This window comes from Desulfonauticus sp., from assembly GCF_055126295.1.
In genome coordinates this window covers 1-56313 of record NZ_JBSRHE010000008.1, presented here as the reverse complement: position 1 = coordinate 56313, position 56313 = coordinate 1, and the positions used below count along the sequence as shown (strand labels likewise).

Sequence of the window (56313 nt, the reverse complement as noted above, 5' to 3'; positions counted from 1 at the left end):
GAAAGTGCCAAGATATGTTTAAAACTAAAGAAATTAAGTGATGCCAAAAGTTATTTGCGTGAAGCCTTAAAAGAAAGCTCTCTTATGCTCAAGGCCTGGACTGCCCTGGCCAGGGTTTACCTGGAAGAAAGGGATTATACCCTGGCTACAGAAGCCCTAAAACGAGCTTTAGAAATAAGTCCTAACTCTACAGATAACCTATTTTTTATGGGTAAACTCTATCTCCTGCAGGAAGAAGTGTATAAGGCTAAGGATTATTTTACCATGGCCCTTAATTCAGACCCAGAAAATGAGGACTTAAAGCAAAGAATCTGGAATTTATACCTGGAACTGGACTTAGTAGAAGAGGTAATGCGGGATTTTGGCCCTCTTCTTTTTGAATCTTTGACTGTGGATACCTTAAATAATTTAGCAGTTTCCTTTAGAAAAAAAGGCAAAGTGCAAGAGGCAGTAAAGGCCTATAGGCAGGCTTTGAAGAAAGAGCCAGAAAATGAAAAAGTGCATTACAATATCGCTGTAGCCTATCTAAATCTGGCTCAAAGAGAAAAGTCTTTAAAACACTTACATAAGGCCATTGAAATCAATCCAGAATTCACTCAAGCTCAGGATTTATTGAGTAAAATCTTATCTGCAACTAAAGAAAAAAAAGAAGATAAAGAAGACAAGGAAGAAAAAGAAAATAAAAGTGATTAAGCTAAAAAGGGTTTCTTATAGCTTTGGGCGCAATTGGGCTTTAAAGGATATTTCCTTTACTCTGGAAAAGGGAGATTTTCTTTTTGTTACAGGCCATTCTGGAGCTGGTAAAACCACTTTATTAAAGATTTTACATGGCGACTTGGTCCCCAAAGGAGGGGAGATAGAGGTAGCTGGCTATAATTTGCGTCAACTTAAAAGAAAAGAACTTTGTTTGCTCAAAAGAGAAGTAAGTATTGTTTTGCAGGATTTTAAAATTTTACTTGGCCGTAGTGTTTTTGACAATGTGGCTTTGCCCTTGAAAATCAGAGGCTTGCCTAAGGTGCAGATCCAAAAGAGAGTAAGGGCAGTGTTGCGTAGCTTAAATCTTTTTCCTAAGGCAGATGTTCCCTGCATAGAGCTTTCAGGGGGTGAACAGCAGCGCGTGGCCATTGCCAGGGCTATGGTGGTGAATCCCAAACTACTTTTGGCAGATGAGCCTACTGGTAATTTAGATAGAGAACTGGCCTTTCACCTTTTGAATGTTTTTAATCAGTTTAATTTGCACGGTACTACCATTGTTATGGCCACTCATAATGAAGAGCTGGTAAACAGTAAAAGAGATGCTAAGATTATCTATCTTAAAGAAGGAATGATTAAAGGGACCAATTTTTGATGTATAGTTTTCTAGAAGATATAAAGGAAAACAAGTCTCTCTCCTGTTTTGTTTTTCTAAATTCTCTGTTTTTTTCCCTGCTTTTTTTAATTATTCTTTTATTTTATTATAATGGCAAATTGTGGTATAAGGACATAAAGAACATAAAAATTAATATTATCTGGAATAATAATGAAAGCCTGGAGTCCATAAATAAAAATATTCAATTTATCTTGGACAAATTTTCTTTAAATTTTGTAGAAAATATAGATAGGAACAAAATTAAAAATACTTTGCTTAAAAATGTAGAGATAAAGGAAGATATCTTAAGTGAAGTTGACTTTCCTTACACCAGTGTTTTTAGTTTTGTTTATAGTCAGGAAAATCTAAATTCTTTAGAGAACATTATATCTAAGCTTAGGTCTTTACCTGCGGTAAGAGGAGTTGTTTACAGTGAGTTAAAGGTTTCCTGGTTGAAAAACTGGAATGTGTTGGTGGGAGTGGTGTTGACCCCTCTGTTGTTTTTTGTCCTGGTCATGATTTTTATGCTCGTATTTTGGTCTGTAAGGTTGCTTTTATTTAGCAAAGAAAAGGAAATAGAGATTTTATATTTAGTTGGCGCCAGTGATTTTTATATTTTAAAACCTCTTTTACGGCTTTCAGTTTTTATTTTGTTTCTCTCTGGGAGCCTGGCACTTGGGTTTTTAAATCTAGCTTATGTTTATCTGAAAGATGTCTTTAATAGTTTTGGTCTGGAATTGTTTTTTTTACCTTCCAATTATATCCTTTTTTATTTTGGCTTAAATCTTTTGTTAGCTCTTACTTCTTCCTATTTTGCCCACTTTTCCCTGCGTAAACTTTTTACTTAAAAGAAGGGGGTTACCCCCTTCTTTTAAAGTGTGAGCAAATTGTAGCTTAAAGAAGCTAAAGCAAAAGCAACCAGAGTGTTGAAAACAAGGGCAAAAAGTGCCCATTTCCAGGAAGTTTCTCTGGCAATGGTGACAATGGTGACCATGCAAGGTGCATAGAGCAAAACAAAGATAATCAGAGAGATGGCTTTGGCTTTGTCCCAGGTGGGGTCTTTGGCCAGTTTTTGAGCTAAGGGAGTGGCCTCTTCCACTTCCACTTCTCCCAAAGAATAGGCAGTGCCTAGGGTGGAGATGATTACTTCTTTGGCTGCAAAACCACCCACTAACGCTATGTTGGTCTTCCAGTCAAAGCCGGCCAGGGAAGTTATTTTTTCCAGAGATTTACCTATTCTTCCAGCCAGGGAATAAGTAAGTTTGGCCTGAGCCAGTTCAAAGGCCAGTTTTTCTTTTTCTGAGAGCAGTTTTTCCTTTTCCACGGGATTGGTCTTAAGAGTGTTTTCTATGGTTTCAATCTGGTTCAAATAAACAGCCTGTTTTTCTTGAGGTAGTTGAGGAAAGGTCATCATGGCCCAGATTAGGATGGAGATGGCCAGAATAACAGTACCTGCCTTTTTTAGATACATCCAGGTTTTTTCATAGGAATGGATAAAGAGTCCTTGCCAGGTGGGTAGCCGATAGGGGGGAAGTTCCATAACAAAGGGAGTGGCTGGTCCTTTGATTAAGGTGGAGCGTAAGAATTTGGCCACGACTAAGGCGACCACCCAACCTGTTAAGGAAATGAGAAATAGAGCCAGAGCCTTTTGTTGAGGGAAAAATACGCCGGTAAGCAGAATGAAAACTGGTAGCTTAGCCCCGCAGGTCATAAATGGAGCAGTTAGGATGGTGGCAAGTTTTTCCTTGGGACTGCGAAGCGTTCTGGCAGCCATTACCCCAGGTACAGCACATCCTCCAGCAATACCGCCAGAGATAATAAAGGGCATAATGGAGCAACCATGCAAACCAAAAATTCTAAATACCCTGTCCAGCATATAAGCTACCCTGGCCATATAGCCTGAGTCTTCCAAAAAGGATAAAAACAAAAACATAATGGCAATAAGGGGGACAAAACCCACAACTCCACCCACTCCATCGATTATTCCTGAAATAACCAGAGACTTTAAAAGACCAGGAGGCAGGAGTTTGTCTGCTGTTTCTCCTAAAAAGGTAAAAAATCCTTCCACCCAGGCTAGAGGATACTCTCCAAGCCAGAAGGTAAGTTTGTAAACTGTATAGAGCACCAAAAGCATTATAATAGGCCCTAAAAACTTATGGGTAAGGACTTTGTCTATTTTATCTGAGAGTAAGATTCTTTGCCTGTGGGTATCTTTCTGGACCACATCTTTTAGTACAGAGGAGATAAAGCCATAGCGATAGTCAGCAATTATTGCCTCTGGATAGGTATTTAAGGTTTTTTCACAGTGAGCACTTACTTCCAGGTAAATAGCATTTAGCTTTTTATAGAGATCTGGAGCTTCCTTTAAGAGAATAGACTTGATTTCTTCGTCATTTTCCAAAATTTTTAAAGCCAACCACCTGGGAGGATATTTATCCAATTTGAACTTACTTTCTACAATGAGTTGGCTCATCTTTTCCAGAACAGGGTCTAAGTCTGGACCATAGGAAATCTGCAGGGGAGTCCAGGATTTTGGGTTTTGGCTTTGCTCTATAATGGTTTGAATGAGCATTTTTTTCCCTAGCCCATAGCGAGCTACAGTTTCCACCACTGGAACCTTTAATCTTTTGCTGAGTAAAGAAGTGTTTATGGTAAGACCTTGGGCCCTTACTTCGTCCATCATGTTTAAGGCCAGGATAAGAGGAGATCCCAGTTCCAGTATTTGAATGGCTAGGAAGAGATTTCTCTCTAAAGAGTTAGCATTGATTACATCTACCACCACATTAGGGCTTTCTTCCAGGATAAAGTTTCTGGCAACTAACTCTTCTTGAGAGTAGGCCGTAAGGGAGTAAGTACCTGGAAGATCTACAAAATGAATATCTGCTTCCTCTGTTTTCAGCCTGCCTTCTTTTTTTTCCACAGTAATGCCTGGATAGTTGCCTACCTGCTGCCTAGAGCCTGTCAGGGAGTTGAAAAGGGTGGTTTTACCAGAGTTAGGATTGCCTGCCAGGGCTACAGTAATTAATTGTTTCTTTTTATCCATCTAATTCCTCCACCAGGATATAATCTGCTTCATTATTGCGTAAGGTGAGAGTAAATCCCTTTAAGCGCAGGGCCACAGGGTCTTTTAAGGGCGCTCTACCCACCACCTGGATTTCCACTCCAGGCAAAAGTCCCATATCTCTAATTCTTCTGCCCAGCTCTCCTCTAGCCTTTATTTCTTTGATTATTGCCCTTTGATTAACCTGCAGAGTTCTTAAGGATTTCAAGTTGCTCCTCCTTGTATTTTTAAGTTGCAAACACTTCTTAATGGCTTGGGTTTAAATGTCAAGAAAAAAATTTGGTAAGCCTAACTTTTTTCTTCTTGCCTCTTAAGGGGAAATCTGGCACTTGCCCTGCTTATGGAGAAATATGATGGCTTGGCCCTGTTTTCAGGTGGTTTAGATAGCCTTTTGGCTATTAAGCTACTGGAAAAACAAGGATTAAAGATTTTAGGCTTGCACTTTTATTCCCCCTTTTTTGGAGCCAGGGACAAGGTAGAAAAGTGGCAAGAGGAATATGGTTTAAAGCTTTTGGCCTTAGACATTGGGCAGGAATATTTAAAAATGTTTTTAGGAAGGCCTAAATATGGGCTGGGTAAAGTTTTAAACCCTTGTATTGATTGTAAGATTTTAATGTTGAAAAAGGCAAAAGAACTATTAACTCCATTTGGAGCCAAATTTTTGGTTTCAGGCGAAGTGCTAGGCCAGCGTCCCATGTCTCAGCGCAGAGACACTTTACCCCTTATTCCCAGGGAAGCAGGAGTTGAAGGTATTTTAGTAAGGCCCCTTACTGCTTTAAACTTAAAGCCCACTGAGGTAGAGCAAAGTGGACTTGTCCAGAGGGAGAAACTTTTGGGCATAAAGGGGAGAGGAAGAAAAGAGCAGTTGGCTCTGGCTAGAGAGTTTGGTCTTACCTCTATCCCTTCTCCTGCAGGGGGGTGCCTTTTGACTGATCTGGAGATGGGCAAGCGCTATACATCTCTTTTAAAGTATGTAAAGGAGCCTGAACTTAGGTATTTTGACCTGGCTCTTTGGGGAAGGCATTTTTGGTGGAATAATTATTGGCTGATTATTGGACGCAATAAAGCAGATAACGATAAACTTATAAAATTAGCCCAGGATGAATACTTGTTGCGTTTGGCAGATTATCCCGGGCCCATAGCCCTAGGGGTTTATCCTAAGAGCTGGCCCCAGGAAATTTTGCGTCAGGCAGCTTCCTTTTTAGTTCATTTTGCTCCCAAGGCCCTGAGAAGTGAAGAAAAGCATTTGGCCATAAAAGTGGTGAAAAAAGAGGAAAGTTTTGTGCTGGAAGTTTCTAAAGAGCCCAGAGAGGTTTTTAAGTGGCAGGAACCCGGGTGGCAAGAAGAAGTTAAAAGGGAACTTATAGGTAAGTAGAGTGGTAGTCTGGGATGTATTAAGTGTTTTTTTAGGGCTTGTTTTTTTGTGGAAAGGCGCTGACAACCTGGTGGATTCTTCAGCCAAGATTGCCTATTCTTTGGGACTATCTCCTTTACTTATTGGCCTTACAGTGGTTGCCTTTGGTACTTCTGCTCCTGAGTTTGTGGTAACCATAAGTGCTGCTTTTAAACACCAGGCAGATATCAGTGTATCCAATGTAATTGGTTCCAATATCTTTAATCTGGGTTTTATTTTAGGCGGGGTAGCCTTACTTAAAGGAGTAAAAACTTCTCCCAAACTGGTATATAGGGACGGCCTGGTTTTATTGCTGGCTGTAATTAGTATTTGTTTTTTCCTTTGGGATTTAAAGTTTGTCTGGTGGGAGGCATTAACCCTTTTTCTGGGCTTATTTGTTTATCTTTTTTTTCTTTTTGGAAAGCGTGAAAAAATAGAAGTGGACTTAAAGCTGGGTAAAGCCACCTGGAAAGACTATCTAACCCTGGTTATAAGCCTTCTGGTGGTGATTTTAGGAGGACATTTTTTAGTAGAAGGGGCAGTGGGTATTGCCAGGTACCTGGGGGTGTCAGAATGGGTTATTGGGGTGACCATTGTGGCTGCTGGCACTTCTGCGCCTGAGTTTGCCACTTCGCTGGTGGCAGCCTTAAAAGGAGAGCATGAACTTTCTGCTGGAAACTTACTTGGGAGCGATATTTTTAATCTTTTGGGAGTGCTGGGCTTGGCTGGACTTTTGCAACCTTTAGAAGTAAGTGCGCATGCCCATAGCAGTACCTTGATGCTGGTAGGTATGGTAGGGCTGGTACTGGTTTTTATGCGTACGGGCTGGCGGTTATCCAGAATGGAAGGGTTCTTTTTATTGATTTTAAATCTGTTACGCTGGGCCAAGGACTTTTTGACATGAGTAAAATTTTAATTTTAGGCGGGACAGAAGAAAGCAGAGAAGCTGTTTTCTGGGCGGATAAATTGGGTTTAGAGCCCATTCTTTCTACCCTTACTTCCTGGGAATTGAAGTTGCCCTTTCCTGTGGAGAGAATAACCGGGCCTTTGACTAAAGATAGTTTTTTGGCCTTTCTCAGGCAGGAAGGTATTCTGGCTGTGGTGGATGCAACCCATCCCTTTGCTTGTGAGATTAGCAAGCTGGCCTGGGAAGTATGTACTCTTTGTTCTTTGCCTTTGTTTTCCTATCTTAGGCCGCAGGCAGATTTTAGCGGTCTGGAAGTAATGAGAGTGGATAGTCATCTGGAAGCCAGAGAAAAGCTCTGGCAGTTAAAGAAAAGCTTTCTTTTAACTGTGGGTATAAAAAATCTGGCGCAGTATTTACCCCTTTTGCAAAAAGAAGAGGTTGATTTTTATCTTAAGGTTTTACCTCAAAGTTTTGCCCAGGCTAAAGCCTTAGGCATTCCGGAAAAAAGAATTTTAGCTTTACCACCCTTTTTAAAGGCCAGGTCCTGGCAGGAACTTTTGGACCAATTGGGGGTGAAAGTGGTAGTTAGTAAAGATGTTGGGCACAGTATTAGCTTTCAGGAAAAACTTTTCGGATGCAGATTAAGTGAGGTAAAGCTACTTTTAATCAATAGGCCCCAAAAAACAACAGGCAGGGTTTTTTATTCCCTGCCTGAATTAATGCAAGCTGTAAAAAGAAAGGTCTCTAGTCTATGTTGTGCTCTTTAAAGAAGGGAGCATACTTTTTGTCTGTAAATCCTATGTGATTGGTTAACCAGTCTTTTAAAAAGTTTAAGAGTTCATCAGCTATAGAATAGTCTCCTTCTTCTACCTTTTTAACAAAGTCTTGCACCTGCTCTACCAGGCGCTTATGAATGGTTTTATGTTCTTGCTCCTGAGGGTATTTAAACTGGTTAAAGAGCTTTTCTTCATAACCAAAGTGATAAACCGTGTAGTCTACCAGTTCCTTTAAGATTTTTTTGCTCGCCTGTTTTTCTCCTTTACTTAAGGCCCTGGCCAACTCGTTAATTAGTGCCACCAGTTTTTGATGTTGTTTATCAATACTGGAAATACCCAAGCTAAGAGAGCTATTCCAGGGCATAAACTCTGTTTCTTCTCCCAGAGCTTCTGATTCCAGATATAACCACTTATCCAGCAATTCTAAAGTGGTATTTAAATAAGGAGTTATTTCGTTTTTTAGATAGTTGAGAATAACGAGCGGTTTTTCCTGGTTCTGGATGTATTCTTTTAACTTTATGGCTGCAGTGTGCATCTTTTCGTGGGCAGGTAGCAATTTTTCCAGAAGTTCTTTTACTTCTCTAGTTTGAGGTGTATAGTTGGCTAAAAATTTTCCCAGAGCGCACTTGGTGGGGTCAGTTTCCACCTGAGGCGGAGTATTGGTGACAAGTCCCTTGAGTACTCCATTTACCCAGACCAGGTTCTTAAAGAGAATATCTCTTATCTGACAGCTTTTATCTATGCATAAACTTAAATCACTGGCTAGAGCAGGGTTGATACTTATCTTGCTTAAGATAAGGTTGTTGGATTTGTTTAAGCGTTCTATGGACCTCTGAATAATGGTTACCTGAGGTAAAATTTCCACAAAATCTCTGGCAAACTGCAGGAGATTTTCTGAGCTTTCTTTAACCTTTTGGGCAGCTTCTGTGGTTCTACGCACATTGGTGGTAATATCTGCCATGGTTACAGTCTGTTCTTCAGTGGCACTGGCAATGGTATTGGCCAGGTCATTTACCTCTTTTACCTTTTGAGTAATAGATTCCACTGAAGCCACACTGGCCTCGATGTCTTTTTGGATTTCTTCAATCATGGTGGTGATTTCTTCAGTGGCATTGGCTGTTTGTTTGGCCAGCTCTTTTACTTCATTGGCTACCACGGCAAAACCTTTGCCAGCCTCTCCTGCCCTGGCTGCTTCAATGGTGGCGTTTAATGCTAAAAGATTGGTCTGGGAGGCAATATTTCTGATTACAGCAATAACCTCTCCAATGTTTTTGGAACTCTCAGCTAATTTTTGGATGTTTGCAGAAGTGGTAAGGGCTTCTTGCTGAGTGTTAGCTGCCATTTCTGCTGTTTTGGCTACAGATTCTGCGATTTCAGTTGTGGCTGTGGACATGTCCTGCATGGAGGTGTAAATGGCTTCTGCATCCTGCTGGGATTGAGTGGCCATTGCATCCACTTCGTGAGCTATTTCTTCTGTATGACTTACCTGTAAGTTTATCTGTTCGCTAAATTTATTAATGAAGTTTTTTACTTCGGTTAGAATTTTATTTTGATCTTCTAGAGAATTTAGTATGCCTGTAATAAAGGATAACATGGAATTAAAATTCTTTTCTATATCTTTGCTATCCAGATTGTCTAGTTTTAAAGTGCGTTGAAACCTACCTTTGCTTACTTCTTTTAAAATAGATAAAAGTTTTTCTTTTTCCTGATCAATAGAAATTGACTCTTTTTTTAAGTCTAAAGACAAATTATCTCCTTCTTTTTTATAAAGAATAAGGAGTAGAATTAAAGTAAAAACTCCAAAACCAATAGACAGGTAAGAATAAAAATTGTTAGTTTGAATAGATAAATAGGTACTAATTCCAATGGTAATAAACAAAAAGGTTATAGCAACTAAGAATAAAACCTTACTCCCCTTTGCCTTAGACATGTACATTCTCCTTTTTTAGAAAAATATCATTGGTTTCGTTTATTGTAAAAGTTTTTAAATATTAAAGTCAAGTTAAAAAAATATTTAATTTACTTCTCCCCGGGCCTGATTTTTTCCTGCCTTTTTGGCTTGGTAGAGGTATTTGTCTACTCTTTTTATAAGCTCTTCTACAGTCTCTCCGGTTTTAATTTGGGCAAAGCCCAGGCTAATGGTAACAGGTTGCTTAAACCCAAAGTCATACTTGGCCACCAGATGACATAATTTTTCTGCCAGGTTTTTTATTTGAGAGAGTGTGGTGTTGGGTGCTACGAGCAAAAACTCTTCTCCTCCCCATCGGCCAAAAAGGTCTATTTTACGAATATTATTTTTTACTAGAGAAGCCACTTCTTTTAGCACCTTATCTCCTGCTTTGTGTCCGAAGTTGTCATTGATGCTTTTGAAGTTATCAATATCAAAGAGAATGAGGGAAAATTTTTGCTGGTAGCGTAAAAACTTTTCGTATTCATTATTCAAAGCTTCTTCTATTTTTTTTCGATTAAATATTCCTGTTAAGAAATCATAAGAAGCAATTTTTTGTAATTCGATGTTTTTAATTTTTATCTTGGTATAAGCCCTTTCTAATTTTTTTTGCTCTATATAAAGGGCAGTATCAGTTATTTTTTCTATTGACCTGGCAATTTCTCCTATTTCATTGTTGGGCATTTTGAGATTAGAGGAAGGATTTTTCTTTTTTACTATCTCTTCTATACGCCTTTTTAGAATTTTTATTGGTTCTATAAATTTTTTAAACCATATCACTATAGTTATATAAGCAGAAAGTATAAGGGTTAAATTCAAAACTAAAAAATAAATCCCTATTTTTTTCAGAATAGGAATTACAAGGTCCTTTTTTTCTACAGCAGTAAAGATTAGCCAGCGGGTGAGTGGATCCTGGCTTACATAGGCTATTTTGGTTTTACCCTGGTATTGATACTCAAAAAAGGTATTGGCCAGAGGGGGCTGGTTGAGGTTGATTAATTGTAAAAGATTGGTTCCAACTATTTTTTGATTGGGGTGAACAATGAGCTTACCTTTTGCAGTAGTAACATAGCTGTAGGTAGACTTATAGGGAGTTTTATTGTCCTGAAGTAAATTGCTAATATATCTACTATGACTATCTATAGCCACAACTCCAGTAAAGCCATGTTGAGGACTTTCCAGTATTTTTACAGTAGATAAAATCCATTCTTTACTTTTTGCTTCTTTGTATAGTAGGCCAACTACCATTTTATTCCTGGCCGGATTGTTCATAACAGCCCTGTACCAGGGCCTTTTAGTTAAATCAAAACCGTCTGGAGGGGTGTAATTATTTATGGCTAAAATCTTGTTAGTATATCCAGAATAAATATAGTGAATGTGTTCATTGGCTTCTTCAAAATCATTGTATAATTTCAAAACCTCAGACCTTTCTTGCTCTGATAAGTAAGGATATTCAATAACTTTTCTGTTTTTGGAAAGTATTTTTATGCTATCAACAATTTCTTTAAAGTATCCCTGGATAAATATGCGTATGCTTTTATTACTTTCCTGTAAGAATAATTTAGCATTTTTTAGTTCGCTTTGATAAAGAATATAACCTGAGATAAGAGATATAATGGAGATAAGGAGAAAGGTTTGAATGATAGTGTATTTGATTATTTGCTTTTTTAAGGAATTGCTGGTGGGCATAAATTTTAATTTAGGTAATTAAAATTTAAATTGCAAGGGGGAAGCTTATTTTTATTTATTCTAGGAAGTTAGGCGGTTAAAAAAAGAAAAGCCCGGGTTTTAATTTTTAAAAGGCAAAATTAAAACCCGGGCTATGTTTTTAGTTGGTCTTTTTAGGTGGGGAAATAATGGGTAGTTTGTAGGTCATCAATTCCCCTTGCAAGGTTCTTACAGTGATGAGCACTTCTTGAATGTCCTTTTCTCCAGGCAGATAGATATAGCCCATTTTAGTCATTAGAGGTGGGATGGGGTCTTCTTTCCAGGCATAGGTAGTAATTTCTTCCTGCACGATTTTTTGGAGTTTCCTTTCTGCATCTGGTACAGAGCTTACTCCCAGGGCTGTGCCCCCAATTGCTCCGCCTACTGCAGCTCCAGCTACAGGATTGTCCCCACCCAGGGCAGCCAGGATAGCGCCTAAACCTGCTCCAATTATGGCGCCAAAGCCACCAGATTTAAGGGCATTTTTGGTGGTTTGTTTAAAGGTTTCAGAGGCAAAGACCAGGCGTACTGCTTCCTGGTTGGTATAGGGTAAAAATTCTCCCTGAGTAGAGGAAATACCGTGTACTTCTTCTCGTAGGACATAAGGGCTTTTTTCGCTTTTGTTTTTAAAAACCAGAAGTACGGGAAGTAAACCTGCTTTGGTGTAGTTTAATCCCTGTCCCTGGTATTCATAGCGCAGGGCAGCTATTTCCCAGTGGGGAGTAATAATGCTGCCTTCCACTTTGGCTGGGTTGACCACCTGTCTTGGCTGAGGCAAAGGATGGGTGGCCATACAGGCTGTAAGTAAAAAAAGACTCAGTAAACTTAAAAGGATTTTTTGCATGGAGAGCTCCTTTTTTAAGGTTGTGGGTTTAAAAAAAAGAATAATACAGAAACAGAGCCAGGGCAAGACTAACAACCCTAAGGCTTTGATTAAAAAGGATAAGTAGAGCAGCTGTTTGAGGTTTGTAAATGCCTGCATAGTAGGGAAACTGGTGTCTAATGGCCCTTATGGGTGAGGAGAGGATATTTCCTATCATAAGGGCAAGTACAATCTCTTTTACACTCAGGGCCCTGGCTTCCAGTAAAGCCCCGGCTGCAGCCACTCCAGCGCTGAATTCTGCTGCCATCTGCAAAACCACCACGCTCAAGGCCTTGGCTGGAAACCAGGTTAAAAACTTGAGCATAAAGCTCATTTTTTGCTCCAGCCAGTGAAAAAAGTTATAATGGGCTAGCACCTTAAATAAGGTATAAATGGGCAGGGTATAGAGAAGGATTTTTTTGAACCTTTTTTGAAAGCGTTTCCAGGTCTTTTTTAGAATAGTTTTAAAATTCATCTTTTCTTCGGTGAGGTGGCAGGAAAGGCATATGTCTTCAGGTTTGGGTAGAATAAACCTGGCAATAAAGACAATAAGTATGGTTCTAAAAAAAGCTGCTCCCACAGTTAAAGAAAAGTAGGGATAAGTGGCCTCTTTGATAAAGGGAGCAATAATAAAAAAGGTGGTGGGTAAGTGTAAAAAATAGGTGGGTAGGGAATTAAAGAGATTGGAGAGGATAAGTTCTTTGCGGCCAAGTTTTCCCTGTTCATAGGCTTCTGCCAGCATGGTGTTGGCACTTATACCTGAAAAAAAGGCAAGGGAAAAACTGGCTCCAGAAATGTCCTTTAGATGTCCCAATTTTATCAGAGGATAGGCTAACTTGGCCAAAAAACGAGTCCAGTTTAGCCCTTCAATGAGATTGCCAATAAAGACTCCCAGGGAGACATAAAAGATAAGCTTAACCAAGGGGAAAATAAAAGTAGTTACTTCCATGCTACAATAAAAAAAGGAGAGGCTTTAAAAGGCCTCTCCTGGGTTTAAGTAAGGTTTTTTAGCTGTGTTTGGTCTTTTGCCATTCTGTGGCTGGACGCAGGATAAAGTTTTCTCCTATCGTAGATATTACCTGGTGGGCTTTTAGTTCAGTAATACTTTCCGTAAGTTTTTCTTCTGGAGCGAGCCAGCGGGGTTTTATATTTTCCATGGTCAGGGGTTTATCTTCGCTTTGGAGGGCTGCTAAAATTAAATAGAGGGAAGTACCATCAATACTTAGTCCCAGATTAAATATTTTTTGTTCCATAAATTACTCCTAAAACCTTTTTAATTTAGTTAAGTTATAAACTTTTAGGCCTCTGCCTGGAAAATAACCCGGGTCTAGTAAAAAAGATAAAACCAGGTTATCTTCTTTTGATATTCTAAGCAGGAAAGGGCAGGTTGTAAATACAAAGGCAGAGGATAAGAAAGAGTAAGAGGAATTTACCTTTTTTTCCTCCTTGAGTTTGCCTGAGCTATTGTTTAGCATTGAGTCCTGGGGTGAGGTAATTTTTGTGAGGAATGAAAAAGGAGGTAGACAAATGAAGGTAGTGGCTTTTAACGGTAGTCCTCGTAAAGATGGTAATACCTTTGAATTATTAAATATTGTTTTGCAGGAACTGGAAAAAGAAGGCATTTCCACAGAGCTTATTCAGGTAGGCAAGCAAAAGGTAAGAGGATGTATAGCCTGTTATAAGTGTTTTAAGAAAAAAAATAAAAGATGTAGTATAGATGATTTTATCAATGAATGCATTGCCAAAATGGTAGAAGCAGATGGCATTTTGCTGGGTTCGCCTACTTACTTTTGTAATGTAAGCACAGAGATGAAAGCCCTAATTGACAGGGCAGGTATGGTCTCCAGAGCCAATGACGATATGTTTAAGAGAAAGGTTGGAGCAGCAGTGGTTGCTGTACGCAGGGCCGGAGCTATTCCTGTATTTCAGGCCCTAAATACCTTTTTTACCTTTGCCCAGATGATTATTCCAGGCTCCAGTTATTGGAATTTGGGAGTGGGGCGAGAGAAAAAAGAGGTCTTAAAGGATGAGGAAGGAATAAGAACCATGCAGGTACTGGGTCAGAATATGGCCTGGCTGTTAAAGAAGCTGGCAAAGTAAAGGGTAGAGAGATGTCTATCTGGTATAACTTGCTCCAGGTTGAGATTGACCTTAAAAAACTAACCAGAAATTATCTCTTTTTTAAAAAAAGGGCCTTAAATCCCATTCCAGTAATTAAGGCAGATGCCTATGGCCACGGGCTGGTGCCTGTGGCCCTTTCTTTTGCTAGGGCAGGGGCCAAGGCCTTTGCTGTGGGCAGTGTAGAAGAGGCTGTGGTTTTAAGGTTAGCTCCCTTTGAAGGGGAGATTATCTCCCTTTTAGGTCCTGTTTTTCCCAGGGATTACGAGCTTATTTTAGAAGAGCAAATTATTCCCTTTGTTTACAATTTTGAACAATTGTTGCGTTTACAAGAACTGGCTGCCAGGGAAAAAAAGCAGGTAGCTCTGGCCTTAAAATACGATACAGGTATGGCCAGATTGGGGTTTAAGCCAGAAGATTCAGAAAAAATTCTGGAAATAATTAGAGCCAGTCAGTGGCTAAAACCCATATATCTTGCCTCTCATTTGGCCAGTGCTGATGTCCTGGGGAGTTCTTTTGTCAGGGAGCAAAAAAATATTTTTGAAGGGGTGGCTGAGTTCTGGCAAAAACAGGGCTTTTACTTGCAAAAGACCCTGGCCAATTCTGCCGGGATACTGGCCTATCCAGAGCTTCATTATGAGGTGCAAAGGCCGGGTATTGGGCTTTATGGAAGCAATCCCTTTTATGGGACCAGGCTTGAGCCCCTGGGAGAGGGGTTAGAAAGTGGTATGAGCGTTAAGGCACCCATTTTACACCTCCATACCTTAAAAAAAGGTCAGAGTGTAAGTTATGGCCAGACCTTTGTTGCTCCTAGGGATTTAACCGTGGCAGTGGTAGGAGTGGGCTATGCTGACAATTATTCCAGACGCCTTTCCAATAGGGGCTGGGTATGTATAAAGGATAAGAGGTGTCCTGTTTTAGGTCGGGTTTGCATGCAGATGATTGTGGTGGATATAAGTAATGTCCCTGGAGTGGAGCCTGGAGAATGGGCTTATCTTTTGGGTGGCCCGGGAAGAAACAAAATTTTGCCAGAAGAATTGGCGAAGTGGTGGCAGACCATTACCTATGAGGTCTTTTGTTTACTTGGTCAAAATCCAAGGACTTATGTTTAGGGATGGGCTATTTGCTTATTGTAGGTCCCAAGCTCAAAGACAGGGACTTTGAGACCAGAGAAAAGTATAGGGAAAAGATACGAGAAAAGTTAAGTCATTTGGGCATTGTTTTGCAGGAATATGTTTGGATTTGGGATAGGAAAAATTGGCTGAAACTGGTCGTGGGCAAATATGAAAAGGCAGAAGATAGTGTTTACTTACAGAGATTTTTGCAAAAAAATGGCTTTAAAACTGAGTTTTTAGAAAATCCAGACTGGGAAAAATGAAAAAGGTTTTATTGGTTTATCCTCCCTGTTTTTATGCCAGGCCCCAGGATGAAGACCATCTGGTGATGCCCATAGGCCTTTATTATCTGGGTGCTTTTCTTAAGGAAAAGGGTTTTGAGGTTAGCTTGCTTAATGGGCACGAACTGGAGCTAAGTCCTCAAGCTGTAGAAAAGGTTTTAAGAAGAGAACTGCCAGATGTGGTGGGGTTTTCAGCTTTTAATGCCAACAGGGTCAATGTGTTAAAATGGGCCAGATGGGTAAAGGAGTTTTTGCCCTCTGCGCATATTGTGGTGGGAGGAGTGGCAGCCACTTTTATGAGTGAATACTTTTTGGCTCATTCAGAAGTTGACTTTGTAATCAGGGGGGAAGGTGAGCTTACTTTTTTAAACCTATTAAAGGCGCTGGAAGATAAGCAGGACTTAAGGCAAATAAAAGGACTTGCCTTTAAGCAAGAAGGCAAAATTATTATAACTCCAGAGGCCGAGTTTATTGAAGATTTGGATTCTTTGCCCAATCCAGCCAGGTATTTTACCTATAATCATGTGTTATTGGGAAGGGGATGTCCTTATAACTGCGTTTTTTGTGCTTCACCTAAGTTTTGGCAGAGAAAGGTCCGCTTTCATTCTGCAGATTATTTTGTAGAGCAATTGAAGCTTTTAAAGGCAAAGGGGGTAAACTTCTTTTATTTTTCTGATGACACCTTTACTTTAAAAAAAGATCTGGTTCTAAGCGTTTGTGAAAAGATTAAAAAGGAAAAGTTAAATATTAACTGGTTTGCCATTTCCAGGGTAGATGCTCTGGATGAAGAAATAGTAAAAGCCATGCGGTTGGCTGGATGTATTCAAATAAGCTTTGGCATTGAAAGTGGAGATGAAGATATCCGGAAAAAACTAAATAAAAATATAACCCTGGAGGATGCCAGAGAGGCGTTTGAACTATGTAAAAAATATTCCATTTTACCCAGGGCCTATTTTATCTATGGAAATCCAGGGGAAAGTGAAAAGAGTATAGATAGGAGTATTGAATTTATAGAAAAGACAAAGCCCCTTAATGCCATTTTTTATGTCTTACATGTGTTTCCTGGGACCAAACTCTACGAACAATTGTGGCAGCAAGGCAAGATAGATGCTTCAGTGTGGGAAAAGGAAGGAGAAGACTTACTCTATTTTGAAGTGGATAAGCAACTAGAGGCGCAAGAGGTTCTTGGCTGGGGACAAAAACTGAAAAATTATTTTTATGGCAACCTGGGGAGATATGTTCTGGAAACCCGGGTTGAGCAGCAGGATAAAAGTTTTTTCCCCTATCATGCTGATTTTTATTCCAGGTTGGGCATGACCTTTAGTCATGGAGATTATGCCAAGCGCAAGGAAGTAAAAGACTCCTTGCAAGTAGCCTGGGAGCTTTTTGTCAGGTCTTTAGAGTTTCAGGTAAATGAGCGAGCCTTTTTAGGCCTGGCTATTTTGGCTCAGAAAAGAGGGGATTATCATACGGCCAAGGTGCTGGGAGAAAAGGGCTTAGCCTATTTCCCCCAGAGCAAGCACTTAAGAATTTGTCTGGGGGTAAGTTTGCTTAATCTGGGCCAAAAAGAAAAGGCCAGAGAGTGTTTTCTACCTTACGCCTCAGAAGATGAAGTAGCCAGAAGTTATCTTGAGCAGTGCGTGTAGTTTAAGGCAAAAGTTTGTTGGCCAGTTCTTTGGCCTGGTCAAAGATCTCTGGATAGCTTTCTATATCTCCTTTGGCATAAGGTCCACATACCCGTAAAAGATGGGAGTGGGTAAAGCCCAGCCAGTTAAAGAAGTAACTATAACGAGGATAGATATCAGCGAAAAGTTTTTCCTTGGGATGTCCCTGTACAAGGATAAAAACTAGATGTTTCCCAGGTTGCAAGCGGGTTTTGACTTCTTTGTTGGTGGCATAATCTGGTCTTAGGAAGGAAAAGGTTCTGTCTATAAAAGCCTTTAGCTGGGCTGATACTTCGCCAAAATACACGGGTGAGGCCAGTACCAAAAGGTCTGAGTCAGCTACTTTTTGTAACACAGGTTTTAGGTCGTCTTCGCCAATGCAGTGCTCCAGCCTGGTTTTGCAGGCAAAGCAGGCCTGGCAGCCCTTGTAGGTGAGGCCATTTAAGTGATAGGTGCTTACTTCTGCGCCTTTGGCCTGCAAGAGGGAAGTGAAAAAGTCGGCTAAAGTAGAGCTATTGCCTTTTCTTCTGGGACTTCCTAAAAGGGAAACTACTTTCATTTTTAAGCTCCTTAAAAAACTCTTATTTTAAATTAGATAAAGAAAAAGCCAAGGAGTGTAAATATGCCTGATTTAAAAAAATCTTGGGGCTGGCAATACTGGCAAAAAACAAAGTTTAAAAGAGAAGAGCTTCCCTTCTGGGAGCCTTTGCGAATTGGCCCGGAAAAAAAGAAGACAGAAGACCAGGTAGCAGAAATTTTTCTTCCTGCACCGCAACAGGACGACTTTTTAGAATTAGTAAAAAAGAGGAGGTCTCAAAGAAGGTTTAAAGATGAGTTTGTAGACTTAAAAACCCTTAGTTATCTCCTTTATGCTGGGTATGGAGTAAGTGGGAGAGCAGGATTTTATGCCTTAAAAACTGCTCCTTCTGCTGGAGCACTTTATCCCTGTCAGCTTTATGTGGTGGCCAGAAAGGTGAGCGACCTGGAGCCTGGAGTGTACTTTTTTGAACCAGAGAAATTTAAACTGGAACAGAAAAGAGAAGGAGATTTTTCTTCAAACCTGGCTAAAGCCTGTCTGGACCAGGGTTTTGTGGGCAAGGCTGCCTTTAATATTGTCCTTAGTGCAGTTTTTAGAAGGAATATGATTAAATACGGCCATAGAGGGCTCAGGTATATTTTGCTGGATGCCGGGCATATTGCGCAAAATATTTTGCTTGCAGCAACTCACCTGGGATTGGGTGCCTGCCCAGTGGCAGCTTTTTTTGATGAAGAGGTAGATAATATTTTGCAAATAAATGGAGAAGAAGAAAGTACTCTTTATTTGTTGAGTGTAGGTAAAAGTTAAAGCCAGGATTTTGGTCCTGGCTTTAACCGAGAAGAGAGACTTTTAGGGGAGGTGTTAGCCCATAGCTTGAGGTCCTGTTTCTTCAGTTCGAATGCGTAAGGCCTCAGCTATTTCCAGCACAAAGATTACGCCATCTCCTTCTTTGCCAGTATAAGCCCCTTCCTGGATGGCTTTTAAGCAGGGTTGGACAAAGTCTTCATTAACCCCAATTTCCAGGCGAACCTTTTTGAGAAGGTTTACTTCTTTTAAAACTCCTCGGTAAGTTTCGGTAAACCCCTTTTGCCTGCCACTACCCAAAACATTGGTAACAGACATGTTGTATATTTTAGCAGCGTAAAGTTTTTCTTTTACGTCATTTAATTTTTCTGGCCGAATGTAAGCTATAACTAGTTTCATAAGACTGTACTCCTTTTGGCTTTATTCAGTAGTAAAAATCTGAAAGCTGGGATAGGCTTCCATTCCGTGTTCCTCGATATCCAGGCCCTTAATTTCCTCTTCCTTGCTTACTCGAATGCCCATGCTTTTCTTAAGCAAACCAAAGAGTATTAAGCCGCAACCAAAAGCCCAGAGAAAACCACTGGCCACACCAATAAATTGAGTGACAACCAGTTTAAAGCTTCCACCATAGAAAACCCCGGTTGCATCGCCAAACCCTGGAGCAGCAAAGAAACCCACAGCCAGGGTTCCAAAGGCTCCACACACGCCATGTACAGAAACTGCACCCACTGGGTCATCTATTTTTAGTTTTTTATCCAAAAATTCCACAGAAATCACACATAATATTCCAGCCATAAGACCTATGAGGATTGAACCTACAGGTGATACTTCATAACAGCCAGCAGTAATACCCACCAAACCAGCTAGGGCTCCATTTAAGCTAAAGGAGACATCAGGCTTGCCAAATCTTAGCCAGGCAGCAAGCATGGCCCCAATTACACCTGCAGCTGCAGCCAAGTTGGTGTTTACAGCAATATAGCCAATAGTCCCATCCACGCTAGTGGTGCTTCCAGGGTTAAAACCAAACCAGCCAAACCAGAGGATAAAAACCCCTAAACCAGCTAAGGGAATGTTGTGTCCTGGAATGGCCTTAGATGTTCCGTCTGGAGTATATTTCCCAGTCCTGGGCCCTAAAAGAAGAGCACCAGCTAAAGCCAACCAACCGCCAATGGAATGGACCACTGTGGAACCAGCAAAGTCAATAAAACCAAGGCCTTCTAACCAGCCAGAACCCTCATCTCCCAGGAGCAGACTTCCCCAGGCCCAGTGCCCAAAAAGGGGATAGATAAGGGCACTGACCACTATGGAAACAATGACATAAGCAGGAAACTTCATGCGCTCAGCCACGCCTCCAGAGACGATTGTGGAAGCTGTAGCGCAAAATACACACTGGAAAAACCAGAAGGTAAGTATCCAGGCACCACCACTGGCAAAATTAACTCCTTTTAGACCAAAGAGAGAAGTTCCAACAATTCCACCCACATCTGTTCCAAACATAAGCCCAAACCCCAGAAGAAAAAACAAAATAGAACCAAAGGCAAAATCAATAAGATTTTTCATCAGGATATTGCCAGCGTTTTTGGCTCTGGTAAAACCAACCTCTACCATGGCAAAGCCAGCTTGCATAAACATAACCAAAATGGCTGCCAACAAAGTCCAGAGAATATTGGCCCTGTCCTGGGTTAAAAAACTGTCTTCAGCCCAGGCTAGAGAAGGACTACTTAAGATTAAGACTAAAAATAAAAACCATCCTGCTTTTTTAAACACTCTCCACCTCCTGATTTAAATATTGCTTATTTTCTTAAAAGCAATAAAAGGGCCAGGAGTATAACTTATTGAAATAAAAGAATTTCTTTCTGGGCCGGGTAATAATTTTATGCAAAAATGTAAAAAATATGTAGAAATTAGTAGGGTTTTTAGGTTTTAAAATAACAGAATTGTAAAATTAAAACCTGGAGAAAGGGTTAAGAGAAAATCAGGTTATTGTTTGGTTTTAAGTTTTGCGCGTATGAGTTTGTCCATTTCTACCACCAGAATTACGCTCAAAGAAGTGAGGAGGATAATAAGCCATTGGTTTGGACTAAGAGAGGTAGTCCTAAATATCTGTTTAAGAAAGGGAGTATAGAGTACTGCCAGTTGAGATAAAAAGGCTACAATTAAGCTGTAGAACAGAAAGGGGTTGTTAAAGGGGTTCAGTTTAAACAGGGAAAGAGTTTCTGACCTGGAATTTAGGGCTTGAAAAAATTGGAAAAATACCATTGTGGTCATGGCTACGCTTCTGGCTTCCTCCAGAGGATAACCTTGTTTTAAGGCTAAATAAAAATTAAAAATAACTCCTAAACCAATGGTTATAGCTACCAGGATGGTTCTTTGAAGGAGTAAAGAAGAGATAATTGGTTCTTTAGGTGGCCTGGGTGCACGGTATTGAATATTTTTCTCTCCAGGTTCAAAGGCCAAGGCTATGTCCTGTAAACCATTGGTGACCAGATTTATCCAGAGCAGCTGAACTGCCAGATAAGGAATGGGTAAATTTAAAAGTAAGCTTAACAGAATGGAAATAACAGCAGCTATGCCTGTAGGTAGGAGAAAAAATATGACTTTACGAATATTGTCAAATACAATGCGCCCTTCTTTCAGAGCATAGGCAATGCTAGCAAAATTGTCATCCAGGATGACCATGTCAGCAGCTTCTTTGGCCACATCAGTGCCTGATTTACCCATGGCAATTCCAATGTGAGCGCTTTTTAGGGCTGGAGCGTCGTTTACTCCATCGCCGGTAACCGCTACAATTTCTCCTTGTTCTTTGAGTAAATTGACAATCTGGAGTTTATGCTCTGGAGAAACTCTGGCAAAAATGGTGGTTTCTTTTAGTTTTTGTTTTAACTCTTCTGGAGATAAACTTTCCAATTCAATTCCTGTTAGGGTTGAAGTATTTTTTTCTGCCAGTTCAAGTTGCTCTCCGATACTTTTGGCTGTGAGGGCTTGATCTCCTGTGAGCATCAATATGCGCACTCCAGCCTTTTTCAATTCCTTAATGGCCTGTTTGGCTTCTTCTCGAGGGGGGTCTATGAGACCTTGTAAGCCAGCAAAGATTAGTCCACTTTCTAGGTCCTGGGTTCTGATTTTATGAACATCCCTGGGAAGTTCTTTGTAGGCAAAGGCTAAAACTCTAAGACCTTGGGAAGCAAAACTTTTTTCTGCTTCACTAAAAGCTTTTTGGGGAAAGGATTCTTCCAAGAGGCAATTGGTGCAAATTTTAAGAAGATGTTCCAATCCTCCCTTTAAGAGAAGGATATTTTTCTCTTCTCCCTGATGTAAAGTGGCCATGTATCCCCTTTCTGATTCAAAGGGCAATATGTCCAGAAGAGGATATTTTTTTTGTTCCTCTTCCAGCAAAAGACCCGCTTTTAAGGCTGCTATAAGCAAAGCCCCTTCAGTGGGGTCGCCTTGTACCTGGTAGCTATTATCCTGGAAAATTAGCCTGGATTCATTGCAGAGTAAGCCAATGCGCAAGATATTTTTTACCCTTGTTTCTTCTTCTGGCTTAAGGGGCATTTTTTCATGTAAAATTCTACCCTTTGGCTCATAACCAGACCCTTCTACCTCATAAGTATGTTGACCATCAAAGATAAGTTTGGTGGTCATTTGATTTTTGGTAAGAGTCCCTGTTTTGTCAGAACAAATAACCGTAGTGCTGCCTAAGGTTTCCACTGTGGGCAAGGTACGAATAATAGCATTTTGTCTAGCCATGCGGTTAACTCCTATGGCTAGAGCGATGGTTACCACAATAGGCAGTCCTTCAGGTATGGTGGCCACAGCAGCAGCTACAGCTGTAAGAAAAATTTCCGTTAGAGGAATTTCTTTTAGATGACCTGCAATGGTAATTAAAAGGGCAGAGCCCAAAACCAGTAGCCCTAGTCTATTACCTAAGGAATCTATTTTTTGTTGAATGGGAATTTTAGTAAGCTGGCTGGCTTTGGTCTTGGCTGCAATGTTTCCCAAAACAGTATTGGCCCCTGTTTCTACCACTACTCCCAGTCCGCGACCTTTGGTTATCCAGGTGCCCATAAAAAGCATATTTTTTTGTTCAGCAAGAGGTAGCCTGGAGTTGGCTGTAAATTCACTTTCTTTTAAACTGGGAAGAGATTCGCCAGTTAATATGGACTCGTCAGCATACAGACTTTTGCTCTCCAGCAATCTTATGTCTGCTGGCACCTTGTCGCCAGAACTTAGCACCACTATATCGCCTGGCACCAAGGCTTTGCTATCCAGGCTGATTTTTTGCCCTTCTCTAAGGACAGTACTTTCTACATTGACCAGCTTTTGGAGGTCTAAGACGCTTTTGGCTGCCTTATATTCCTGAATAAAACCTATTAGTCCATTTAGAATAATCGCTGAGAAAATAACAATGCCATCAATAAAATGGCCAAGTGAAAAGGTAACAATTCCAGCTACAATCAAGATATAAATGAGCGGGCTTTTAACTTGTTCTATAACCAGTTTAAATAGATTTATTGTTTCTGATTTTTCAATTTCATTGGGCCCAAAAACTTGCAGGCGCTTTTCTGCTTCCTGCAAGCTAAGGCCAGAAAGGGAAGTGTTTAACTGCTTTAGAACTTCTTTTTTTTCTTTTTTATACCAGGACATGGTAAAGCCTTGAGAGTAATTTAGTTAATAGTAGTAAGAATGGGGAAAATAATCAAGAAAGAGCAAAATAAATTGATTTAAATACTGCCAGATTATTATGTTTCAGGGTTTAAGAGGTAACTGTTTTTTTCTTTTAGGATAAGTTTTCTTTTTAGTTCACTTCCCCATTTATACCCACTTATCTTCCCGTTTTTTCTTATAATTCTATGGCAGGGGATAAGGATGGCTATTTTATTTTGGGAACAGGCCCTGGCTACAGCGCGTATGGCCCTGGGATTGCCCACTTGCTGGGCTAGCCAGGAATAGGTCCTGGTTTGTCCTGGTGGTATGGTAAGCAGAATGGACCAGACCTTTTGTTGAAAGGCAGTACCTTGCATATCCAACTGCCAGCTAAGTTGTTTTTGAGGATTTTCTATTTGGTAGGTTAGTTTCTCCAGAAAAGCAGGGTCTAACTGCTCTAAATTAGCTTGAGGAAAAAAGTGTTTGATTTCTTTTTCTAAGACTTCTCTTTCTCCCAAGCCTAAAAAACAAATCCCCTTTTGGCTTTTGGCTATGGCTACCAGGCCTAAACTGGTGGGAATAAAGGTATAACGAATCTTTTCTTTTTGCATGGAGGAGAAGGTTAATTTACTTTTAAAAAAAAGAAAAGGTCTAAAGCTCTTTCTTGAGAGAGATATTTTTTTGTGTTAATCAAAGGTCAGGAAAAAAGAAGGAGGAGTATTTATGTTACTTAGAAAAAGGGTGTGGGATATTATGCGGGATGATTTTCCTTTTGTAGAGGAAGATGCCAGCTTAACTCAGGTAATTAAAACGCTTAAAGAATATAATGAGAAATATCCAGAGCTAAACTGTGTCTTGGTGTTTTCCAAGGAAAAAAAATTTTTAGGTGTTATTTCCATGTGGAATATTTTGCAGGCCTTGGGTCCTTGTTTATTACAGGAAAGCAGTTTGTGGGATGAAGATGTAAACTGGGATAAAGCCTTTACCAGGGCTTGTCGGATTTGTTCGCAAGTGGGAATTAAAGATATTATTCAACAGGATGTGCCAAGATTAAAGCCCAAAGACCCCTTGGCCAAGGTAATGGAAACTTTTGTGGATTATAGACGGGGAAGGGCAGTAGTAGAAGAAGGAGACAAAGTTATAGGTTTTGTCCTTTTATCAGACTTATACAAGGAAATAGCTAGAGATGTAGAAAATTGGTAAGAAAAAGCCCCCTTTAAAGGGGGCTTTTTTTATTTTAAGCCTAGAAGTGTCCAGAGTTCATCTACATGCTCTACGCTTTTTATTTTAATCTTTTTCCTTAGTTCTTTGGGGATTTCTTCCAGGTCCTTTAGGTTTTTCTTGGGAATAATCACTTGTTTTAAACCATAGGTCACAGCAGCCAGGATTTTTTCCTTGATGCCACCCACAGGCAGGACTCTACCTCGTAAGGTAATTTCTCCTGTCATGGCTGTATCTCCAGGAAGGCTTTTGCCACTTAAGCTGGAAACCAGGGCCGCACAGATGGTAATGCCTGCTGAGGGTCCATCCTTGGGTGTGGCTCCTGCTGGGACGTGGATGTGTAAGTCATTTTTTTCTATAAAATCAGGTTCCAGGCCAAATTCCTTGGCTCTGGACCTGGCATAGCTTAGGGCAGCCTGGGCACTTTCCTTCATTACCTCACCCAACTGACCTGTTAGTAGTAATTTTCCTTTACCAGGCAAAACACTTACTTCAATGTTTAGCACTTCTCCACCAAAGGGAGTCCAGGCCAGGCCCAGGGCAATACCTGGAGGTAAGTTGCTTTCCTTTTCTTCACTTAAGTATTTGGGAGCGCCCAGGTATTTATGGAGATTTTGACTAGTTATCCTAAAGGGACCCTTTTGGCCTTCAGCTATTTTACGCGCAACTTTGCGGCAAATAGTTCCCAATTCTCTTTCCAGGTTTCTTAAGCCAGCTTCTCTGGTGTACTCTCGAATTACTTTCAGCAAGGTGGAAGCCCTAATTTGAATCTGTTCGGGTTTTAAACCGTTTTCGTTAATTTGCCTGGGCAAAAGGTATTGTTGGGCTATTTTGACCTTTTCCTGTTCAGTATAGCCCGGGATTCTAATTACTTCCATTCTGTCCAGCAGAGCTGGCGGAATAGTGTCCAGCATATTGGCTGTACAGATAAACATGACCTTGGAGAGGTCAAAGGGCACATTTAAGTAGTGGTCAGTAAAGGAGTTGTTTTGTTCTGGGTCCAGTACTTCCAGAAGAGCAGAAGAAGGGTCTCCTCTAAAGTCAGTGCCCACTTTATCGATTTCGTCCAGCATAAATACAGGGTTTTTGGTCCCGGCTTCTTTTATGCCTTGAATAATTCTACCTGGCATGGAACCAATATAAGTCCTTCTATGCCCGCGAATTTCTGCTTCGTCTTTCATGCCACCTAAAGACATGCGCACAAATTTGCGGTTTAAGGCCCTGGCAATGGACCTGCCCAAAGAGGTTTTTCCCACGCCAGGAGGACCTACAAAACAGAGAATAGGCCCTTTCATTTGAGGGTTTAATTTGCGTACACTTAAATATTCCAGAATTCTTTCTTTTACTTTTTCCAGGTCGTAGTGATCTTCATTTAAAATCTTTTCTGCTTCTTTTATATCTAAACGGTCTTTACTGACCTTTTTCCAGGGCAGTTCAGCTAGCCAGTCCAAGTAGGTGCGAATAACTGTTGCTTCTGAAGAATCTGGGTGCATACTTTCTAAGCGACGGAGTTGTTTTTCAGCCTCTTTCATTATTTTAGTAGGAAGTCCTGCTTTTTTTAAGGCCTTTCTAAGTTCTTCCAGTTCTTCTTGTTCATCTGCTCCTTCACCCAGTTCTCTTTTGATGGCTTTTAATTGTTCACGCAAAAAGAACTCACGCTGGGCCTTGTCCATTCCTTCTCTGGCCATGTTTTGAATTTTGGCCTGCATGGTGGCTACTTCCACTTCTTTGGCCAGCTTTTCATTGACCAGTTTTAATCTTTCCACAGGGTCTTCACATTCCAGGATTTTTTGAGCTTCTTCTGGCTTCATGCGCAGGTTGGAAGCAATTAGGTCCGCCAGTCTTCCTGGCTCATCCACGCTGTTTAAAACAGCCATGATTTCAGCAGCATCTATTCCCTTTAAGCTGAGAATCTTTTCGCTTTGTTCCCTGGCTGCCCGAACCAGAGCTTCCACTTCTGGTCCGTATTCAGTGATGTCTTTTTCTTCTATAAGATCTACTTTTACTTCATAAAAGGGATCTTCTCGCACTACTTCCTTTATCCTGGCTCGTTGAATCCCCTGGATAAGTACTTTGAGGCGGCCATCTGGCATTTTAAGCATACGCATAATCATGGCCACTGTGCCTGTATGGTAAATATCGTCTATGGTAGGCTCATCTACTTTTTCATCTTTTTGGGCACAAATCAAAATATAACGATCTTTATTTAGAGCTGCATCCACAGCTTGAACACTTTTTTCCCTACCCACAAAAAGGGGTAAAATCATGTAGTTGAAAATGGTAATGTCCCTTACTGGCAGCAAGGGAAGGGTGTCTGGTATATCTAAACTTCCCTCCTGGAAGAGAGAAGAACCTTTGGCAGTTTCTTTAGTATCCTGGCTTTCTTCTGTTTTTTGTTCTTCTTGCTCAGTATGAATCTTTTCATCACTCATAGGCTAAAATATCCTCCTTTTTATCCTCTTATTTCAAATTTGTCATAAGTTTTATCGTAATCTTCTAAATACTTACACTCCACATGCTCCACTCTACTTAAAGGTGAACCAACCAGGAGTCTTTTTTTTAGTTCTTCTAAATCCTTTTCCTCGCCCTGGGCTAAAACTTCTACTTTGCCGTCAGCTAGATTCCTTACCCATCCCTTTATATTTAGGCTTGTGGCTTGATCATGAGTCCAAGCCCTGAACCATACGCCCTGAACCTTTCCACTTACTAAACATTGCATGGTCTTCATTTTTCCCTCCTTGGGTTAAAAGCCTTGTTCCTTTAGACTCTGATATCCCTGTTTACTTATGATTAGGTGGTCTAAAAAAGACACCTCTAAATTTTTACAAGCTTCCTCAATTTTTCTAGTGATTTCCAGGTCAGCTAGAGAAGGAGTAGGCTCTCCACTGGGATGATTGTGTGCCAGGATAAAGGCCTTGGCTTGATTTAAGAGCACCTGTTCTAATATTTCCCGCACATAAATGGGCGAAGAATCCAGAGTGCCCTGGCTCAGGCGGGACATTTTTATTAACTGATGCTTGTTATCCAGCATAACCAGCCACACCTCTTCTTTGCTTAAGGGAATTAGTTTGGGAGCCAGTAAGTTATAAACATCTTGAGGTGAGGTTATCTTTTGTTTTGTCTTTTGAAACTCTTGCACACTGGCTCTGCTCAAAAACTCCCTTAAAGCTAGCCAAAAAGTTGAAATTCCTGGCCCCACTCCCTCTATATTTTCCAACTCCTTTTCTTTGGCAAAGAGCAGTTGTTTAAAATTTTTAAACTTGGCTAATAAAGTTTTAGCCAAGGGCTTGGTATCCTTGCGCGGCAGGGCATAACCTAACAGGAGTTCAAGCACCTCGTAGTCAGCCAAAGCTTCAGGGTTTTCGCGGAGTTTCTTTTTTAATCTTTGCCTATGGCCAAGATAATGAGGTTTATTTTTATTAGGCATTAAATCCCCCCTGGGCAAGAGGTTTGGAAAAAATTTATTTATTTTTGCTTGTCTTTAAAGAGAAATCAAGGCCAGGCACTTAGAAGAGTCTGGATAAAGAGAGTAGTAAGTAGTCAAAGGTTTCTTCTGGAGAACTTTCTCCACTTTTTATTTTAAATTCGCAAATAAGAACTAGGTCTAAGAGGGCAGCTATTCTGGATACACCTAATTTTTGGGCCAGAAATTTTTTCTTTTGCTTGATAAAAACTGGCATATTTACTTCATTATCTTGATTGTAATAAAGTAACCACAGGACTTTGGCTTCCCTTCTTAAAAGGCCAAGCAAGGGAAAAATTAGTTCTTTGGCCTTTGTTTGTTCTTGTAAATTTCTCCACAGGTTGGGGTAGTCTTTATTTAAAAGGGAGTTAAAGAGTTGATAGACATCTTCTTCTGAAAAGGTATTTAATAAACTAAAATCTTTTTCCTGGATTTTTTGCTCACTGATTAGGATAATTTTTTCCAGTTCTTGCATTAGAGCCTTTGTATCATCTGGAAGCAGGGGCAGGAGCTGGTTGAGCAGAGGAGGAGAAATTTCCTTTTGAGCAGCCTTTATTTTTTCCAGAATAAAAGCCCTTTTTTGGTTCTCTTTTAGTTCAGGAGCAGCAAAAATCCATTTTTGTTTTTTGGCCAGTTGATAGACAGGATGTTTATTAAACCAGCTGGGGATAGGAGGAAGCTTTTTTTTATTCCAGCTAGCTTCAAAGCAAAAAATAGAAAAGGTAGAACTGCGTTTACTTAAAAGATATTTCTTAGCTTCTTGCCAGAAAGAAACTTCCAGGTTTTCCGCTTTTCTGACCCAAATGATTTGACCCGGACCAAATAAGGAAGAAGAGGTAAAGGTACTCCAAAAGTTTTCCTCTAACTCTTCTGCCCAGAAGACTTTTTTCTTCCAATTAGTTAGGTTAAAAGTTTCTAAAATTTTTTGGACTTCTTCTTGAATTAGACCTATGTCTGGAGAAAAGCAGAGATAAAAATTGGGTCTAGAAGTCATTATTTCCCAGTTGATTTAAGCTTAAGCGCAGAGCTTCCTCTAGAGCCTTTTCTATGGCTTCTTTTTTTTCTCCTTCAGAAGTATAACTTTGCGCATAACTAACTGGCCTGGTTTCTAAAATTTTTTCTCCTTGGGCATTGTTAAAAACCATTCTTAAACTAAGGTCAGCAGAGTATTTTAGAGTAGTATCATTTTCACCTTTGGTTTTTTCAGAGGTGGACAATCTGTCCAGGTAAATGGTTAAGAAAAGTTCTGCTTGGCTGGAATTGGTAAGAGTGGCAGAGCTTCTTTTACTTATTTCTTCAGCTAAAAAATTGCGCACATATCCTTCTATCCAGGTTTCCTGGGTAGGATTAACAACTTTTTTTAGGTTTAGCTTGCTTGCCTGGTTGGGAAAGGAAAGGGGTTGGCTATCAATAAAGTGATAGCCACACCCTCCCATTAAAAACAAGATGCTTAATAATAGTAGATTGCCTGCTTTTCTTAACATTACTTAACCACTATGTTGACCAGTTTTTTGGGCACTACAATGGTCTTAACCACTGTTTTTCCTGCAATGTGTCTTTGCACATTTTCTTCTTGTAAAGCCAGGGTTTTAATTTCTTCTTCCGGGGTGTTAGCAGGTATTTCCAGTTTGCCCCTTAGCTTTCCATTTACCTGAACCACTATAACCAGATTGTCTTGAACCAGAGCTTCTTTTAGGGGCTCAGGCCACCTGGATTCAGCCAGGGTGGTGGTATAGCCTATTTCCTGCCATAATTCCTCACAGAGGTGAGGCACAATGGGATAAAGCAGGGTAAGTACAGTGCTAATACTGGAAGAGAGTAAAAGCTTACCTTGTTCTGAATCCTTTAACTTATCCTTGCTTAAATACAAAAGGTTTACCAGTTCCATAATGGCAGCAATGGCTGTATTGAATTGGAACTTGTTTTCCAGATCTTTGGTTACCTTTTCTATGGTGTAGTGTTCTTTGTACAAGAGTTCTTTGGCTTCAGAAGACAAACTTTCCCTATCCAGTTTATAGGCAGGACCCACAGGTTTAAGCACGGGTTTTAACTCTTGGACCAGGCGCCAGAGACGGTTTAAAAATCTAAAAGAGCCTTCAATACCCTGGTCACTCCATTCCATATCCTTTTCTGGTGGAGCAGCAAAGAGACAAAAGAGTCTAACTGTGTCTGCACCGTATTTTTGAATCATTTCATCCGGGTCCACTACATTGCCCTTGGATTTGGACATTTTGGCCCCATCTTTTAAGACCATTCCCTGGGTAAGGAGGTTGCTAAAGGGTTCGTCCAATTCCATAAAACCTAAATCCCTTAAAACCTTCACAAAAAAGCGGGAATAGAGCAGATGTAAAATGGCGTGTTCTACTCCACCAATGTACTGATCTACAGGGAGCCAGTATTTTAGGGCCCTGGGGTCAAAGGGTTTATCCTCTAATCTGGGCGCAGTATAGCGGGCAAAATACCAGGAAGACTCTACAAAGGTATCCATGGTATCTGTTTCTCTTCTGGCCTTTTGGCCACACCTGGGACAGGTGGTTTCCAGGAATTCCTTGCACTCAGGCAAAGGAGACTTGCCATCAGGCTTTGTCTTTACTTCCAGCGGCAGTACTACTGGAAGGTCTTCTTCTTTTACTGGCACAATTCCACAACTATCACAGTAAACTACAGGAATGGGAGCCCCCCAGTAGCGTTGTCTGGAGATGTTCCAGTCTCTTAAACGATAGTTTACAGTCTTTTGGCCCAAACCTTTTTGAGCCAGGTATTCTGTGATTTTGACTTTGGCTTCTTCATTAAAAAGCCCATCAAATTGACCTGAGTTTACCAGGTATCCAGGGCCTGTATAGGCTTCTTTTAAAGTTTCTTCCTGGAGTTTCTCTCCTTCAGGCTGAATGACAATTTTTAGAGGTAAAGAGTACTTTTGGGCAAATTCAAAATCTCTCTGGTCATGCGCAGGTACAGCCATAACTGCACCTGTTCCATATTCTACCAAAACAAAATTAGCCACATATATGGGCATTTTCTGGCCAGTTACAGGATTTAAGCAATAACGACCAGTAAATACGCCTTCTTTTTCCAGGTCTTCAGAAGTTCTTTTTATTTTATCCAGCGCCTTGGTTTTCTGGATAAATTCTTCTACTGCCTGCTTGTTTGGGCTGTTGGCAATCAATTCTTCTACCAGGGGATGTTCTGGAGCAAGGCTCATAAAAGTAGCTCCAAAGAGGGTATCTGGCCTGGTGGTAAAAACTTTTATTTTTTTCTCTGAACCTTCAAGGGCAAATTCTATTTCTGCACCTTCACTCTTTCCAATCCAGTTTCTTTGCATAATGAGAACCTTTTCTGGCCAACCACCCTGCAACTTTTCCAGGTCCTTTAAAAGTTCTTCAGCATAGTCTGTAATACGCAGGAACCATTGCTCCAATTCCTTTTGTTCTACCACTGAGCTACAGCGCCAGCAAAGTCCCTCTTCTACCTGTTCGTTGGCCAGGACTGTATTACACTTTGGGCACCAATTTACAGGGGATTTTTTGCGATAGGCCAACCCCTTTTCCAATAACTTTAAAAAGAAGAGTTGTTCCCAGCGATAGTATTTGGGATGACAGGTAGCTATTTCCCTGTCCCAATCATAGGAATAACCTAGTCTTTTAAGTTCTTTTTTCATGTAAGCTATATTTTCATAGGTCCATTTGGCTGGATGAGTATTGTGCTTGATAGCGGCATTTTCAGCAGGTAGTCCAAAGGCATCCCAGCCCATAGGATGAAGGACATTAAACCCTTGCATTTTCTTGACTCTGGCTACCACATCACCAATGGAATAGTTTCGTACATGTCCCATATGAATGCGGCCAGAAGGATAGGGAAACATTTCCAGCACATAATACTTGGGCTTAGAATTATCTTCTTGAGTTTTAAATAGTTTTTTCTCTTCCCAAATCTTTTGCCACTTGAGCTCTATTTCTTGAGGATTGTACTCTTTTTTCATGTTTCTCTCCTCTCTAACTGTTTTGCACCTTTAACTTCCAAAGGGGATAAATACTTCTTTTCTTTGTCTGTTTATTTTCCTGGGATTGGACAAGATTGTACTTGTTTTTGAAGCAGACATGGGTAAATTTTTTAGACCACTTTTTAAAGATATTTTGCAGGCAAAAATTTTTTACTTCAAAGTACAGGGTACCGTCCCAATTTTTAAAAAAAGGAAAAATAGTTTCTCCCCACTTTAAAAGAGAGTCTTCCAGCGATAAATTATATATGGGAACTAGGTAAGTTGGATTTAAGGCAATCTGGTTTGCCTTTAACCCTTTTAAAAGGGAATAAAAACTTTCACCAAAGTTATTTTCAGGGTTAAAGAAAAAATTTAGAGTTGTTAAGTTTTTATTTATTTCTAAAATACTTTCTACTTGAGTATGTTTTTTAAAATTAACCCACAGAGTGTTTGGAGGTAGTAAATTTAAATTATTTACTATTCCCAAGTTGACCATTGGTTATATCCTTAGCAAGGGCATCCAGAATGCCGTTGACAAAGGTTTTGGAATTTATATCGCCATAGCCTTTGGCCAGTTCTATGGCCTCATTGATACTTACCTTAGGAGGAATATCAGGGCGAAAAATAAGTTCAAAGGTAGCCAGGCGCAAGATAGTAAGTTCTATTTTGGCAATTCTATTTATTTTCCAGTTGCGGGAATATTTTTCAATATAACTGTCAAGTTCGCTTTTTTTTTCTTCTACTCCCTCAATGAGTTCCCAGGCAAAAGGAGCTTGTTCTGGCGAGAAGTTTTCTTTTTTAGGGTCTGGAAAACAGGCAGCATTTTCCTTGAGCAAGTTGAGTTCTGTTTCTGAATTAAAGTTCAGGCTATAAAGCACTTGAAAGGCAAATTCCCGTTGCTTGCGGCGAGAGAGCTTCTGAATTTTCATAGATGTAGATTCCCTTTGACCTAGATTTGTTCCAGCACTCTGATGGTTTCCAGGAGGGCTTGGGCAGCTTCAGCTCCTTGATTTCCTGCTTTACTTCCTGCTCGCTCTATGGCTTGTTCCAGAGTATCAGTGGTGAGTACGCCAAATCCTACGGGAACTTCTGTCTCCAGGCTGACCAGGGCAATACCTTTGCTGGCTTCAGCAGCCACATAATCAAAATGGGGGGTAGCTCCTCTAATAATGGCTCCCAGGCAGATGATACCTGCATATTTCTGGCTTTTGGCCAGTTTTTTGGCCACTAGAGGAAGTTCAAAGGCACCTGGCACTCGAACTAGAGTGATATTGTCCTTGTTTAAACCATGTCGTACCAGATAGTCCACAGCACCAGCAATGAGTTTGTCCACAATAAAATCATTAAATCTGCTGGCTACAATGGCAATGGAAAGGTCCTGGGCATTTAGTTGCCCTTCAATGGTTTTTAGGTGTAACATTTTACTTATCCCCTTTATCTTGAATGTTGTTTAAAATGTGTCCCATTTTATCTCTTTTGGTTTTTAGATAACAGTAGTTTTCTTCACAGGCTGGAATTTCTATGGGTACTCGTTCTACCACCTGTAAACCATAGCCTTCCAGGCCTACGATTTTTTTGGGATTGTTGGTCATAAGACGCATTTTACTGATTCCCAGATTAACCAAGATTTGAGCTCCTATACCATAATCTCTAAGGTCTGGAGGAAAGCCCAGGGCTAAATTGGCTTCTACCGTATCTTTGCCCTGGTCTTGCAGTTTGTAGGCTTTTATCTTGTTGGCCAGGCCAATACCTCTTCCTTCCTGGCGCATATAGAGGATAACGCCCTTGCCTTCTTTTTCAATCATTTGCATGGCAGTTTGGAGTTGTTTGCCGCAATCACAGCGTAAGGAACCAAAGACATCACCAGTTAAGCATTCACTGTGAACCCTGACCATTACTGGTTCGTCTTTTTCCCACTCACCTTTTACCAGAGCTATATGCGTTTGATTGTCCGTCTGGCTTTCAAAGGCAATGGCCTTGAAATTGCCGTAGGCAGTGGGCAAAAAGGCTTCTGCTTCTCGCTTGACCAGGGAATCAAAGCGCATGCGGTAGCGAATAAGGTCTTCAATGGTGCAAATTTTTAAATCATGTTCCTGGGCAAACTTTTCCAGATCCGGCATTCTGGCCATGGTGCCGTCGTCTTTCATAATTTCACAGATGACTGCTGCTGGCTTTAGACCAGCCAATCTGGCTAAATCTACACTGCCTTCGGTCTGTCCAGCTCTTTCCAGTACCCCGCCTTTTCTGGCCCTTAAGGGGAAAATGTGTCCTGGGGTAACAATATCATCCGGGGTTACATTGTCTTTTACTGCCGTTAAAATGGTGGTAGCTCTGTCTTGAGCAGAAATGCCAGTAGTTACTCCTTCTTTGGCTTCAATGGATACAGTAAAGGCCGTGCCAAACTTGGAACGACCGCGTTGGGGTTGTAGGGGAAGTCCCAATTTGTCCACCCATTCTGGCGCCAGGGCCAGGCAGATAAGTCCCCGTCCGTGCTTGGCCATAAAGTTGATTATTTCAGGAGTTACTTTTTCAGCAGCAATGGTTAAGTCCCCTTCATTTTCTCTATCTTCGTCATCTACCAAGATGATCATTTTGCCTTGTTTAATGTCTTCAATGGCTTCTTCAATAGTACACTTGGGCATTTTTTAACCTCTTTTTTTGATTTTTTAAAAACCGTGTTCTCGCAAAAAGTCGAGAGTTAATTTGCTTTGAGATTTATTTTCAGAAGTGTTTTCCTTTTTGTCCAAAAAACTTTTGACATATTTGCCTATGATGTCTGTTTCCAAATTAACCACAGTACCCTTTTTCCAGGTGCTTATGGTGGTTTCTTTTTGAGTGGCAGGGATGATGTTTACCTCAAGAAAACCCGGACCACAAGTATTTACTGTCAGGCTAATCCCATCCAGGGCCACTGAACCTTTGGAAATAATATAAGGGGAAAATTCTTCTGGATAGGAGAGTCTAAAAATTTTTGATTCTCCTGCAGGGGTAATTTCTTCTACCCGGGCCAGGCAATCCACATGTCCTGTTACCAGGTGTCCACCCAGTCTAGAGGATAAGGTAAGGGCCCTTTCCAGATTGACCTTATCTCCAGTTTTTAAAAATTGGAGATTGGTTTTTCCAAGGGTTTCCAGGGAAGCATAGGCTGTAAAGGAAGTATTAGAAAAATTTTCCACTGTAAGACAGACACCATTTACAGCAATACTTTCTCCCTGCACAAAGTTTTTTATTTTGTTGGTTTTAATGCTAAAACGCTTTTCTTTGCTTAAGGGAGTTATGTTGAGAATTTCACCTATGTCTTCAATAATGCCAGTAAACATCTTTAAGGCTTTAAAATAAGTAAGAGATCTTCTCCACAAGAAGTGACTTTCTGGTAGCTTAAAGTGTAAGCTTCGTCTATGGTTTTTATGCTTCTTCCCCAAAAAGAAGAAATGGCCCCAGCATCTCCTAGAATTTTAGGAGCCAAAAAAAGCCAGATTTCATCAGCAAGCTGATATTCCAAAAATTTCTGGGCAATAAAGCCCCCGCCTTCCACCAGGACATAAAAAATATTGTTGTTCCAGAGCCAAGTAGCCATTGCCTTTAAATCCCAGGAATTGTTTTTAACAGGCAGGAAAACCACTTTACTGCCCAGTTCGCTTATCTTTTTTTGTAAACGCAAGTTTTCCTGGCTTTCCAGGGTAAAGAAAATGGTTTCCTCTGGTCTTTGCTGGAGGAGATAATAACTTGCTTCTGCAGGAAGTTTTCTGGTCAGAATAAGGGCTAAAGGTTGTTTTTTACTTTTTGCCTTGCGAACTGTGAGCTTGGGATTGTCCTGAACAAAAGTATTTCCTCCCACCAAGACTGCCTGTACTTTTTTGCGCAGCTGGTGGACTTTTGCCCGGGACTTTTCTGAACTAATCCAGTTGGAATGCCCTGTGGAAGTGGCAATTTTTCCATCTAAGGTAGAAGCTAACTTTAAATAAAAAAAAGGTCTTTTTTCTATTTTCCAGAGATAAAAATCCCTTATTAAATCTGTACACTGGGCTTGTAAAATCCCTGTTTCTACCTGCACTCCTTTGCTTTGCAAAAATCTGGCTCCCCCGCCTTCTACTTGAGGGTTGGGGTCCAGGGCCCCAACATAGACCTCTTTGATGCCAGCTTCTAAAATGGCTTTGGTGCAAGGTGGAGTTTTGCCAAAGTGATTGCAGGGTTCCAGAGTTACAAATAAAGCGCATTCTCTAGGGTCAATATTTTTTTTCCTAGCGTCCTTTAATACTTCCACTTCAGCATGGGGCAGACCATAGCCTCGATGATAGCCAGAGGCTACAACCTTTCCCTCTTTAACTAAAACAGCTCCCACACAAGGATTGGGAGCTGTTTTTCCTTTAGCTCGCTGGGCCAGGCTGATGGCTCTGGCCATAAATTTTTCTTTTTCCTTTAAGTTCATAAAGTCAATTTTTGAAAGGTGATTTGAGCTTCTTTTAGCATCTCCTGGGCCAGATTATCTGGATAACCTTCTGCAAAGTAGATTTCCTTAATCCCACAGTTAATAAGCATCTTGGTGCAAATGAGGCAGGGCTGGGTTGTGCAGTAAATAGTAGCACCTTGTAAACTTACTCCATGCACAGCACATTGAATAATGACATTTTGTTCAGCGTGTAAGCCCCTGCAGAGCTCGTGCCTTTCTCCGGAAGGAATTTGTAGCTTTTCCCTTAAACAACCTATTTCCAGACAATGGGCAAGACCTGCTGGAGCGCCATTATAGCCTGTAGCCAGGATGCGTTTATCCTTTACTGCAATAGCACCTACCTTGCGGCGTAAACAGGTGGAGCGCTCTGCCACCAGTGTGGCTATTTGCATGTAATATTCTGGCCAAGAAAGGCGGTTATTTTTTTGCATAACTACCAGGCAAAAAGTGGGAACTGCAGGGCAAACCTTTCCACTTCTTTTTTGATTTGTTCCAGTCTGGTTTCATTATCTTTGGATTCCAAAGCAGCCACAATCCAGTTTACAATTTGGGGAATATGTTCTGGCTTTATTCCCCTGGTGGTAATGGCTGGAGTGCCCAGACGAATGCCTGAAGTAACAAAAGGAGACCTGGTTTCAAAGGGAATGGTGTTTTTGTTTACCGTAATTCCCGCCTTATCCAAAGCAGCTTCTGCTTCTTTGCCAGTAATATCTTTGTTGGTTAAATCTACCAGGAGCAGGTGGTTGTCTGTGCCATCAGAAACCAGTTTAAAACCTGCAGCCTGTAATTCCTGGGCCATTTTCTGGGCATTTTCAAGGACCAGTTGTTGATAGGCCTTAAATTCTTCCTTTAAAGCCTCTCCAAAGGCCACTGCCTTGGCAGCAATCACATGCATCAAGGGTCCACCTTGAATTCCCGGGAAAATTTGTGAATTTAAAGTTTTTCCATATTCTTCTGAGCTTAAAATCATCCCTCCCCTGGGACCTCTTAAGGTCTTGTGGGTGGTTGTGGTGGTAAAGTGGGCATGGGGAATGGGAGAAGGATGTAAATCTGTAGCCACCAATCCAGCAATGTGGGCCATATCTACCATAAGTTTGGCACCTACCTGGTCGGCTATGGCTCTAAAACGGGCAAAGTCAATGGTTCTGGGATAGGCACTGGCTCCAGCCACAATGAGTTTGGGTTGGTGTTCTTGGGCCAGTTTTTCTACCTGGTCGTAATCTATGGTTTGAGTTTCTTTGTTTACCCCGTAAAAGACCACCTTAAAAAGTTTGCCTGAAAAGTTTACCGGACTACCATGGGTTAAATGACCTCCATGGGAAAGGTCCATGCCTAAAATGGTATCTCCAGGTTGTAAGCAGGCAAAATAAACTCCCATGTTGGCCTGAGAGCCACTGTGAGGCTGAACATTGGCATATTCTGCTTTAAACAGTTCCTTGGCCCTGTCTCTGGCCAGGTCTTCAGCCATATCTACAAACTCGCAACCTCCATAATAGCGCTTTCCAGGATAACCTTCAGCGTACTTGTGGGTAAGTACACTGCTCATGGTCAGGCGCACTGCTGGAGAGGCAAAGTTTTCTGAGGCAATTAATTCCAATTTGCTTAATTGCCTTTTTTCTTCCAATTCAATGGCCTTTGCCAGCTGGGGATCGTGTTTAAACAAAAATTCTAAAAGCATTTTTGCTCCTTCAAAAGGTTAGGGGTGAAACTTGCGAAACAAAATACAGCCATTGGTTCCACCAAAACCAAAGGAATTGCACAGGGCAAACTCAATATCTTTTTCTACTTTCTGGTTAGCACAGTAGTTAAGATCGCATTCTGGGTCAGGATTATCTAAATTGATGGTAGGAGGAATCTGGCCATGATAAATACTTAGGACACTAAAGACACTCTCAATTCCGCCTGCAGCTCCCAGGGTGTGTCCAATCATGGATTTATTGGAAGTTATAAGCAAATCATAGGCATGAGAGCCAAAAACTTTTTTTATGGCCCTGGTTTCACAGATGTCATTTAATTTAGTGGAAGTGCCGTGCGCATTAATATGGTCTATTTCCCTGGGGTCTACCTGTGCTTCTTTTAAGGCCCTTTGCATAGCTAAAGCCATTCCTGTACCATTTTCTTCTGGGGCGGTCATGTGATAGGCATCAGAAGAAGCTCCAAAACCAACTACTTCTGCAAAAATGGTTGCTCCCCTTTCCAGGGCGCTTTCCAGACTTTCCAAGAGCAACAAGCCGCATCCTTCACCAATCACAAAGCCGTCTCTATCCCGATCAAAGGGACGGCTGGCCTTTTCTGGCTCTTCGTTTCTGGTAGAAAGGGCTTTCATGGCATTAAAACCAGATACAGCCATGGGAGTAATGGTAGATTCTACTCCCCCAGTGATAATTGCCTTTACTCTGCCCAGTTTTACTTCAGAAAAGGCATAGCCAATGGCATGTAAGCCAGAGGCACAGGCCGAGGTGGTTACCAGATTGGGTCCTTTGGCCTTGGCCATAATGGATATTTGACCCGCAGCCATGTTGGAGATGAGTTGAGGAATGTAAAAGGGAGAAACACGCTTAGGACCTTTTTCTTTGAGTTTAGTATGAAATTCTTCAATGGTCTCCAGCCCACCTAAACCGCAACCCAGCAATACTCCCAGATTTTCATTCAATTCTTCTTCAATGGGCCAGTTAGCTTGCTTTAAAAGCATTTTAGCAGCAGCTAAGGCATAATGACAGAATCTATCCAATCTTTTTATTTGTTTGGGATCTAAATAATCAGTTGGATCAAAATTTTTTATTTCTGCAGCTATCTTGGTATCAAATTCACTACAATCAAAGCGAGTGATGGGACCTACACCGTTTTTACCTGCCAAGAGGTTGTTCCAGCTAGTTTCTAAATCATTACCCAAAGGAGTAATTGCGGCCAGCCCAGTAACTACAACTCTTTGCATAGAATCCTCTTTTAAACCTAAGACAAGGGGGAAACTTCCCCCCTTATCTTATTTATTTTCTTGGATAAAATTAATGGCGTCTTGAACTGTTTTGATTTCTTGGGCCTTTTCATCATCAATTTCTACACCAAATTCGTCTTCCATAGCCATAATGAGTTCTGTTAGATCTAGGGAATCTGCCCCCAAGTCTTCTACGAACTTGGATTCAGGCTTTACTTGATCTAGAGATACACCCAATTGTTCAGCTACAATTTCCTTTACTTTTTCTTCTACAGACATGTTACCCTCCATAAGAATTTTCTTTTTTTATTATAAATACATCCCGCCATTAACCCCAATAACCTGTCCGGTGATATAGCCTGCTTTGGGAGAAGCTAAAAAGGCCACCACTTCAGCTATATCTTGGCTGGAGCCAAAGCGAGAAAGGGGAATCTTTTGTAAATAAAGCTCTTTTATCTCCTGGGGAAGTTCTTTGGTCATATCTGTTTCGATAAAACCTGGTGCCACTGCGTTTACTGTGATATTGCGAGAGGCTAGTTCCAGGGCAGCACTTTTGGTAAGACCAATAAGTCCAGCTTTAGAGGCTGCGTAGTTGGACTGGCCTGCATTTCCACTCTGGCCTACCACTGAAGTGATATTTATAATGCGGCCATAACGCTGCTTGACCATGATTTTAGCTGCTTGTTGTAGACAGACAAAGGCACCCGTGAGATTGACTTGCAGAACTTGTTCCCATTGTTCTTTTTTTAAACGCAGGATAAGCCCATCTCTGGTAATCCCTGCATTGTTAACCAGAACTTCCAGATTGACCTTTTTATTTATTTCCTCTTGAAAAAAGGAAACTACATCTTCCCACTTACCTGTATCTAAAAGAAAACTTCTGGCTTTTCCGCCTTGGCTTTCAATAAGGTTAACCACTTTTTGGGCTAGTTCTGGTTTGCTTACATAAGTCAAAAATATTTGATACCCTTCTTTAGCCAGACGCAGGGCTATTTCTCTGCCAATACCTCTAGAACCGCCTGTAACCAGAGCTGTTTTTTCCATTATTTTCTCCTTGCCAACCCTTAAAAAGTAAGCAGGGCAGAACCCCAGGTAAAGCCTCCACCAAAGGCTACTAATAAAACTTTATCGCCGGATTTTATCCTTCCTTGTTCCCAGGCTTCGCTTAGGGCCAGAGGAATAGAAGCAGCAGAAGTATTACCGTAATCTTGTACATTTATAAAGACTTTGTCTACATCCAGGTCTAATTTTTTAGTTAACGCTTCAATAATTCTAATATTGGCCTGGTGAGGGATAAAAAGGCTTATGTCCTTAGAAGAAAGGTTTTCTTTAGCTAAAAGTTCCAGGCAGATGTCAGCCATGGAGCGTACAGCATACTTAAATACTTCCCGACCTTGCATTTCCACAAAATATTTTTCATCAATGGGCTCTCCCAGCTTGGGAGGATAAGCTGAACCTCCTCCTTTAATGGTGAGTAGATCTCCCAGGCTACCATCTGCCTGAATGAGAATATTTTTAACTTCAGCTTTTCCTGGTTCTGTACTTAAGATAACTGCGCCTCCAGCATCACCAAACAATACACAGGTGCTGCGGTCAGTAAAATTTACTCTGCTGGTTAAGGCTTCTGCAGCTACCACTAAAACTTTTGCCTTGGGGTTAGTTAAACACAGCCCTCTACCTACTTCCAGGGCATATAAAAAACCAGTGCAGGCCGCATTGATATCAAAGCAAGGAGTGGGAGCACAGCCAAGTTTTTTTTGTAAGTGGCTGGCCCCATTGGGAACATAGGTGTCAGGAGTAAAAGTGGCTAAAACAATATGAGTAAGATCTGTTGCTTTTAGCCCTGCATCTTCCAGGGCCTTTAGTGAAGCTTGATAGGCTAAATCAGAGCAGGTTTCCTTTTCCACTACATGTCTTTTTTTTATGCCTGTTCTGGTGGTTATCCATTCGTCACTTGTATCTACCATTTGTTCTAGATCTTGGTTGGAAAGGATTTTTGCAGGTACATAATGACCTATCCCTTGAATATAAATCTTGCTCATAACTAAATACTCTTATTTTTTTTGTGTGGTTAGGGCTTTTTTACCCAAGAGGTTAATTTCTTGGTGCATGGACAGACCTTCTTCCAGGTGTTCATTGGCTTTATTTTTGACAAAAGAAGCTGCCATAAGCACGGCATTTTTAATAGCCTTACTGTTGGAAGCACCATGGCAGACTAGAGCAATTTTTTTTAGTCCTAAAAGAGGAGCTCCTCCATATTCTGCATAATCCAGTTTTTTGGAAAAGTTTTTCAGAGCCTTTTTAGCCAACAAAAATCCCATTTTAGCTAAAAAACTCTTTTTTATTTCCTCTTTAAGAAGTGCACCTAGGGAAGAAGCCAGTCCTTCCATGAGTTTGAGAGCTACATTGCCCACAAATCCATCACAGACAATAATGTCCACATTACCTTTGAAAATGTCCCTTCCTTCTACATTACCCACAAAGTTTAAAAAAGAGAGTTTAAACAGATTATAAGCTTCTCTAACCAGAGTATTACCTTTTCCCTCTTCTTCTCCAATGGTAAGGAGCCCTAGGGTTGGGTTTTGTATTTTTAATACATCGCGGGCAAAGATTTCAGCCATTAAGCCAAATTGTAGGAGGTGATGGGGCTTGCAATCTACATTAGCCCCTACATCAATCAACACAACGGGTTTTTTTTCCGAGGGCAGAATGGAGGCTAGAGCTGGGCGCTCAATCCCTTTTATTCTACCTACAGTAAACATGCCACAGGCCAAAGTTGCCCCTGAATTGCCTGCACTAACTACGCCATCAGCCTTGCCTTCTCTAGCCAAAATAAAGGCTTTTTGGATGGATGAATTTTTTTTACGCCGAAGAGCTTCTGAAGGTTTTTCCTCCATGCCAACTACTTCTTCAGCGTGCACAATTTCTACTTCTATTCCCTTAGTGGATTCTTGCGCAAGAATTGTCTTTATCCTTGCTTCATCCCCTACCAACAGAACTTTTAAGTTTTTAGACCTGGCAGCTTCTAAAGCTCCAGGTACAACTACTTCTGGGCCATGGTCACCCCCCATGGCATCTACAGCTATACAGATTCTTTTACTCATTATCCTCTCTTCTCAAATACTGTTTATCTTTGTACTTCCCACAAGCAGGACAAACAGTATGGGGAAGAGTTGCCTCTCCACAGGAGCAATAAATAAAATTAGGTGCTTCTAAATGGTGATGAGAACGTCTCATTCCTTTTTTGGATTTGGAAGTTCTTTTTTTTGGATTTGCCATAATTTTACCCCTTATTTAGATTTTAATTTTAATTGTCTAAAAATACTTAATCTAGGATCTCCTGTTGTTTTTTCGCAATTACAGGAAGCCAGGTTTAAATTGGTCCCGCACTTAGGGCATAGACCTTTACACTCTTCCTGACAGAGTTTTTTATCTGGCAAAGACAGGAGAAATTGTTCCCAAATAAGTTGAAAAATATTTAATTCATAATGACTATCAATAAAACGTAAAAGACTTTCTCCCATATTTTCTGGTTCAGCAGGTTCTTTTTCTTCAAAAAACTCAAAATACTCTTTAAAGGAGATAATTGCTGGCTCTAAACATCTGTCACAGGCAAACTCAACTTTACCCTGAATTACTCCCTTTAGCCAGAAACCTTTTTTTTGTGGTAAAACGGTTAAATCTAGCTTAAGGGGAATAAGAATCTTAAATTTTAGATTAAACTCGGCAATAAACTCTTGCCAATTTTCATTTGTTTCAAATGAAAATTCCCGGCCCTCAGCCGGGACGTCTTTTAAACTGAGCCATCCTTCTAACATAAATAAAAATCCTTTTCTTGACTGAAACTAGACTTGTGTATAGTGCTAAGGTCTTTCTTGTCAAGAATTTAGGCTTGCCTTTTTTGATAAAGGGGGGTATAAATATTTTCTTCTGTGCGCTTAAGACGAATGAATTTGGGAGGTATAGATATGTCTAGACAGTGCGAAATTTGCGGTAAGTCTCCACTTGTGGGTAATCATGTGAGCCATGCTAATAACAAGAATAAGAGAAGGTTTTTGCCTAACTTACAAAAAGTCAGGGCTCAGCTTCCTAATGGAGAAGTAAGAAAAATTAAAGTGTGTACGCGTTGTATCCGTAGTGGAGCAGTAGTAAAACCTAGTTGCTAAGAGAGCTTTTTAGGGGAAGAGTTTTCTTCCCCTTTTTGGCTTTTCCCCTCAAAATTTTTCAGTAAAGCTTCTTTAAATTTTCTTTTCTCCTTTCTTCCTTGATATAAAAAGAGATAAAAGTTTATTTTCTACAAGGGAAAGCAAACTACTCCTGCTGGGATAGAAGCGTCCTTTGAGTTGCCTTGACTGTTTACAAAGTAGACAAAGTAAACAGAGCTACCTTTATTTTTTTTAATTTTGAACAGCTGTATGTACTTTTGTCCGACAATGGGAGCAAATTGATTGTAAACGAGTTACATAGCTTGTTGCCAGATTTTTTTCTCTTCTTTATTAAAAATACAGTGAAGTGTAGGCCTGATATTTTTTTAATTTTTCTAAAAAATCTGCATTATTTAGTGCTGCTATTTTGATTTCCTATTGAGTAGCTTCTTTTACTGCTTTCAAAAAAAATTCAGCTATTTCTTTTAAATATTCAGCAAGAATCAAACTGACAGATAAGACCTTTTTTCTCCCTGAAAAATAATTTGACTTGGACAAATTTTTAATGTAAGTGCTTACTATCATTTTTAGGGGCAAAGAAATATGGGGAAAAAGAGTGCAAGAGAGAGGTTAATTGAGGCTGTATTTTTTCTTTTTTCTGAATATGGATATGCCAGGACAACAACCAAGGATATTGCAAAAAGGGCCTCAGTATCTGAGGTGACCCTATTTAGGATTTTTGGAACAAAGGAGGCTTTGTTTGAGGAGGTATTAAAAAGATATTCTGTAATTGCTAACCTAAAAGAAGTATTAAAAGAAGTATTAAAAGAAGTTCATGGAAAAGATTTAAGGGAAGTTTTAATTATTACAGCAAGAAGACTTTATTTTGCACTCCTTGATAAAAAAAAGATGGTAAAGATAACCTTATCTGAAATTAACTTATATTCAGATAAGGTATTTGAAATATATAAAAGGATAAAAGATGAAATAGATGAGGGTTTAATTTCTATATTTAGAACGAAAAAAGATGAACTTTCTATAGATAAGAAGAATGAAAAATTAGTAGCTATGATGTTTAGAGGAATGATTTTTGATTTATTTTTGTCCATGGAGATTTTTTCTGTTGAAAAGGTAGGTGAAAAAGATTTAGAAAATATATTTGAAAATTTTGTGGATATATTTTTAAACGGTATAATACGTAAAAAATATTTATAGGGGGAGCTATGAGAAGATATGGTATTTTTCTAATAGTCTTTTTTGTTCTTTTTATTGGATGCAAAGATAAAGAAAAGAGTAATGTAAGTCAAAAGATAAGACAGATACCTGTATCGTATATTGAAATTAAGGGAGAAAAGGTTGTTTTGTTAAAGGAGCTTCCAGGGAGGGTATCTTCTTATCAAACCGCAAAGATCATACCCCAGGTGAGTGGTATAATTTTAAAGAGGGTATTTAAAGAAGGAAGTTATGTAAAAAAAGACGATTTATTATATATAATTGATCCAGCAATATATAAAGCAAGGCTGGATCAGGCAGAGGCTTCTTTGAGAATTGCAGAAGCAAAATTGCCTTCACTGGAAAAAAAGGTAAAAAGATATAAAGAGCTTGTAAAAGTTAAATCAATAAGTGAAGAAGTTTATGATGATACTAAGGCTGCCTTAGATGCATTAAAGTCTGAGATTAAACTTTATAAGTCACAAATAAAACAGGCTAAGGTAAATCTGGAATATTGTTATATCAAAGCTCCCATAGATGGTATTATTGGAAGATCATATGTTACAGAAGGTGCAGTTGTAACACAATATCAGCCTAATCCACTGGCAGTTATACAACATTTTGATCCAGTTTATATAGATGCACCAATATCAGTGGAGGAACTGAGGCAAATAAGAAAAGAAAGAAAAAATAGCACTTTTAAATCTACTAAGAAGATGGACAAAGAGGTTGGAATATTTTTGGAAGATGGGACAAAATACAAACATTATGGAGTGTTGGAGTTTAATGAAGTTACTGTTGATGAGACAACCAGTTCTGTGATTTTGAGGATAAAGGTTTCAAATCCTGAAAAAGAATTATTGCCAGGAATGTTTGTGAAGGCAAAGATCGTAGAGGGAATAAAGGAAAATGGGATATTGATACCCCAGGAGAGCTTAAAATTTGATCCAAGGGGAAATCCTTATGTGTTTTTGCTGGATAATGAAAACAAGGTAGTTACAAGACCAGTAAAAATAGATAGGGCCATTGGGAATAAATGGCTTGTTATATCAGGTTTAAAGGAAAAAGATAGGTTAATTACAAAGGGATTTCAGTATATCAGGCCTGGTGTGAGCGTAGTTCCTCAATTAGAGCAATAGGTAAGGAAAATTTATCGGAGGATTTAGATGCTTTCTAGATTTTTTTTAAAAAGGCCAGTATTTGCATGGGTTATAGCTATAGCCATAATGAGTTTCGGTATCTTAGGAATAAAATTTTTGCCAATATCTCAACATCCAGAACTAGCTCCCCCTGTAATTTCTGTGGAAGCAACATACCCTGGGGCATCTGCAGAGACAGTGGAAAGTACTGTTACCCAGATTATAGAGCAGCAATTAACAGGTTTAGATGGGCTGTGGTATATAAATGGGAGGAGTAGCTCAGCTGGTGTGGCCAGGATTGAACTTACATTTGCCCCTGGCACAGATCCAGACATAGCATGGACTAAGGTTCAAAATAAGGTGCAACTTGCCACTGCTTCTTTGCCTGAGGTGGTGCAAAGACAGGGAGTTAGAGTAAGTAAATCCACTAGAAATTTTTTGTTAATAGCAGGTATAGTATCAAAGGACGGTTCCTATTCAGGAAATGATCTAAGAGACTATGCCAAATCAAATATAGAAAAGATCCTTGCCAGGACTCCAGGTGTGGGTGAGGTGCAGGTATTTGGAACAGAATATGCCATGAGAATATGGGTAAATCCGGAAAAATTGATAAAATATAATTTTACTTTAGAAGATGTTGTCCAGGCACTTAGAAGCTATAATGTTGAAGTCTCAGCAGGACAACTTGGAGGTGCTCCTGCAAAAAAAGGTCAAAAATTTAATGCCTCTATTATTGTCCAGCACTACCTAAAAACCCCAGGTGAATTTTTAAAAATACCCATTAGAATAAATAAAGACGGTTCAAGGGTTTTATTAAAAGATGTTGCCAGGGTTGAACTTGGCACTGAGTTTTATGATGTGTATGCCACATACAATGGAAAACCTGCAGCTTTTTTGGCTGTTAGAAAACAGGCTGGTGCAAATTCTTTGCAGGTTGCAGATACCATAAAGAACAAACTCAAAGAAATGCAACAGTATTTCCCAGAAGGGGTTGAGGTGGTGTACCCATATGACACAACCCCATTTACTAAAGTTGCAATTGAGGAAGTTGTACGCACATTATATGAGGCTATTATTCTGGTCTTTATTGTAATGTTCATATTTTTAGGAAGTTTTAGGGCTACTATTATCCCAACAATTGCAGTACCAGTGGTGGTGCTGGGTACCTTTGGCATAATATGGATACTTGGTTTTTCCATAAATATGTTGACAATGTTCGCAATGGTACTTGCCATTGGTCTTCTGGTGGATGATGCAATTGTTGTTGTGGAAAATGTGGACAGGATAATGGAAGAAGAAGGCTTATCTCCCCTGGAGGCAACTGCAAAGTCCATGGATGAAATAACAGGTGCCTTAATTGGTATTGGGTTGGTATTGGCAGCAGTATTTTTGCCAATGGCATTTTTCCCTGGATCCACAGGAATAATTTACAGGCAATTTTCTGTAACAATTGCAGCTGCTATGCTTCTTTCTGTTTTAGTTGCCTTAATTTTAACTCCAGTTTTGTGTGCAACAATACTTAAACCTTCCAATTCGCAGAAATCAAATAAAGGATTTGTTCTATTTAGTCCATTTTTAAAGATTTTTAATAAGTTTTTAAAAAAGTTCAGGGATATTTATGTATCTTTAGTGGGTTATACCATTGCAAGAAGGACGAGATTCTTTTTGATATATCTTATTATAGTTGGAATAACAGGATATTTATTTATGAACATGAAAACAGGATATCTGCCCAATGAAGATCAGGGGATAGTTCTTATACAGGCAATTTTGCCCTCTGGTTCAACAATAGAGCAGACTCAAAAGGTTATGAAACGAATTGAAGAATATATAGAGAAAAATGAGAAACAGACAATAAATTCCATGGGCTCAGTAATAGGATATTCCTTTGGAGGCCAGGCCCAAAATGTGGCCCTTAGCTTTATTCATCTAAAAGATTGGGAGGAGAGAAGAAATAAATCTCAATCTGCACAGGCAGTGGCAATGCGTCTTATGAGGGAATTTTCTAAATACAATGATGCAATGGCATTTGCTTTTACGCCTCCACCAATCATTGAGCTGGGAAATGCAGTGGGGTTTGATTTTGAACTTTTGGATTATGGAGGAGTTGGATATGCCAAGCTACTGGAAGCAAGAAATCAACTTTTATATATGGCATTTAAAGATAAAAGGTTACAACGGGTAAGACCAAATGGAATGGATCCAGTGGTGCAATATAAGATTGATGTGGATTGGGAAAGGGCAGGGGCATTTAAGCTTCCAATTTCATCAATCAATTATAATCTTGCTGCTGCCTTTGGTGGGACCTATGTAAATGACTTTGTAAAAGGGGGCAGGGTGAAAAAGGTATATGCACAATTTGATGCGCCCTACAGGATGATGCCAGAAGATTTAACTAAAATATATGTGAGAAACCTGGAAGGAAAAATGGTCCCCTTTTCTGCATTTGCCAGAGGCAGGTGGATATACGGGGCACAACAACTTGAAAGATATAATGGTTTTTCTTCCATAAATATATGGGGTGAGCCAGCTCCTGGATACAGTACAGGTGATGCAATGAAGGCAATGGAAGAGCTGGCCAGGAGGCTTCCAAAAGAGATAGGCTATGCATGGACAGGCCTTTCATACCAGGAAAAGATGGCAACAAAACAAGGACCCTTAGTATATGGATTTGCTATCTTTGTAATCTTTCTGGTTCTAGCAGCCTTATATGAAAGCTGGCCCATTCCCATAGCAATCCTTTTAAGTATGCCCCTTGGGGTGATTGGAGGTATAATTGCCACAAATTTGAAAGGGTTTGACAATGACATCTATTTTCAGGTGGGACTCATTACAATACTTGGACTCACCACAAAGAATGCAATACTTATTGTACAATTTGCCAGAGAAAGGCTGGATGCAGGGCATGAGCTCTTGCAATCAGTTTTAGAGGCAGCAAGGGTTAGATTCAGGCCAATACTTATGACTTCATTTGCATTTGGATTTGGAGTATTGCCCTTAGCCCTATCCCATGGTGCAGGATCTGGGGCACAGAATGCAATAGGAATTGTTGTGGTGGGAGGTACAATTGCATCTACATTTTTGGCCCCAATATTTATCCCAATGTTTTATATAATAATCTATAAATTGTTCGGGAAAAGAAGAAAAGAATTTAATATATAGGGTTAATCAGTTAAATAGGAGATGGAAAAAATGAAAAGACTACTATCATTAATATTGATGTTTTTTATAGCTGGATGCAGTTTTATCCCAGAATATAAAAGACCAGAGCCACCAATTAGAGATAGATTTTCCAAAGATGGTTTTTATAAACACATAAATTACAAAAAAGAGTTGCAGAGTTTAAAATGGGAAGAGTTTATTTTAGACAATAAGCTAAAACAAATAATAAAATTGGCATTAAAAAATAACAGAGATTTAAAACTTGCTGTATTAAACATGGAAAAGGCAAGGGCATTATATGGTATTAAGGAAAAAGAATTATATCCAACCCTTTATGCCTCATCTGGATGGGAAAAACAGAGGATTCCAGATGATATGTCTTTAACTAAAAAAGCATATATATCAGAAAAATATAGCGTGAATTTAGGGATTTCCAACTGGGAGATAGATTTTTTTGGTAGGATTAGAAGCTTAAAAAAAGAGGCACTGGAAAATTTTCTGGCAGAGGTTGAAAACAGAAGGGCTGCACAGATCTCCTTGATAAATGAGATTTCAAGGGCATATCTTTTCCTTTCAATGTATGTGGAAAATAAAGACATTGTGGCTGGATTGTTAGATGTGGCTCAAAAAAATCTAAGGCTGGTGGAATCTCAGTATAAGGTGGGTGTTGCAACTGAAATGGATTTAAATAGAGCAAAAACTGCAGTGGAATCCTTAAAAGTAGAGATGTTAAAGGTTGATGAACAAATAGAAAAGGGAAAGAATGCCTTAAATCTCCTTGTTGGAAAAGAGGTTGATGAGAGATTATTACCAGAATCACTTTTATCTATTAGGCCATTTGAGGAATTTTTTCCAACTATATCTTCATATGTATTGTTAAATAGGCCTGATATTATGGCAATGGAGCATAGATTAAAGGCTGGTTATGCTGATATAGGGGCAGCAAGGGCAGCGTTTTTCCCCCGTATATCTCTAACAACAGGAATTGGCACTATAAGTGATGAGTTTTCAAATCTCTTTAAGGGTTCAGCAAGGACATGGAATTATAGTATAACAGGTGCCCTGCCTGTTCTGGATTTAAGGGTATGGCAGGACTATAAACTCAGTAAAATCCAGAGAAAAATTTTGTTAACTCAATATGAAAAGACCATACAAAATGCATTCTGGGAAGTAATGGACAAGCTTGTGGTCATGGCAACCATTGATGAGCAGATAAAGGCAAGGCAAAGGGTGATATCCTGTTTAAATGAAAATTACAAATTGGCTCTAGAAAGGTTTAAAAAAGGGGTGGATAGCTATTTTTCAGTATTGGATTCATATAAGAATTTGCTCGCTGAAAAACAGGCACTGTTGAATTTGATTTTTGTGAGATATGAAAATCAGATTGGACTCTTTGCAGCATTTGGGGGAGGAGGGGATGTTGAAAAATCACATTATTATACTCAACAATAAGAGTTATCCCAAATGTTAATGGAGTTTTAATGGTACATTGGATGGTAAGTTAGTTATAGCTCTTCTTCAGATATAACTAAGATTCCATTGTCCATTAAATATCTGGCAGTTATTCCTGAGCCCTTAACTATTTTCCCGGAAAAGCTCCCATCATAGATTTTAGATACCCCACAGGATGGGCTCAGTTGTTTTAAAATGGCCAATTTTATATTCAATAGCCTTGCAATTAAAAGTGTCTCTTTAGCACCTGTTAAAAAATTTTTGGTTACATCAATTCCCTTTTTGGTGATTACTTTGTTATGTAAAATTTCAGCTGGCTCCCTTGGAGTTGGAAGCCCTCCTAATTGTTCAGGACATACTGGAATCAAGATATTGTTTTTTGCCAATGCCAAAATCTTATGATCTGGTTTTGATGTTCCATCATACCTTGATGAGATCCCAAGCAGGCACGCACTTACAAGTACTGGAGATTCAAAGGTGATTTTCATAATTAGCCTTTTATAACACACATTGGTCTTAGTTTGGCAACCCGCCTTGCCAGTTTTGCCTCATGGCATGCTGAAAAAAAAACTGGCTCTTTTTGCTCTCCATTTTCAGCCATGATATATGAACTGGTTCCCATGGTTCCCCCAATTATAACAGGCTGTTCCACCTCTTTTTATTTTTCTGGCAGTTCTAATGATCCAGGTGGATAAGCCCTTGTTGCACTTTTTTGGTGTACATAGAGTTTTTTTTATCATTTATTGCAAATTTTCAAGTAAAAATGACCCACCTTTTAATAAGATAAACCTCTAGAAATTAGCTGGAGGTGAAAGGGGGGGATAAATAGAGGGAGACTGGATAACAATAAGAAATTAAAAAAACGTAATTTATCATTAGGCACAAGGAAGATTGCAGAACTTTTGGGCATACCTCGCGATACTGTTAAACGGACATTAAAAAGTGAGACATATCCAGGTTATCAAAGAAAAAAGAAGGTGTATGAAAAGCTTGTGCCTTTAACAGTAATCTGTTTTTGACACCGGCTCTATCATCCTTATTTTATCCGGATATTTTGCAAGAACTACAGATGGTCTTGGAACAGACATTCCTATATCAACCTCTGGACATATATCTACATACTCAACAAACTCTCCTAATCTCTTTGCAAAATCATCAGCTACAATCCCACCGTTGTATCTAACAGGTGCTATATTTATACATCTACTTATAACTACCTTTGGTCTATACATTTAAAAACTCCTTTAAAAGTTTTGCTCCATCTCTATTTGTTTTTATAGTATCAGAAATTCCACCAAAAGAAATAAAAAACTTACTCTGTTTTAAAACTTTCATATCTTTTATTTTTGATAGATTAACTATAAAACTTCTATGAACACTAAAAAAACCCTTGTTAGCGAAAATGTGCTCAAACTCGTAAAGTCTCTTTGGAATCGCAACCTTTTTCCCTTTAATTCTGCAATAGAAATATTTTCACCAATATTTTTTCAATTTACGACTAATTCATAGTATATCATTACAAATCAATCAATCATTTTGTCAAATCTCATGAGATTATCATCAAAAAATGGCTATTTTAGAGACAATTCGACTAAATACCACAATCTTAACTCTGATTTTTCTGTTTATTATCTATCGCAAGTCACCTCTTTGGTATAAGTTTTGTTTTTGATGAGTGTCTATTTGCCTTCAAATTAGGTGTGAGTTGCAATTCCTCATGTAGAATTAAAGATATTGTCAATATCCGGCAAAAGTGCACCTATCACTGAGATTATGTATATACTTTTGTCACTTTTTTTATCTTTTAAATATAAACCGCCTAAAAGTCCGCTTCCAATATGAGTAACAGGATCCATTTTTACCTCTTTTTAGTAAAATATATATAAAAAAATTAAAGTCTATAAAAATCTAATTTAAAATGGTTACAAGTTTATTTTTTAATATATTTATGATATGCTATAAATATGAAAATACTATTTAATGCTCCCATTTCATAAAATTATATTCAAACTTATGCAAAAAGATATAATCAGGCAGGCGAATGAATTATCTTGAAAGGGTTACTTGTGTAAAAAAAACAGCCAAAAAAGGGGGTTATATGCTTTACTGGATGCATGGTGCATTCAGGATAGAATATAACCACAGCCTTGAATTTGCAAAATACCTGGCAATAAACAAAAATTTTCCGCTGAAAGTTTTGGTAATAATCGATTTCAACTATAAAGATGCCAATTACAGACATTTTAAGTTTTTTATCGAAGGGCTTTTGGAGCTTGTAGAAAAATTTAATGATTTAAAGATATCATTTCATGTTAAAGTAGGCTCTTTTACAGAAATTCTGCCTCAATATCTAATAGCTGCCGACACGCTTATAACAGATAAGACATACATAAAATGGCTTAAAAGTGTGAGAAATGAAATTTATAAAAATAATGATGTTAATATTTATGAAGTTGATACAAACCTTGTCGTGCCTGTACAGGTTGCAAGCTCAAAGCGTGAATACGGAGCATATACGATAAGACCTAAAATTCATAAATTAAAAGAAAAATTTTTAAACGATTTTGTGATTTTTGATTATAGGGATAAAAGTTTTGAGCTTGAAAATGATTTAGATAGCCTGAGTATTGATGATAAATTAAAATCAGTTCATTACGTCAAACCGGTTGATTTCAAAGGTGGAGAAAGTGAAGCAGATAAGCTACTTAGAGATTTTTTAAATGAAAAGTATGATGATTTTGCAGAAAAAAGAGGAGACCCTGCCTTTGATTATGAGTCAAATTTGAGTTTTTATCTACATTTTGGATTTATCAGCCCAGTTAAAATCTTAAAAGAGGCCTTAAAAATAGATACTGATCCTGAAAATTATGATACCCTATTTGAGCAGCTTGTTGTAAGAAGGGAATTAGCCCACAATTTTACTTACTATACTGATGATATTCATAATCTTTACACATTTTTGCCTGAGTGGGCTAAAAATACGTTGAAAAGCCATGAAAAAGATAAAAGAGAATATATTTATACTTTAAATGAGTTGGAAGAATGTAAAACTCATGACAAGTTTTGGAATGCAGCCCAATTTGAGCTTATAAAAAAAGGTAAAATTCACAATTATATGCGTATGTATTGGGGTAAAAAGGTTATCGAGTGGTCTGAATCAATTATGTCTGCCTACGAAAATCTAATCTTTTTAAATGACAAATATGCTCTTGATGGAAGAGATTCAAACGGTTATGCAGGTATAGCATGGTGCTTTGGTATGCATGACAGGGCTTTTAAAGAGAGAGAAATTTTTGGCAAAATAAGATATATGTCTGAAAATGGCCTTAAAAGGAAATTTGATATGAATAGATACCTTGTGAGGGTTGGTGTTTGAGAATAGTTATTTTGATATTAATTTTACTTACAAATTATTCTTTTGCTTCAGACTTTATAAAATTAAAGGCAACTGACCGTGTGAATTTGCCTAACGACCTTTATTATAAAGATAATTTTGTAAGTCAGTGGTGGTATTTTACAGGGCATTTAAATTCAAACGATGGGAAAAAATTTGGCTATGAGCTTACAATATTTGTAGTCAATGTGAACAACATAATTCGCCTGTCCCCTTTTTCGCCTTCTGAAGAGTGGGATAAATTTAAGAAAGATATAAAACCTTGGAAAGAACTACCTGGCATAGAGAAAACGTGTTTGACTTTATAGTCGGTGATATAGTAGAAGCAAGTATTATTAAAGATTCTTATGAAGTTGAGTCGGCAAACTCTCACTTCCTTAATGTATGTACTGTGAGGTAAATGATGTGTGCGAAAAGAACTTTGAAAAAGAAACTTCGCCTAACACAGCGTAAACGCTTCAGACTGACGCCCTTGCCCTTCGGGACATTGCTCCCTGGGGTCATAATGTCGTATATGCTGATTCCGTTATTGGAAATGGCTTAAAATTAGACATACAAATAAATAGCGAGGTTGTTGAAAATATGGAGGTGAAGGAATTAATCTTAAAAGAAATTGAAAAGATTCCTGAGGAGTATCTTCCAGAGATATTGGATTTTATACGCTTTTTAGAGACAAAAGTACTGGAAGAAAGGATAGGGACTGCAATGGCAAGCGAAACATCCCTTAAGAAAGATTGGCTAAAACCTGAGGAGGATGAAGCTTGGCAAGATTTGTAAAGGGAGATGTGGTGGTTGTACCCTTTCCATTTTCGGATTTAACTCATGCTAAGAGACGGCCTGCTTTAGTTGTGGCTGAATTAGAAGGAGATGATCTGATTCTTTGCCAGATAACCAGCCAGCAGATTAAAGATAAATACGCAGTTCTAATTGAGGACAATTACTTTGAAACAGGAATACTCAAGCAGAGAAGTAATGTGCGACCAAATCGTATATTTACAGCGGACCGTCACATAATCTTATATCGTGTTGGTCATCTCAACCCTGATAAGACTAACGAGGTGATCGAGAGAATAGTGGATATTTTACGGCAATGAATCACGCAACTTCTGATAACAGAGCGTATCTGGATTTGTGCTTTCTACTCATGTGCATGGGGTTATATGTATGGTTGTTGTAGGGGCGATTCATGAATCGCCCCTACGATGAAACGTTATACAACGCCGTAAAATGTTATTGCCCAAAATTATTGGACGTTTTAACAAACATAATTCGCCTGCCCTTTTTTTATTCTTATCTTTTATCCCTTTTTCTACAATTGCCACTAAATCAGTTACTACATCAAAAAAATAACCCTTAGCTTGATCAAGCTAAGGAACTTTTTTATATTTGGTTGCCACATAGATTTTTCAGACTGAGTCAATTTATTTTAGCGAAGTCCTCCGGACTTTAAGGCTCTGGATACCTTGAAAAATCTATGTTAACCGCAACCTATTTGCGGATTGTTAGGGGATTATTCTACACTAAAACTAATAACTGACCAGCCACATCAGTTATACAACCATCAAGCTTAAAAATGCTTGATAGTGTGTTTTAGTGCAATTTTCTGTATTTTCTGTTTTTGCGATGCTTGATAAATCAAGCAAGATTAAGGATAATACAAGCCGATTCACAATGGAATTGTGAACGGCTTGTATTAACTATTTGGATTATTATTTATTTTTTTGTTATGATTACAAAAGGCTTTGTTGCTTCTGCTTATGCAACATCTCACAACTTTATACATTTGTTACTTGCTGCTACATAAAGTACTTATCTACTTATATTTATTAATCAAAAATACCTTGTTTTATCCAGTTAGGTAGAAATTAAATCTTACTTTTATTCTCTACTATATAAATAAACCTAAGTTAAATATTTTTTGGATTTTTTGCCCTATATTGAAAATTTAAGGTAGAAAATCTAGTTAATTTTATACTCAAAAGTAATTGAACTATGCCTTTTGCTGGAATGTATTAAGTCAAATAGAGGCAGATACAATTGTTTCAAAACTTTTAGAAAATATGGCAAAAAGGGAAAAACTTAATAGTAAAGGTAAAGTTGTGTGCAAATTTATTTATTATCGGATTTCAGATGGGTTAAGGAACTTGTTATTATCAACTAAAGAACTACTTTTTAGGTTTAGACAAAAGATTTATGAATCGGATAAGGTGTGTTACTTTAAATTGGATTATTATTTTTAAGATTGAGGAAAAAAGACAGCGGATTAATGAGTTAGGCAAAATGAGAAGAAAGAAAAGTTTACTTGTGGCTTAAAGATGCAAAAAATGGGGTGATGGCAGATCAAATTTAATTTGACAAAATTTAAAATATTAATAAAATTCCCAGATGAGTTTTTGTACAAAGGATTTTTGTAAACATTGTATCTGTTTTAAACCCAAAGTATTTAAGTTGGACCCTGATAACCATACTGTCTTAGATAGTTTTGTCCCTGACCAAAAAAAAGGACAGGCACTTATAAATAGTCCTTTTATTCTCAAAAGGATATCCTTTTTAATTGTATTTTGATTTGTTATTAAATAAAGAACAAGAATA

58 protein-coding genes and 1 pseudogene (1 of these 59 only partly in view) are annotated in these 56313 nt (G+C 39.2%); 21 read left to right on the top strand and 38 right to left on the bottom strand.

Annotated elements, in window-relative coordinates; genetic code table 11:
* The 3 genes in view from ACTCIM_RS06620 to ACTCIM_RS06610 are tightly spaced (each overlapping or abutting the next) and all read left to right on the top strand, a layout consistent with a single transcriptional unit that may run on beyond the window.
* Positions 1-693, top strand: the 3' portion of a protein-coding gene (locus ACTCIM_RS06620; RefSeq protein WP_472314598.1) for a tetratricopeptide repeat protein. The gene continues 522 nt to the left of window position 1, outside the view; only the last 693 of its 1215 coding nucleotides appear in the window; its start codon lies beyond the left edge, outside the window; its stop codon occupies positions 691-693.
* Positions 686-1348: a cell division ATP-binding protein FtsE gene (gene ftsE, locus ACTCIM_RS06615; RefSeq protein ID WP_472314596.1), complete on the top strand. Its 663-nt coding sequence runs from the start codon at positions 686-688 to the stop codon at positions 1346-1348. Before ACTCIM_RS06620 ends, ftsE begins: the two co-directional genes overlap by 8 nt.
* Positions 1348-2196, top strand: coding sequence for a cell division protein FtsX (locus tag ACTCIM_RS06610; protein WP_464279273.1), 849 nt, complete (start codon positions 1348-1350; stop codon positions 2194-2196). The genes ftsE and ACTCIM_RS06610 overlap by 1 nt, the downstream gene beginning before the upstream one ends.
* A gap of 23 nt (positions 2197-2219) precedes the next feature.
* On the opposite strand, the gene feoB is transcribed toward ACTCIM_RS06610, so the two are convergent.
* Together feoB and ACTCIM_RS06600 are read right to left on the bottom strand one after the other, a co-directional pair.
* Positions 2220-4391, bottom strand: a complete 2172-nt coding sequence (feoB, locus tag ACTCIM_RS06605; protein ID WP_472314594.1) for a ferrous iron transport protein B — start codon at positions 4389-4391, stop codon at positions 2220-2222.
* Positions 4384-4617: a FeoA family protein gene (locus tag ACTCIM_RS06600; RefSeq protein WP_464279274.1), complete on the bottom strand. Its 234-nt coding sequence runs from the start codon at positions 4615-4617 to the stop codon at positions 4384-4386. The genes feoB and ACTCIM_RS06600 overlap by 8 nt, the downstream gene beginning before the upstream one ends.
* 132 nt (positions 4618-4749) lie before the next feature.
* Here ACTCIM_RS06600 and ACTCIM_RS06595 point away from each other — a divergent pair, with 132 nt between their 5' ends.
* From ACTCIM_RS06595 to ACTCIM_RS06585, 3 genes are read left to right on the top strand one after another with little or no spacing between them, the layout of a single operon-like run.
* Entirely contained in the window at positions 4750-5784 is a 1035-nt protein-coding gene (locus tag ACTCIM_RS06595) for a tRNA(5-methylaminomethyl-2-thiouridylate) methyltransferase (RefSeq protein WP_472314593.1), read from the top strand.
* A 1-nt stretch (position 5785) separates the two neighbouring features.
* Positions 5786-6706, top strand: a complete 921-nt coding sequence (locus ACTCIM_RS06590; RefSeq protein ID WP_472314591.1) for a calcium/sodium antiporter — start codon at positions 5786-5788, stop codon at positions 6704-6706.
* Positions 6703-7476: a precorrin-6A/cobalt-precorrin-6A reductase gene (locus tag ACTCIM_RS06585; protein WP_464279278.1), complete on the top strand. Its 774-nt coding sequence runs from the start codon at positions 6703-6705 to the stop codon at positions 7474-7476. The genes ACTCIM_RS06590 and ACTCIM_RS06585 overlap by 4 nt, the downstream gene beginning before the upstream one ends.
* Here ACTCIM_RS06585 and ACTCIM_RS06580 read toward each other — a convergent pair.
* From ACTCIM_RS06580 to ACTCIM_RS06560, 5 genes are all read right to left on the bottom strand, one after another.
* On the bottom strand, positions 7454-9415 hold the full coding sequence (locus tag ACTCIM_RS06580) for a bacteriohemerythrin (protein ID WP_472314588.1): 1962 nt from the start codon (positions 9413-9415) through the stop codon (positions 7454-7456). The genes ACTCIM_RS06585 and ACTCIM_RS06580 overlap by 23 nt on opposite strands.
* An 84-nt stretch (positions 9416-9499) precedes the next feature.
* Positions 9500-11122: a sensor domain-containing diguanylate cyclase gene (locus ACTCIM_RS06575; RefSeq protein WP_472314586.1), complete on the bottom strand. Its 1623-nt coding sequence runs from the start codon at positions 11120-11122 to the stop codon at positions 9500-9502.
* A gap of 139 nt (positions 11123-11261) precedes the next feature.
* Positions 11262-11984, bottom strand: a complete 723-nt coding sequence (locus ACTCIM_RS06570; protein WP_029969160.1) for a hypothetical protein — start codon at positions 11982-11984, stop codon at positions 11262-11264.
* Positions 11985-12012: 28 nt separating this feature from the next.
* Complete coding sequence (locus ACTCIM_RS06565; protein ID WP_029969161.1) at positions 12013-12951, bottom strand: membrane protein; 939 nt, start codon at positions 12949-12951, stop codon at positions 12013-12015.
* A 58-nt stretch (positions 12952-13009) separates the two neighbouring features.
* A complete protein-coding gene (locus tag ACTCIM_RS06560; RefSeq protein WP_029969163.1) occupies positions 13010-13255 on the bottom strand; it encodes a hypothetical protein in 246 nt (81 codons plus the stop codon).
* Between the two features lie 274 nt (positions 13256-13529).
* Between ACTCIM_RS06560 and ACTCIM_RS06555 the strand changes: the two genes are divergently transcribed.
* Genes ACTCIM_RS06555 through ACTCIM_RS06540 form a run of 4 tightly spaced genes read left to right on the top strand, consistent with a single transcriptional unit; the run spans position 13530 to position 17162 of the window.
* The gene (locus tag ACTCIM_RS06555; RefSeq protein ID WP_029969168.1) at positions 13530-14102 is read left to right on the top strand and encodes an NAD(P)H-dependent oxidoreductase; all 573 of its coding nucleotides are present in this window, start codon (positions 13530-13532) and stop codon (positions 14100-14102) included.
* An 11-nt stretch (positions 14103-14113) separates the two neighbouring features.
* Complete coding sequence (alr, locus tag ACTCIM_RS06550; RefSeq protein ID WP_472314584.1) at positions 14114-15232, top strand: alanine racemase; 1119 nt, start codon at positions 14114-14116, stop codon at positions 15230-15232.
* Positions 15233-15234: 2 nt separating this feature from the next.
* Positions 15235-15498 (top strand): hypothetical protein, encoded by a 264-nt coding sequence (locus ACTCIM_RS06545; protein ID WP_464279283.1) that lies wholly within the window; start codon positions 15235-15237, stop codon positions 15496-15498.
* Positions 15495-17162 carry a radical SAM protein gene (locus tag ACTCIM_RS06540; protein ID WP_472314582.1) on the top strand — a complete coding sequence of 556 codons (1668 nt, stop codon included), beginning with the start codon at positions 15495-15497 and terminating at the stop codon, positions 17160-17162. The genes ACTCIM_RS06545 and ACTCIM_RS06540 overlap by 4 nt, the downstream gene beginning before the upstream one ends.
* Position 17163: 1 nt before the next feature.
* Here the strand turns inward: ACTCIM_RS06540 and ACTCIM_RS06535 are convergent, their stop codons facing one another.
* Positions 17164-17739 carry a flavodoxin family protein gene (locus ACTCIM_RS06535; RefSeq protein ID WP_464279286.1) on the bottom strand — a complete coding sequence of 192 codons (576 nt, stop codon included), beginning with the start codon at positions 17737-17739 and terminating at the stop codon, positions 17164-17166.
* A gap of 63 nt (positions 17740-17802) precedes the next feature.
* Between ACTCIM_RS06535 and ACTCIM_RS06530 the strand changes: the two genes are divergently transcribed.
* Positions 17803-18525 (top strand): SagB/ThcOx family dehydrogenase, encoded by a 723-nt coding sequence (locus ACTCIM_RS06530; protein WP_472314581.1) that lies wholly within the window; start codon positions 17803-17805, stop codon positions 18523-18525.
* A 54-nt stretch (positions 18526-18579) separates the two neighbouring features.
* Here ACTCIM_RS06530 and ACTCIM_RS06525 read toward each other — a convergent pair whose 3' ends face one another.
* The 4 genes from ACTCIM_RS06525 to ACTCIM_RS06510 form a co-directional block, all read right to left on the bottom strand.
* Positions 18580-18921, bottom strand: a complete 342-nt coding sequence (locus ACTCIM_RS06525) for a P-II family nitrogen regulator (RefSeq protein WP_029969181.1) — start codon at positions 18919-18921, stop codon at positions 18580-18582.
* 21 nt (positions 18922-18942) lie between these two features.
* Positions 18943-20289, bottom strand: coding sequence for an ammonium transporter (locus tag ACTCIM_RS06520; protein WP_464279288.1), 1347 nt, complete (start codon positions 20287-20289; stop codon positions 18943-18945).
* A 213-nt stretch (positions 20290-20502) separates the two neighbouring features.
* The gene (locus ACTCIM_RS06515; RefSeq protein WP_472314579.1) at positions 20503-23169 is read right to left on the bottom strand and encodes a cation-translocating P-type ATPase; all 2667 of its coding nucleotides are present in this window, start codon (positions 23167-23169) and stop codon (positions 20503-20505) included.
* A gap of 95 nt (positions 23170-23264) precedes the next feature.
* On the bottom strand, positions 23265-23780 hold the full coding sequence (locus ACTCIM_RS06510; protein ID WP_464279289.1) for a methylated-DNA--[protein]-cysteine S-methyltransferase: 516 nt from the start codon (positions 23778-23780) through the stop codon (positions 23265-23267).
* A gap of 112 nt (positions 23781-23892) precedes the next feature.
* On the opposite strand from ACTCIM_RS06510, the gene ACTCIM_RS06505 reads away from it, so the two are divergent.
* Positions 23893-24372: a CBS domain-containing protein gene (locus tag ACTCIM_RS06505; protein WP_472314576.1), complete on the top strand. Its 480-nt coding sequence runs from the start codon at positions 23893-23895 to the stop codon at positions 24370-24372.
* A gap of 29 nt (positions 24373-24401) precedes the next feature.
* On the opposite strand, the gene lon is transcribed toward ACTCIM_RS06505, so the two are convergent.
* The 21 genes from lon to ACTCIM_RS06400 form a co-directional block, all read right to left on the bottom strand.
* Positions 24402-26822: an endopeptidase La gene (gene lon / locus ACTCIM_RS06500; RefSeq protein ID WP_472314574.1), complete on the bottom strand. Its 2421-nt coding sequence runs from the start codon at positions 26820-26822 to the stop codon at positions 24402-24404.
* A gap of 20 nt (positions 26823-26842) precedes the next feature.
* Positions 26843-27118 carry an acylphosphatase gene (locus ACTCIM_RS06495; RefSeq protein WP_029969206.1) on the bottom strand — a complete coding sequence of 92 codons (276 nt, stop codon included), beginning with the start codon at positions 27116-27118 and terminating at the stop codon, positions 26843-26845.
* 15 nt (positions 27119-27133) lie between these two features.
* On the bottom strand, positions 27134-27817 hold the full coding sequence (radC, locus tag ACTCIM_RS06490; protein WP_029969208.1) for a RadC family protein: 684 nt from the start codon (positions 27815-27817) through the stop codon (positions 27134-27136).
* Positions 27818-27896: 79 nt separating this feature from the next.
* Complete coding sequence (gene holA / locus ACTCIM_RS06485; RefSeq protein WP_464279292.1) at positions 27897-28847, bottom strand: DNA polymerase III subunit delta; 951 nt, start codon at positions 28845-28847, stop codon at positions 27897-27899.
* Positions 28837-29337, bottom strand: a complete 501-nt coding sequence (gene lptE / locus ACTCIM_RS06480; protein ID WP_472314571.1) for an LPS assembly lipoprotein LptE — start codon at positions 29335-29337, stop codon at positions 28837-28839. Before lptE ends, holA begins: the two co-directional genes overlap by 11 nt.
* On the bottom strand, positions 29337-31832 hold the full coding sequence (gene leuS / locus ACTCIM_RS06475; RefSeq protein WP_472314568.1) for a leucine--tRNA ligase: 2496 nt from the start codon (positions 31830-31832) through the stop codon (positions 29337-29339). Before leuS ends, lptE begins: the two co-directional genes overlap by 1 nt.
* Before the next feature lie 13 nt (positions 31833-31845).
* Entirely contained in the window at positions 31846-32328 is a 483-nt protein-coding gene (locus tag ACTCIM_RS06470) for a hypothetical protein (protein WP_464279294.1), read from the bottom strand.
* Positions 32303-32761, bottom strand: a complete 459-nt coding sequence (nusB, locus tag ACTCIM_RS06465) for a transcription antitermination factor NusB (RefSeq protein ID WP_472314565.1) — start codon at positions 32759-32761, stop codon at positions 32303-32305. Before nusB ends, ACTCIM_RS06470 begins: the two co-directional genes overlap by 26 nt.
* Positions 32762-32781: 20 nt before the next feature.
* Positions 32782-33252, bottom strand: coding sequence for a 6,7-dimethyl-8-ribityllumazine synthase (gene ribH / locus ACTCIM_RS06460; protein WP_472314562.1), 471 nt, complete (start codon positions 33250-33252; stop codon positions 32782-32784).
* Position 33253: 1 nt separating this feature from the next.
* Entirely contained in the window at positions 33254-34474 is a 1221-nt protein-coding gene (locus ACTCIM_RS06455; RefSeq protein ID WP_464279295.1) for a bifunctional 3,4-dihydroxy-2-butanone-4-phosphate synthase/GTP cyclohydrolase II, read from the bottom strand.
* A 24-nt stretch (positions 34475-34498) separates the two neighbouring features.
* Positions 34499-35152 (bottom strand): riboflavin synthase, encoded by a 654-nt coding sequence (locus tag ACTCIM_RS06450; protein ID WP_464279296.1) that lies wholly within the window; start codon positions 35150-35152, stop codon positions 34499-34501.
* A gap of 2 nt (positions 35153-35154) precedes the next feature.
* Positions 35155-36261, bottom strand: a complete 1107-nt coding sequence (ribD, locus tag ACTCIM_RS06445; RefSeq protein WP_472314559.1) for a bifunctional diaminohydroxyphosphoribosylaminopyrimidine deaminase/5-amino-6-(5-phosphoribosylamino)uracil reductase RibD — start codon at positions 36259-36261, stop codon at positions 35155-35157.
* On the bottom strand, positions 36258-36713 hold the full coding sequence (locus tag ACTCIM_RS06440; protein ID WP_029969237.1) for a deoxycytidylate deaminase: 456 nt from the start codon (positions 36711-36713) through the stop codon (positions 36258-36260). The genes ribD and ACTCIM_RS06440 overlap by 4 nt, the downstream gene beginning before the upstream one ends.
* A 2-nt stretch (positions 36714-36715) precedes the next feature.
* Positions 36716-37960, bottom strand: coding sequence for a serine hydroxymethyltransferase (glyA, locus tag ACTCIM_RS06435; protein ID WP_464279298.1), 1245 nt, complete (start codon positions 37958-37960; stop codon positions 36716-36718).
* Positions 37961-37978: 18 nt separating this feature from the next.
* Entirely contained in the window at positions 37979-39217 is a 1239-nt protein-coding gene (fabF, locus tag ACTCIM_RS06430) for a beta-ketoacyl-ACP synthase II (protein ID WP_464279299.1), read from the bottom strand.
* Between the two features lie 48 nt (positions 39218-39265).
* Entirely contained in the window at positions 39266-39496 is a 231-nt protein-coding gene (gene acpP, locus ACTCIM_RS06425; RefSeq protein ID WP_464279300.1) for an acyl carrier protein, read from the bottom strand.
* Between the two features lie 30 nt (positions 39497-39526).
* Positions 39527-40261, bottom strand: a complete 735-nt coding sequence (gene fabG / locus ACTCIM_RS06420; RefSeq protein ID WP_472314556.1) for a 3-oxoacyl-[acyl-carrier-protein] reductase — start codon at positions 40259-40261, stop codon at positions 39527-39529.
* 20 nt (positions 40262-40281) lie between these two features.
* Positions 40282-41259, bottom strand: a complete 978-nt coding sequence (locus ACTCIM_RS06415; RefSeq protein ID WP_472314553.1) for a beta-ketoacyl-ACP synthase III — start codon at positions 41257-41259, stop codon at positions 40282-40284.
* Positions 41260-41271: 12 nt separating this feature from the next.
* Entirely contained in the window at positions 41272-42321 is a 1050-nt protein-coding gene (gene plsX, locus ACTCIM_RS06410) for a phosphate acyltransferase PlsX (RefSeq protein ID WP_472314550.1), read from the bottom strand.
* Positions 42314-42496: a 50S ribosomal protein L32 gene (gene rpmF, locus ACTCIM_RS06405; protein WP_472314547.1), complete on the bottom strand. Its 183-nt coding sequence runs from the start codon at positions 42494-42496 to the stop codon at positions 42314-42316. Before rpmF ends, plsX begins: the two co-directional genes overlap by 8 nt.
* An 11-nt stretch (positions 42497-42507) precedes the next feature.
* Positions 42508-43035 carry a YceD family protein gene (locus tag ACTCIM_RS06400; protein ID WP_464279304.1) on the bottom strand — a complete coding sequence of 176 codons (528 nt, stop codon included), beginning with the start codon at positions 43033-43035 and terminating at the stop codon, positions 42508-42510.
* A gap of 150 nt (positions 43036-43185) precedes the next feature.
* Between ACTCIM_RS06400 and rpmB the strand changes: the two genes are divergently transcribed.
* From rpmB to ACTCIM_RS06375, 5 genes are all read left to right on the top strand, one after another.
* Positions 43186-43383 carry a 50S ribosomal protein L28 gene (gene rpmB, locus ACTCIM_RS06395; protein WP_464279305.1) on the top strand — a complete coding sequence of 66 codons (198 nt, stop codon included), beginning with the start codon at positions 43186-43188 and terminating at the stop codon, positions 43381-43383.
* Between the two features lie 582 nt (positions 43384-43965).
* Positions 43966-44577, top strand: a complete 612-nt coding sequence (locus ACTCIM_RS06390) for a TetR/AcrR family transcriptional regulator (RefSeq protein WP_472314544.1) — start codon at positions 43966-43968, stop codon at positions 44575-44577.
* 8 nt (positions 44578-44585) lie between these two features.
* Positions 44586-45713: an efflux RND transporter periplasmic adaptor subunit gene (locus ACTCIM_RS06385; protein ID WP_472314541.1), complete on the top strand. Its 1128-nt coding sequence runs from the start codon at positions 44586-44588 to the stop codon at positions 45711-45713.
* A 27-nt stretch (positions 45714-45740) separates the two neighbouring features.
* Positions 45741-48875, top strand: coding sequence for an efflux RND transporter permease subunit (locus ACTCIM_RS06380; RefSeq protein WP_472314538.1), 3135 nt, complete (start codon positions 45741-45743; stop codon positions 48873-48875).
* Positions 48876-48905: 30 nt separating this feature from the next.
* Positions 48906-50327: an efflux transporter outer membrane subunit gene (locus ACTCIM_RS06375; RefSeq protein ID WP_472314535.1), complete on the top strand. Its 1422-nt coding sequence runs from the start codon at positions 48906-48908 to the stop codon at positions 50325-50327.
* 53 nt (positions 50328-50380) lie between these two features.
* Here ACTCIM_RS06375 and ACTCIM_RS06370 read toward each other — a convergent pair whose 3' ends face one another.
* From ACTCIM_RS06370 to ACTCIM_RS06350, 5 genes and pseudogenes are all read right to left on the bottom strand, one after another.
* Positions 50381-50815, bottom strand: a complete 435-nt coding sequence (locus ACTCIM_RS06370) for a 2-thiouracil desulfurase family protein (RefSeq protein WP_464279309.1) — start codon at positions 50813-50815, stop codon at positions 50381-50383.
* Positions 50816-50817: 2 nt separating this feature from the next.
* On the bottom strand, positions 50818-50979 hold the full coding sequence (locus ACTCIM_RS06365; RefSeq protein ID WP_464279310.1) for an RtcB family protein: 162 nt from the start codon (positions 50977-50979) through the stop codon (positions 50818-50820).
* Positions 50980-51325: 346 nt separating this feature from the next.
* Positions 51326-51559, bottom strand: coding sequence for a 2-thiouracil desulfurase family protein (locus tag ACTCIM_RS06360; RefSeq protein ID WP_464279311.1), 234 nt, complete (start codon positions 51557-51559; stop codon positions 51326-51328).
* Positions 51552-51785 (bottom strand): annotated as a pseudogene (locus ACTCIM_RS06355) (LytTR family DNA-binding domain-containing protein); the annotation flags it as partial. The gene ACTCIM_RS06360 and the pseudogene ACTCIM_RS06355, both read right to left, overlap by 8 nt.
* Before the next feature lie 257 nt (positions 51786-52042).
* Positions 52043-52183 carry a metal-dependent hydrolase gene (locus ACTCIM_RS06350; protein ID WP_464279312.1) on the bottom strand — a complete coding sequence of 47 codons (141 nt, stop codon included), beginning with the start codon at positions 52181-52183 and terminating at the stop codon, positions 52043-52045.
* Positions 52184-52368: 185 nt separating this feature from the next.
* Here ACTCIM_RS06350 and ACTCIM_RS06345 point away from each other — a divergent pair, with 185 nt between their 5' ends.
* The 4 genes from ACTCIM_RS06345 (at position 52369) to ACTCIM_RS06330 (ending at position 54815) form a co-directional block, all read left to right on the top strand.
* The gene (locus ACTCIM_RS06345; RefSeq protein ID WP_464279313.1) at positions 52369-53703 is read left to right on the top strand and encodes a deoxyribodipyrimidine photo-lyase; all 1335 of its coding nucleotides are present in this window, start codon (positions 52369-52371) and stop codon (positions 53701-53703) included.
* Entirely contained in the window at positions 53700-54029 is a 330-nt protein-coding gene (locus tag ACTCIM_RS06340; RefSeq protein ID WP_464279314.1) for a lipocalin-like domain-containing protein, read from the top strand. The genes ACTCIM_RS06345 and ACTCIM_RS06340 overlap by 4 nt, the downstream gene beginning before the upstream one ends.
* A gap of 274 nt (positions 54030-54303) precedes the next feature.
* Positions 54304-54498, top strand: a complete 195-nt coding sequence (locus ACTCIM_RS06335; protein ID WP_464279315.1) for a DUF2281 domain-containing protein — start codon at positions 54304-54306, stop codon at positions 54496-54498.
* Positions 54483-54815: a type II toxin-antitoxin system PemK/MazF family toxin gene (locus ACTCIM_RS06330; protein WP_464279316.1), complete on the top strand. Its 333-nt coding sequence runs from the start codon at positions 54483-54485 to the stop codon at positions 54813-54815. The genes ACTCIM_RS06335 and ACTCIM_RS06330 overlap by 16 nt, the downstream gene beginning before the upstream one ends.
* The last annotated feature ends 1498 nt before the right edge of the window (positions 54816-56313 follow it).

What these genes read in the sequence shown, in the direction of transcription:
- ACTCIM_RS06610 (WP_464279273.1), top strand. Translation starts at nt 1,348, where the DNA reads ATGTATAGTTTTCTAGAAGATATAAAGGAAAACAAGTCTCTCTCCTGT.
- feoB (WP_472314594.1), bottom strand. Translation starts at nt 4,391, where the DNA reads ATGGATAAAAAGAAACAATTAATTACTGTAGCCCTGGCAGGCAATCCT.
- ACTCIM_RS06595 (WP_472314593.1), top strand. Translation starts at nt 4,750, where the DNA reads ATGGAGAAATATGATGGCTTGGCCCTGTTTTCAGGTGGTTTAGATAGC.
- ACTCIM_RS06585 (WP_464279278.1), top strand. Translation starts at nt 6,703, where the DNA reads ATGAGTAAAATTTTAATTTTAGGCGGGACAGAAGAAAGCAGAGAAGCT.
- ACTCIM_RS06580 (WP_472314588.1), bottom strand. Translation starts at nt 9,415, where the DNA reads ATGTCTAAGGCAAAGGGGAGTAAGGTTTTATTCTTAGTTGCTATAACC.
- ACTCIM_RS06575 (WP_472314586.1), bottom strand. Translation starts at nt 11,122, where the DNA reads ATGCCCACCAGCAATTCCTTAAAAAAGCAAATAATCAAATACACTATC.
- ACTCIM_RS06570 (WP_029969160.1), bottom strand. Translation starts at nt 11,984, where the DNA reads ATGCAAAAAATCCTTTTAAGTTTACTGAGTCTTTTTTTACTTACAGCC.
- ACTCIM_RS06565 (WP_029969161.1), bottom strand. Translation starts at nt 12,951, where the DNA reads ATGGAAGTAACTACTTTTATTTTCCCCTTGGTTAAGCTTATCTTTTAT.
- ACTCIM_RS06560 (WP_029969163.1), bottom strand. Translation starts at nt 13,255, where the DNA reads ATGGAACAAAAAATATTTAATCTGGGACTAAGTATTGATGGTACTTCC.
- ACTCIM_RS06555 (WP_029969168.1), top strand. Translation starts at nt 13,530, where the DNA reads ATGAAGGTAGTGGCTTTTAACGGTAGTCCTCGTAAAGATGGTAATACC.
- alr (WP_472314584.1), top strand. Translation starts at nt 14,114, where the DNA reads ATGTCTATCTGGTATAACTTGCTCCAGGTTGAGATTGACCTTAAAAAA.
- ACTCIM_RS06545 (WP_464279283.1), top strand. Translation starts at nt 15,235, where the DNA reads ATGGGCTATTTGCTTATTGTAGGTCCCAAGCTCAAAGACAGGGACTTT.
- ACTCIM_RS06540 (WP_472314582.1), top strand. Translation starts at nt 15,495, where the DNA reads ATGAAAAAGGTTTTATTGGTTTATCCTCCCTGTTTTTATGCCAGGCCC.
- ACTCIM_RS06535 (WP_464279286.1), bottom strand. Translation starts at nt 17,739, where the DNA reads ATGAAAGTAGTTTCCCTTTTAGGAAGTCCCAGAAGAAAAGGCAATAGC.
- ACTCIM_RS06530 (WP_472314581.1), top strand. Translation starts at nt 17,803, where the DNA reads ATGCCTGATTTAAAAAAATCTTGGGGCTGGCAATACTGGCAAAAAACA.
- ACTCIM_RS06525 (WP_029969181.1), bottom strand. Translation starts at nt 18,921, where the DNA reads ATGAAACTAGTTATAGCTTACATTCGGCCAGAAAAATTAAATGACGTA.
- ACTCIM_RS06515 (WP_472314579.1), bottom strand. Translation starts at nt 23,169, where the DNA reads ATGTCCTGGTATAAAAAAGAAAAAAAAGAAGTTCTAAAGCAGTTAAAC.
- ACTCIM_RS06510 (WP_464279289.1), bottom strand. Translation starts at nt 23,780, where the DNA reads ATGCAAAAAGAAAAGATTCGTTATACCTTTATTCCCACCAGTTTAGGC.
- ACTCIM_RS06505 (WP_472314576.1), top strand. Translation starts at nt 23,893, where the DNA reads ATGTTACTTAGAAAAAGGGTGTGGGATATTATGCGGGATGATTTTCCT.
- lon (WP_472314574.1), bottom strand. Translation starts at nt 26,822, where the DNA reads ATGAGTGATGAAAAGATTCATACTGAGCAAGAAGAACAAAAAACAGAA.
- ACTCIM_RS06495 (WP_029969206.1), bottom strand. Translation starts at nt 27,118, where the DNA reads ATGAAGACCATGCAATGTTTAGTAAGTGGAAAGGTTCAGGGCGTATGG.
- radC (WP_029969208.1), bottom strand. Translation starts at nt 27,817, where the DNA reads ATGCCTAATAAAAATAAACCTCATTATCTTGGCCATAGGCAAAGATTA.
- holA (WP_464279292.1), bottom strand. Translation starts at nt 28,847, where the DNA reads ATGACTTCTAGACCCAATTTTTATCTCTGCTTTTCTCCAGACATAGGT.
- lptE (WP_472314571.1), bottom strand. Translation starts at nt 29,337, where the DNA reads ATGTTAAGAAAAGCAGGCAATCTACTATTATTAAGCATCTTGTTTTTA.
- leuS (WP_472314568.1), bottom strand. Translation starts at nt 31,832, where the DNA reads ATGAAAAAAGAGTACAATCCTCAAGAAATAGAGCTCAAGTGGCAAAAG.
- ACTCIM_RS06470 (WP_464279294.1), bottom strand. Translation starts at nt 32,328, where the DNA reads ATGGTCAACTTGGGAATAGTAAATAATTTAAATTTACTACCTCCAAAC.
- nusB (WP_472314565.1), bottom strand. Translation starts at nt 32,761, where the DNA reads ATGAAAATTCAGAAGCTCTCTCGCCGCAAGCAACGGGAATTTGCCTTT.
- ribH (WP_472314562.1), bottom strand. Translation starts at nt 33,252, where the DNA reads ATGTTACACCTAAAAACCATTGAAGGGCAACTAAATGCCCAGGACCTT.
- ACTCIM_RS06455 (WP_464279295.1), bottom strand. Translation starts at nt 34,474, where the DNA reads ATGCCCAAGTGTACTATTGAAGAAGCCATTGAAGACATTAAACAAGGC.
- ACTCIM_RS06450 (WP_464279296.1), bottom strand. Translation starts at nt 35,152, where the DNA reads ATGTTTACTGGCATTATTGAAGACATAGGTGAAATTCTCAACATAACT.
- ribD (WP_472314559.1), bottom strand. Translation starts at nt 36,261, where the DNA reads ATGAACTTAAAGGAAAAAGAAAAATTTATGGCCAGAGCCATCAGCCTG.
- ACTCIM_RS06440 (WP_029969237.1), bottom strand. Translation starts at nt 36,713, where the DNA reads ATGCAAAAAAATAACCGCCTTTCTTGGCCAGAATATTACATGCAAATA.
- glyA (WP_464279298.1), bottom strand. Translation starts at nt 37,960, where the DNA reads ATGCTTTTAGAATTTTTGTTTAAACACGATCCCCAGCTGGCAAAGGCC.
- fabF (WP_464279299.1), bottom strand. Translation starts at nt 39,217, where the DNA reads ATGCAAAGAGTTGTAGTTACTGGGCTGGCCGCAATTACTCCTTTGGGT.
- acpP (WP_464279300.1), bottom strand. Translation starts at nt 39,496, where the DNA reads ATGTCTGTAGAAGAAAAAGTAAAGGAAATTGTAGCTGAACAATTGGGT.
- fabG (WP_472314556.1), bottom strand. Translation starts at nt 40,261, where the DNA reads ATGGAAAAAACAGCTCTGGTTACAGGCGGTTCTAGAGGTATTGGCAGA.
- ACTCIM_RS06415 (WP_472314553.1), bottom strand. Translation starts at nt 41,259, where the DNA reads ATGAGCAAGATTTATATTCAAGGGATAGGTCATTATGTACCTGCAAAA.
- plsX (WP_472314550.1), bottom strand. Translation starts at nt 42,321, where the DNA reads ATGAGTAAAAGAATCTGTATAGCTGTAGATGCCATGGGGGGTGACCAT.
- rpmF (WP_472314547.1), bottom strand. Translation starts at nt 42,496, where the DNA reads ATGGCAAATCCAAAAAAAAGAACTTCCAAATCCAAAAAAGGAATGAGA.
- ACTCIM_RS06400 (WP_464279304.1), bottom strand. Translation starts at nt 43,035, where the DNA reads ATGTTAGAAGGATGGCTCAGTTTAAAAGACGTCCCGGCTGAGGGCCGG.
- rpmB (WP_464279305.1), top strand. Translation starts at nt 43,186, where the DNA reads ATGTCTAGACAGTGCGAAATTTGCGGTAAGTCTCCACTTGTGGGTAAT.
- ACTCIM_RS06390 (WP_472314544.1), top strand. Translation starts at nt 43,966, where the DNA reads ATGGGGAAAAAGAGTGCAAGAGAGAGGTTAATTGAGGCTGTATTTTTT.
- ACTCIM_RS06385 (WP_472314541.1), top strand. Translation starts at nt 44,586, where the DNA reads ATGAGAAGATATGGTATTTTTCTAATAGTCTTTTTTGTTCTTTTTATT.
- ACTCIM_RS06380 (WP_472314538.1), top strand. Translation starts at nt 45,741, where the DNA reads ATGCTTTCTAGATTTTTTTTAAAAAGGCCAGTATTTGCATGGGTTATA.
- ACTCIM_RS06375 (WP_472314535.1), top strand. Translation starts at nt 48,906, where the DNA reads ATGAAAAGACTACTATCATTAATATTGATGTTTTTTATAGCTGGATGC.
- ACTCIM_RS06370 (WP_464279309.1), bottom strand. Translation starts at nt 50,815, where the DNA reads ATGAAAATCACCTTTGAATCTCCAGTACTTGTAAGTGCGTGCCTGCTT.
- ACTCIM_RS06360 (WP_464279311.1), bottom strand. Translation starts at nt 51,559, where the DNA reads ATGTATAGACCAAAGGTAGTTATAAGTAGATGTATAAATATAGCACCT.
- ACTCIM_RS06350 (WP_464279312.1), bottom strand. Translation starts at nt 52,183, where the DNA reads ATGGATCCTGTTACTCATATTGGAAGCGGACTTTTAGGCGGTTTATAT.
- ACTCIM_RS06345 (WP_464279313.1), top strand. Translation starts at nt 52,369, where the DNA reads ATGAATTATCTTGAAAGGGTTACTTGTGTAAAAAAAACAGCCAAAAAA.
- ACTCIM_RS06335 (WP_464279315.1), top strand. Translation starts at nt 54,304, where the DNA reads ATGGAGGTGAAGGAATTAATCTTAAAAGAAATTGAAAAGATTCCTGAG.